The organism is Arthrobacter sp. P4_H3 (genome assembly GCF_056400885.1).
Window position 1 is genome coordinate 1 of record NZ_JBFUKK010000024.1, and the last position, 57,671, is coordinate 57,671.

Consider the following 57,671-nt stretch of genomic DNA (forward strand, 5'->3'; position numbering starts at 1 on the left):
CCACCGCACTGCTGACCGCATTCATCCCCCTGGCCGGCCCGCTCCTGGCGACCAGTTCACTCAGCGCCTCCGGAACCGTCGCAGCCCTCGCCATCGCCGCCACCGTCGTGGACGTCTCCCCCTTCTCTACAGACGGCGCACTCGTCGTCGCCAACGCCCGCGAGAACGACCGCCAACGCGTCTACAAGCAGCTGATGATGTACGCCGGAGGAGTCGTCCTCGTCGCCCCCGCACTGGCCTGGGCCCTGCTCGTACCAACCGGCATCATGTGAGGCGCCGCGAACGCATGCAGGTCGGCTGCTTCCGGTAACGGCATCAGTCGATGATGCGACCAAGGACCGCCGGATCCATGTCCGGCATACGAACGGGACAACCCTGCACTCCACCGCAACAGGAACCCCGATAGCCGGGCGCAGGTATGCCCCGTACGTACAAAGGCAGGGCGGCTTTCACAGCCGCCCTGCCTTTGTCTTTGCGTCAATTCGGGACCCACGGCCTCTCAGGCTCCGCCCTGAGTCAGCCCCGTGGTCGCAGTTCGATTTGTGCAGCAGCTCGTGCGCGGACTTGCACGGAAGCAGCTGGTGTGAACCTCCGCGCTCCTCGCCCAGCTCGCGCTGCGCCTCCGCGCCGACCGCGAGAGGACCGAGCTTCCCCTGCGGATGCCCGGCTTCCCGTGGCTCACGTGCTTTGGCCTGATCATCCTCGCCGCGATCTTCACGGTGGGCTTCATCGGGGAGGATTCCCGTCCCCAGCTCCTGAGCACGTTCTGGCTGGTGGCACTGCTGGCGGTGGCGAGCTGGCTGCATCACCGGTCGCGGAAGGTTGCGCCGGTTGTCGAATCTTCGGATGGTGTCAAGCAGCCGGTACTCATCGACTAGATCGGCGTTTGAGCCGCTTCGAAGATTCAGGCACACGAGGGGCGCGTCCGGGGTATGGCCGGTCGCGCTGTGCAGCCCATCCTTGAGAGCTGGTGCCAAAAATGGCACCATGGTTCATGCCCTGGGTGGGGGATCCGAGGATCAATCTGCAGAACAAAAATGGCAAGGCGAAGCCGTACCAGGTGAAGCAGGCCATAGCCGCCATCGATCGGAGCAAGGAGAAGTAGATGTCCACTCGAAAAGCAACTGCTGCGCCGGATGCGGTGGCGCAGTACCGGTACTCGGTCCAGTGGTCGCCGGAGGATCAAGAGTTTGTCGCCACTGTTCTCGAATTCCCCTCACTCTCCTGGCTGGACGAGGATCAGTTCGAGGCGCTCCGCGGCATTGAACGGTTAGTGTCCGATGTCATCGATGAACTTTCACAGTCGGGTGAGGCCGTGCCCGAGCCCATCGCGACACAAAAGTTCAGTGGCCGGCTCAACCTGCGGGTACCCCCGGAACTCCATCGCAAGCTCGCGATCGAAGCCGCCAATCACGGCGTGCCCCTCAACAAGTACGCAACTGAGCGGCTGACAGCCTAAAGCGCACGCCCGACATGGGCCGACAACAAGAACGTGTAGGCCGGCTGACCAGCAGTTAAAGTAGTCGGCACCTGCCTTGTTGACATGTGGCGAAGCGGGCCTACACTGAGCCATGCCCGTGACTGGCCGAGCCGTCTCTGCCGCGGTGCTGCTCGTCATTGGGGCAGGACTGGCGCTGCTGGCTGTGCCGGTCCATTACGGATTCATGGCAATGTACGGCGGTGTCACCGATACCGCGTTCGAGGGGTTCACGTGGGGGTTGACGTCTGGTCCCTCCGGATTGGCGCTCGGGCTGGTCGTGGTGGTTGCGCTGATCGGTTTCATGCTCTCGACGAGAGCGTGGATGCGGCTTACGGCCGTGGCAATCCCGGTCCTCATGCTGATCGGGATGTTCGCCGTCACCCCTGCGGCGCTCGGTCAGAAGATGGAGAAACAATTTGTTTCCGCTCCGCAATGCGTGACCGAGGGCACCGACGAGCCCATGGCCTCCGCAGACCGTGAGTCCCAGCAGGTGTTCGATTCCATCGAGCACATCGGCCACTTTAAGGGTGGCGGCGGCATGAGCGGCGTCGCCGGCTGTACCCGCTGGTTTGTGCTCCCGGAAGACGCCGATGTGTTGCAGCACTATCGGGCAGCGCTGCCAGCAGCGGGGTGGGAAGTGGTCGAGGATGACGGGCGCCACCTGCGGGCGCACCTTGATGGCCGGGCGTTCGATGTGACGCCCTGCCCCGGAGGCGGTGTGGTCTGGGCCGGCAGCGACGATGACCGCTCATACGGACAGGGAAGGCCTGAGTTCGCGGGTACTGAAATTTGTCCCCACGACCTCTAAAAACGACATGCCGCGTATGGCCCGGTAATAGTGTCGTCTGCACGTTCCTAGCGGTCTAACCCACCCTCCGTCAGCCCCATAAACATGGTCCGGTGCAGGATGTCCACGTGTCTGCGCGAGACCTCCACCGCCTCCTGGACATCGCCGGCACGCAGGGCCGCTACCAGAGCAACGTGGTCGCAGTTCGATTTGTGCAGCAGCTCGATCGGGTACGGGATGAAGTACTCATAGAGCTCGGCCAGAGCCTCGTGGTACGCCTCCACGGCGGCGCCCAGCCCTGACGCGGTGCCCACCAGCTGGTGGAACTGCTCGTCTGCCTGGTGGTAGTCCGACCAGTCCGAGGACTCGGCCATGTCGCGGGTCAGCCGCTCGAGCTCATCCAGCTGTTCAGCCGTGGCGTTGAGCGTCGCGTAGTGCGTCACCGCGCATTCGAACAGCAGCCTCCGGTCCACCAGCCGGTTCACAGCCTGGGACTCCGCTGGTGATGCCGAAAGCTCCGCCAAAACGTCCGTAGGTGGCGAATCCGCCACGAAGGTTCCGCCGGCCCGGCCCCGGCGGCGGACCACCACGCCCTGCTCCGCCAGGCTCGCCAGCGCGCGGCGGGCGGTGATCGGGCTGACCGACAGGCCCAGCGCCACATCCTCCTGGTCGGGCAGACGCTCGCCGGGTTTCAGTAGGCCCAATGAAATCGCCATGCCGATCCGCAGCCGCACGGCATCAATGGCGCTGCGCCGGTCGATGCCGGCCAGCCTGCCGGCGCCGATGGGCGAGGGGTCGGCGGTGTCCTCCAACTGACGGGTCATATCCGCTACTTTACGGCCCAAACCTCCCTCTTCCCATAATTGGATCATTCTGATCTAATATAGTGCAGATCACATCCCCAACGCGGAGAACACCATGCAACGCACTCTTCCCCTCATCGCCGCCCAGGCCCGGCCCCGGCTCATCGGTGAACCCGTCTCGGCCTTCGCGGACGAGGTCGCCGCCGCCCTCGCCGTTCAGCCGCACAGCAGTCTGGTCGTCTTCCCGGAGCTGCACCTGTTCGGGGATTCCGATCCTGACCAGCAGCGCACCGAAATGCTCCAGGCCTCCGCCGAACCGCTGGACGGCCCTCGCGTAAGAGAGCTGAAACAGCTGGCAGCAGACCTCAAAATCTGGCTGGTCCCGGGCAGCGTCTGCGAGCGCGGTCCGGAAAGGCAGCTGTTCAACACCCAGCTGGTCCTGTCCCCGGAAGGGGAACTCGCCGGCTACTACCGGAAGGTCTTCCCCTGGCGCCCGTTCGAGCCCTACGACCCCGGCGACCGGTTCACCACCGTGGACCTGGCTGGCATCGGCAGGGTGGGCCTGAATATCTGCTACGACGCGTGGTTCCCGGAGGTGTCCCGCCAGCTCGCCTGGATGGGCGCCGAGGTCATCCTCAACGTCGTCAAAACCACGACGCCGGACCGCCGCCAGGAGCTGGTGCTCGCCAAGGCCAACGCCATCGTGAACCAGGTCTTCGTGGTCAGCGTCAACTGCTCGGGCCCCACCGGCAAAGGCCTGAGCATCATCGTGGACCCGGAGGGCAACACCCTGGCCGAGGCCCCGGACGACGCACCGGTACTGCTCACAGCGGAACTGGACCTTGCCGCCGTCGAGCGCGTCAGGACGCACGGCACCGAAAACCTCAACCGCCCCTGGTCTCAGTTCCGCGACGGCGAAGATGCCGTCGAACTGCCCGTCTACCAGGGCCGGATCAGCCCGGCCACCTGGGCTCCCCAGTCCTTCAACGCCTAAGGAACCACCGTGACAACTTCACCCACGCTCACCCGCACGCTGACGCTGCCCTCGCTGGTCCTGTTCGGCCTGGCGTACCTGACCCCTCTGATCGTCCTGGGGATCTTCGGCATCATCGCCGAAACCACCGGCGGGGCATCACCGGCCGCCTACCTGGTTGCCATGGTCGCCATGCTGTTCACGGCGCACAGCTATGGCCGGATGGCCATCGCGTACCCCGTTGCCGGTTCCGCCTACACCTACGTCCGCCGGTCCATCGATCCCCGGGTGGGGTTCCTGGTGGGCTGGGCCATCCTGCTGGACTACCTCTTCCTGCCCATGGTCATCTGGCTCATCGGCGGCTCCTACCTGACCGCACAGTTCCCCGGAATCCCCATCGGCGTCTGGATCGTGGGCTTCATCTTCATCACCACACTGCTGAACATCCTCGGCATCAAGGTGGCGGACAAGGCCAACTACGTGCTGATGGCGTTCCAGCTGCTGGTCATCGTGTTCTTTGTGGCGCTCTCCATCGGCAACGTGGTGTCCACGCAGGGCGCCGGGGGACTGGCCAGCACCCAGCCGTTCTTCAACGACACCTCCAGCATCGCCACCATCTCCGCCGGTGCCGCCATCGCCGCGTACTCGTTCCTCGGGTTCGACGCCGTCACCACCCTCACCGAGGAGACCATCGACCCGCGCAAGAACATGCCCCGCGCCATCATGCTCATCGCCCTGATCGGCGGCGGCATCTTCGTGGCCGTCTCGTACGTGACCCAGATGGTCCACCCCGGCGGGGTTTTCGAGGACTCGGCCTCCGCGGCCAGCTCCATCGCCCTGCAGATCGGCGGGCAGCTGTTCGGTGCGGTGTTCCTCGCCGGTCTGGTGGTGGCGCAGTTTGCCTCCGGCCTCGCGGCGCAGGCCAGCGCCTCGCGCCTGCTGTACGCGATGGGCCGTGACTCGGTCCTGCCCAAGGCTGTCTTCGGCCGGCTCAGCGCGAAGTTCCACACGCCGGTGGTGAACCTGATCGTGACCGGGATTATCGGCCTGATCGCGATCTTCCTGGATGTGGCCACCTCCACCTCGTTCATCAACTTCGGCGCCTTCACCGCCTTCACCCTGGTCAACGCCTCGGTGGTGTTCCACTACGTGCGCCAGCGCCGGGCCGGGCACCAGCTGAACCCCGTGTCCTACGTGGCGGTCCCGATGGTGGGAGCCATCATCTGCGCCTACCTGCTCTCCCAGCTGGACAGCAACGCGATTACGCTGGGACTGTGCTGGCTGGTGCTGGGTATGGTGGTTCTGGCCCTGATCACGCGCGGCTTCAAGGCGGCCCCGCCGGAAATGACGGCGACGGAAAAGGCAACGGTTGAGGCGGCCGCCTGAGCCGGACGCCGAGTACGTGCCGCCGCCGCCGGAGCCGGGCGGACGGAGGGGAAGGAGTAGCCGTGCGGATAGCGCTCGGGCAGCTGGAGTCGGGAACCGACATCCAGGCCAACCTTGCGGCGATCGACCGGTTCGCCGCCGAGGCCGCGCTCGACGGCGCCACGCTGGTCGCCTTCCCGGAATACGCCACCTATGAGAAGAAAAAGGTGGACGCGACGTTCCCCGAGGTGGCCGAGCCGCTGGATGGCCCCGTCTGCCAGGAACTCGCCAGCACCGCCCGCCGCCACAGTGTCGCGCTGGTGGCGGGAGTGGTGGAAACCTCGGAGGAGCCAGGCAAGGCGTACAACACGTTGGTGGCTTTCGGGCCCGACGGCGACCGGCTGGCTTTCTACCGGAAGATCCACCTCTTCGACGCGCAGGGGTTCGGAGAGTCGACGTTCATCAAGCCGGGCCCGTCCACTAGCCCGGTGGTGTTCGATTTCGGGGGAGCGTGCTTCGGCCTGATGGCCTGCTACGACCTGCGGTTCCCGGAGCTGGCCAGGTCACTGGCCGACGCCGGCGCCCAGGTCCTGTTGGTCTGCTCGTCGTGGGTGCCGGGCACCCACAAGACAGAGCAGTGGCTGGCGCTGAACGCGGCCCGCGCCATCGAGAACAGCGTGTACGTGGCCGGGGTGTGCCAGGCGCCGCCGGTCTCCGTGGGACGGAGCGTGCTGGTGGATCCGATGGGGGTTGTGGAAGCCGATCTCGGCCTGGAGCCTGGCGTGCGGGCGGTGGATGTCTCGCTTGAGACGGTGGCGCGGGTGCGGGAGCTGTTCCCGATGTTCCGGCAGCGGAGGTTGTAGCGGAGAGTGCCATCGGCGCGGCGGTGCTGATCTCCTACCTCGTGGCCGGCCATCTTCCCGGCCCTGCCGGTGTGGCTGATGGCCTTCGTGTTCATTGTGGTGCTCACCGCTGTGAACCTCACCAGCGTGAAGAACTTCGGCGAGTCCGAGTTCTGGTTCGCGCTGCTCAAGGTGGCGGCAATCGCTCTCCGCCCTCAACGCCAACCTCTACGGTGCGTCGCGGATGGCGTACTCCCTCGCGGAGCGGGGTGAAGCACCGCCCCTGCTTGCCTCGGTGTCCAAGGCGCGTGTCCCGGTTGTCGCAGTCCTGGCCAGGTCGCTTTCGGGATTGTCACGGTAGTGCTGGAGCTGGCCTTCCCCGAGAAGGTCCTTCCGGTCCTGCTCAACATCGTGGGTTCGATGTGCCTGCTGGTGTGGACGTCCGCGCTCGTCGCCCAGCTCGCGCTGCGCCTCCGCGCCGACCGCGAGGGGCCCGAGCTTCCCCTGCGGATGCCCGGCTTCCCGGTGCTCACGGTGTTTGGTCTGGTCATCCTCGCCGCGATCTTCACTGTGGGCTTCATCGGCGAGGATTCCCGTCCCCAGCTCCTGAGCACTTTCGCACTCGTGGCGCTTCTGGCGGTGGCGAACTGGCTCCACCACCGGTCGGGGAAGGTGGCCGCTGTCGAGGCTTCGGAGAGTGTCAAGCAGCCGGTGCTTATGGACTGAGTCCGGCGCTCTAACCCCACTTGCGGGGGTGCATACGGTTGAAGGGCGCGTCCGGCTTTGGCCGGGCGCGCCCATCGGCCATTTAGGGTGCGGACTCAACTTCTTTCGGTCTGTGGCTGTTGATAAATCGACAGGGAATTCTAAAGCAACCCTATTCGGATTCCTCTGAGGACGATGAGTCATGGTGAGAAACGTCTAGGGACGCGAGAATCTCATCAAAAGTGCTGTTCCTAACTATCTCGTTAAACATCGCTTCACCCTCATGGACTTTTTTCAAAATATGTGTATGTAATTCGTCGGCGAGTAACCGACGCGTCCGCTCATAATCGGCCCTACCAATACCTATTTGCATCTCAATATCGGAGTCGCTGTCATCCGTCGAACTAAGGCAGAACGTGTATGTGGTGGCACTTGCTGCCTTCGCCGATGCCTGGTTCGAATGGAAGGTGAGGGATAGGAGGTCGCCGACCTCAGCTAGGAAACATTGACCTCCCGCATCAAGGTCTTCATTCTCACTCACGGTCCAGGTGATTGACCCGGCGGCGGTCAGGTCGTTAACTATGGCGAAAATGCTCTCGTCTTGGGAGTAGTTAAAGAAGTTGTTGTAGCCGAGCGCGGCCCACCGATCAAGGAACTCTTCCTGCTGTTCGGGGTCTTTTGCGGTAGGGTCAGCCAGATAGTCCATGACAGCGGCAAAGGCGCGTTCGCGAACAAGATTTTCAACTTGCCCTCTGGCGGCATCCAACAGGCCCTTGAAATCAATGCCTTCCGCCTGCGATTTGACCGTGACCCTCTTTCGCTCTGCGAAGGGCTCCCCATCGGTATGCCTTATCAGGCTAAGTTCGTAGGAGTAATTGGCTTGGTAACCCCATACGTTCAGGGTGGTCCTGCCATCAATTGATGCGCCGAAGCTAAGCGTATTAGCCGGACCTTCATCGGTTTCGGACCACTGCAGGTCGCGGGTCTCTGTCCGCAAAATTGCCTTATCCACGAGAAGCTTCCACCGACTGGCGTCAATATCCATACCCAAGTCCTCTTAACGGTCGTGAAAATTGAATTCATCCTACTTGGTTTACGGCCTCACTGCCGGGAGTGGGCCCCGGGTATCAGTTCGGAGTGCTGGCGGCCTTTTACAGGTTCTTCTTCACCCGGCGACCTCAATACGTCGGACTCGCTCTCTACCAATGTCATCACCAAACATAAAGGCACAGCGCTAATCGACAGCGACCTTGTTGTGGCCGAAGTCCAATAGGAAAACTTCCCAACCCTGGTACTCCTTCGAGTAGGTGACTTAATCAGATAGACCGGCTGCCCCACCCGCCAGCCCCACTTCCGGTGCAGGACGTCCACGTGCTTTCGCGAGACCTCCACTGCTTCCCCAACGTTTCCCGGCGCCGAGGGCAGCCAAGAGCACGATGTGGTCGCAGTTGGACTTGTGCAGCAGCTCGATGGTGTAGGGGATGAAGTAGGCGTAGGGCTCGGCCAGCGCCTCGTGGTAAACCGCGACAGCGGTCCCCAGCCCTGATGCCGTGCCCACCAGCTGGTGGAACTGCTCGTCCGCCTGGTGGTAGTCGGACCAGTCCGAGGATTCAGCGTGTCCCGCGTCAGCCGGTCCAGCTCATCCAGCTGCTCAGCCGTGGCGTTGACGGCCGCGTAATGGCTAACGGCGCATTCGAACAGCAGCCTCCGGTCCACCAGCCTGTTCACGGCCTGGGCCGGCGCGGCGGAGAGTTCGACCAGCACAGCGGCGGACCACCACGCACCTGCTCCATGCTCGTTCTGACGTAGGACGGGTGGAGCCAGCCGCACCGCGGCGCATCTTTTGGCTCAACGCGGGGGCTGGCAGGATGGCCCAATGGATATTGTCGAATTTCTTGAAGCGCGGATCTGCGAAGACGAAGAGCGAGCCGCAATCGCTGCTACGCATTTCCCCGCAACGACTGACTGGTGGGCTTTCACGGAAACGCTCCACACGGATACTGGCCGTGACCAGTCCACAGGGCAGGGACTTCGACATGCAGACAAACACAGTCCCGATTTTGTGCTCGCGGAGTGTGCCGCCAAGCGAGCGATCATCGCCTACTTCCGTACCATCGACAAATTAGTCGACCCAGTCGGCCACCAAACCTACCTCGAAAAGGTTCTGATCCCACTTGCCCGGCCGTACAACTATGAAAGGGGCCGCACCGAAGGGTAGGGCTAGGGAGCCACGGCAGTGGCAGGCGTGTGCCGGGCCCCGCCGGTCTCCGTGGGCCGCAGCATCCTGGTCGATCCCATGGGGGTCGTTGAAGCCGATCTCGGGCTAGAGCCCGGCTTCCGGGGCGGTGGATGTCTCGCTGGAGACGGTGGCGCGGGTGCGGGAGCTGTTCCCGATGTTTAGGCAACGGCGGTTGTAGGGCGGCCGCGTGGCTGACACCGGGCTTGGTCACGCCAACTGACGTGAACCCTTTCGTTTGCGGCTGGAAGTGCCGGATCTTCGAGATGGAGGGCGAACGGCTTTATTCAGGAAAGTTACAAAAATTTGTTAGGGATGAGCAATTTTTGTAACAGCGGCAGATGTCGGTGCCGGGGGATACATTGCAGCCATGACCCATGAAACGAAGTCTGCAAAGAAGCGCGCGGCCGCCGTTCGCCAATGCCCGGTGTGCGGGCACGAAGCCTGGCCAATTGTCTTCGGCATGGTCCTGCCCGGAGACCGGCAGGACTACGCGAACACCGAGTTCGCAGGCTGCATCGTGCATGAAGAACGTCTGAACCCTAGAACTGGTCAGCTGGAATACGGTGTGCCGGAATGGGCATGCCAGAATGTCGAGTGCCGTTACCGTTGGTGGTGACTGCCGTGCAAAGTGATCGACCTGAAGGCGCTTCTGCTCTGGTCTGGCGCCGACATCGAGGCTAGCCCGCGTACCGCTCAACGAACGAAGGGACTCAGCCCTACTGGTCGTTGAATGGCCAATTGTTTTCTTGCGCCAGCCTTCGAAGGAAACTTCGTTTGATGGTCCAGGTTCCGTTTTTCTGCGGAGGATCCTGCCAAGCACCCCTCGTGTCTAAGGCGCCGCTATCCCGAAGTTCCCGAAGGCGTGTGCGTAAAGTCCGTCCTGATCTGCTTACTATGTCGGCCGGGTCGTCTGCACTGAGGTTGTCTTTCATATGATTTCCTATTCCGTCCTAGACCGTCTTGGGTGGGTTATCGGGCTCAGCGTCCAGGGTTGCCTGAAGCAACCGATCGAAGCTGGCGGTGGCGTAATCCGGGGGTGTTGCAGTGACGACGACGCGGGTGGAACGCAAAGTGTCGTCCACCCGGGCAACAGCGGCGACTCGGTTCTGGGCCGGGCCTTCGTTGACGACTTGGAGGTTGAGTCCGTGTACACCGTTGACTGGCAAGGGCAGTAGCCGGCCCTTCTCGGCAAGAGCTCGAAAGTCCTTGACAGTAAGACCGGCGTTGGCGTCGCCCGTCAGCTCGATGATGGTTTCGTTGACATCCGCCAATAACCCCTTCACGAACGCCTTCCGGGGCGAGGATTTGTTTGCGTATAAGAACAGCATGATCGCCCCAACCACGATGACGGTGGCGCCGAAGGCTCCGAGGTTGGTAAGGATGCCGAAGACCATGAAGCCGAGCAGGACCCATCTGGCGCGTAATTTAGCCAAGAAGTCGATGGATCCGGGGCCTTGCTGCGCGTCCCACTCTGTAGAAGTGAATCTTCTGATGACCCTCTCTTCGCTGCCACGAGTCATTGTCAGTTCTCCTTCACTTCGAGGAGGGCCTCGGCCATGGCAATGGCCCGGCGGGCGTCGTTGAGGTCGTTACGTAAACCAAAGTCCGCGGTGGACACTGTAGCGGCTTGGGGTGTCCCCGCCAGCTCGGCGATGGCACGGTTAAGGTTCTCTCGCTCGCGTGAGAGCATTCGGGACGACTCAAGTTTCAGCTTGCTCCGGTTCAAATCAAGGAGCGACCTTTTGATCTCGTCGCAGCGGCCCTGGATAGTTGCCTGTTTTTCAGCGAGGCGTTGGGTGCGATTCAGGAACATTGATTCCATCCTGACGGCTACCTCGAGTAGCTCGCCCAACGCCTTTTGTTTCGCTGCCGACTTCGTTTCCCTTGCTTCAAGCTTTCCGACTTTACTGCGCCGTTCTTCCCACAGCCTGAGACCGACTTCGTTCTGCTTGTAAAGCAACCCGACTAAGTCCAGCGACTTACTCAGCGATTCCTGGCGCAGGTCGAGATTCCCCGCAGCAGAGTCGAGCTGTGCGATGAATTGTGCGTAGTTGTCATCGGGCGTTTTCGGCGCGGCTCCGTTTTTCACAGGAGATTAATTCCCCGGAACCTTGCCGCAAGAGCGTGCTAAGTCAAAATGCACTGCGTCCCTCTTTTCACCCCGGGGTTGCGATCTGGTGTTTGTAGTATGACCCACCCCACAGACAAAATGACCGGGATCCCCGACAGCTCAGGTAGCGACGGGAGCGGAGTGCCAACCGCTAAGCCTCAGTGGTCAGCCGAGGCTGGCCGCCAAGTCTCGGCTCGAGAGAGTGCTGCCTTCAACTCCCGTCCGCCGGCCTCTTCCAACAAAGCAGAATCGCCAACCACAACAAGCAGGCTTCGAGCCCTGGACAAGCCAACGTAGAGCTGCTCCGCCGCGCGCCCCAGATCTTTGAAACCGTTAACGCACAAAACAACCACTGATCGCTCGAGGCCCTTGAACCCCAAAACATGGCCGTAAAATTCGGCGTCGTTGGCGTGAAATTCGCGCCAATAGTCGTCGGTGGCATCACGGTCAAAGTAGTCCTGGTGCACAGGATGCCGGTCCCGTGTTGTGAGCATCGCGATCTGGTTCGGCGCCCACCCTTCGTCGATTAGCGCATCGATACAATCTCCTGCGACGTCGAGGGCGTCTTCAGTCGCGGACTGAACGCGTCGAACGGGCAGTCCTGTACTGCCGCGAGGCGTGAAGTGATCGCCCGCGAAGGACTTGAACGTTTCCGCGATTTTCCTGGTGTTGCGGAGGTTTTCATCAATGTGGATTGTCACCAGGTCCTCCAACGGGCTCCCGCTGCCCCCTGCTGGATTACCCCAGCGCCGGTAGACATCTTGATGGTCGTCCATGAACGCGTATATCTCGGCGCTTTCCGTGGTGGTGGCGAGCAGGGCTTCCCACCACAGCGGGGCAAAATCCTGGGCTTCATCGACAATGACGGCGTCCAGCCGCTGATGCAGCTGCATGTCGGCCGCGAGGCCCCTCAGGAGCCGCGGCAATTCCTCCTCGAAGTAATCGGGCCCCTTGCCGTCCGGCACACCGAGCTGGCGGGCATATTCATGGAACTCACCGGTGAACGCGGGCCTGGCATGACGCCACTGCGAGACTCTGTCCTGCAAGTACTGACTGAGACCCTTGTTATAACTGAAGAGGCCGACGCGTTTGCCCTCTTTGCAGAGCAGCCGAGCCTTTTCCACAGCCAGCCATGTTTTTCCACTCCCCGCGCCGCCGGTGAACTTGATCCGGGGGAGTGAGCGAGTCGCCCGCAGCAGTACCGCCTGCCGCTCGGTTAGATGATCTTGGGCGTCTTCCACTTCTTTAGGATCCTGCGGCTCACCGGCAGGATTGCCTAGCGTTCCGACCAGCCGGCTGATTATTCGCTCCATGTATGAGGGAGCCAGGGGTGAGGCACCACCGCCCTCACTTTCGATCGCGGCGCGGACCAAGTCGGCCGGGGATTCGATGTCGCGCTGGTCCAGGATGAGCGTTCGGGGGCACCCTGCCATCTCCCAGCTCCGGGGCACTTCGGTGTAGGGCAGGCTGACCATGTAGGCGAAGCGGCTCGTCAACGGTGTCCCGAGCTGTTTGCCGATCCAGTTCTTGAACGCATGCAGTGATCCTTGGGACTGCGCGACCGGACTTTGGATTTTGCGCTTTTGGGATTTGTCGGATTGGAGCCACTGCCCGTTCTCGACGGAGACACGTCCGCCCTTCACCTCAATGGCAGCCATTCCGACACCCGGCCACAGCACCAAGATGTCAATCTCGTGCTCGGCTCTTCCGTCCCGCAGTTGAACCGAATGCGCAAGGACTGCCTCCTCCGGAAGGCTCCTCTTAAAAGACTCCCAGACCGCTTTTTCAGCCAGCTGGCCATTGCCAAAGTCAGGCTGTTCAGGGATGCACCTCAACGGAGGTCCCTCGCTTCAGTCTGCATTGGTATCAGCTCATAGACCTGCCCCAGAGCCGGCAGGTGCATTAGCGTTCTCAAGACAGGCTTGCCCGTAGACGCCAGGAGTGCGTCCCTGTAGGCCGCCATTTGGCCAAGGTACTTCTCTCGGATATGCCCCTCGGGGTCGTTGCCCGGGTACGTCTTGTGGTCCACGAGAACGAATCCTTCAGGGCTCTCCAGCAGCAGGTCTATCCACCCTTCCATCACCCGGTTCTCCGGCCGCCAGCCAATGGCTGCCTCGCGGTGTTTGATCCATCCAGGGAACTCGGCTTCAAGATATGCCTCGAACCGAGTGCCCGCAGAAAGGAGGAGCTCTGCTTCGATAAGGTGCCCCACGCGCCAACGCCCGATGATCCGCTCGGCAAGCGTTCGCTGCTGGTTGGCATCGAGCGTCCCGTGCCCTGTTCCGAGGTAGGCATGGACGGCGTTGCCGACTGCACCCCACTCGTCAGAGCCATGGGTCGCCAGCCGCGTCCCGAGTTCCGAGGCCAGCAGCACCTTCGCCTCGTGCCCGACGGACTCCTGGGAGCTGGCGGTCACGCGGGACGGCATGTGCACGACAGCTGGCAGTTGACTGGGAGCGTCCGTGAACCCCGCCGCCCAACCGGTCGGTCGAACCGCCACTTCTACAGGGTCAAGTGCCGCTATCCGCGCGGGAAATGCGGCACCTCCAGCGACCTTTAGCTCGCCCGCGTTCTCGGGGTCATCGGTCTCGGACCACGAGATGAGCGATTCGACGCCCAGGTTGTTCAGGAGGCCCGGGACGCTGCCTTTGCCCGTCAGCACGTTGGTCTCCACCGCCCTGGTCATGCCGACGTACATCAGACGGGACATGTTCCGCCGCTCACGTTCCTCGGCGTTCAAAGCCACATCGCTCACCTTGCCGCGGGAGTCCAAGGGTGATCCGGCGTAAGGGAAAGGGCTCGGCCAGAAACGGATCCAGCGGCCGGCGAGAGGCTTCTCGAGATCGAATGCGCCGTCCTGCTCCACCGCGGCGCCGAATGCCGCGAACCGCAGGTCTTTGTCGAGTGCCTCCAAGACGACTATGGGCCACTCGAGCCCCTTGGCCTTGTGATACGTGAGGACATTCACGACGTCCGGGCCGGCGTTCTCGGCCGATTGCTGTTCGTCGGAGCCGAAGAAGGTGAGGAATCCGCGCAGGGTTGCGGGGGAGCGGAGCGCCAGGCAGCGCTCGTAATAGGCCTCGAGGGTGCCGCGGAAAGCGTCAAGGTTTCGCATCCGTGTGGCGGGAGCAGACCACGACGTAATGAGGCCCGGAATCCCCAGCGCTCCAACTACGGCTTCGAAGATTTCAGTCGGCGTTGCCGTCCTGCCCTGAGTGCGCAGGGCGTCCAAAGCGGTCAGCAACGGCGCTGCGTTCCAGCGCTCCAGCACTGGCGCGGGGTTGACGGCGGACAACAGCTCCTGCTGCCACATCCCATTGGAGGGGTGGCCGGGATGGAGGGCAACAATTTCGGTCAAGGCGACAGTGTCGTAGCCATCCGCGACGTAGGCCATCCCGGCGCGAGCCAGCTGGATCTCCCGCGCCTCGGCAAGCTTGCGCGGATTGCGGCTTGCCCTAATTCCAAGGTCGTCAAGGGCAGCTGAGAGAGCCTCGACATCGGCGTTGGACCGGGTTAGTACGGCAATATCTCCGGGCAGGACTTCGGAGCGTCGCGCGAGCAGGTCAGCGACCCCGGCGGCCGTCGCACGCAGACGCTCGGCGTCGTTGCTTTGCGGGCGTGTCCACGCTTCGAGAGTTCCAATCGGCCAGCCTTTGTGTGCCTCCGGCAGCTCGAGATGGACGGCTTCGTGGGCCATGTCATGTTGCGCGAACACTGGCTCGAACACGGCATTTGAAAGATCAACGACGGCCCGATGGGAGCGCCACGAATGCGAAAGCTGCTCCCTCGTCGGCACGCGGTCCACGACAGCCTGCATAAGGTCCGGGTCGGTACCACGGAACTCATAGATCGACTGCTTTGGGTCACCCACCCAGACGGCTTCCTTCACCAGACGGCTGAGTTGCAGGAAGAGCTCGAGCTGGAGTGGGCTCGTGTCCTGAAACTCGTCGACAACCAGAAAGCTGATACGCCGGGCGAACGACGCGCGGAAGGCTTCGCTGTCCCGGGCCAGCCCGAGGACGAGCGTCTCTTGATCCACGAAATCCATGAGTCCATGCAGGCGCTTGAACTCCGAATACGTCTTGAGGCACTCAGCGGCGCAGGAAAAAATGCCGCGGATGTACTGCTCAAGGTCCATGTGGAGCCCGGGATTGGAGAGGAGTGCGGTGTGAATGCGTTCGCGCAAATCCCAGAAGATGGACTTAATCGGGCCAGCTGGGCTCGACGCGATGAACCCGCGCCAGATCTCCCATGGCGTCTCGTCGACGGTGCTGGCCTGGTCGAGCTTTTGTATCACCTTGGGATACTGCTCGATGAAACCTTTCGTGCCGATCTTTGCGGCCTTGCCATCCGTGCCGATGCCGGTCGCTGCGACGGTGTCGAGCTGCACACGTCCCTTTTGGAATTCCAGACGCCACTGCTCCCGCTCGTCGTCCTCGCTTGGCGGGTCGAGCAACTCCCTCAACCCGGTCCAGGACCTCTCTGCACACGCGGCGAGGTCTTCGGCTTCAAGGAGGTTGGTGCGGGCTGCGTCGACGATGCCCCGAACCGTCTCCTCCCACGTCTGCGCATCGCGCGCCCCGTTTCCATCCGTACCCATCCGACGGGCAATGGGAAGTATCCCGGTCGCATGTTCGGCGAGGACGGCGTCGGTGGCAAGATGAAAGATCCCCGCGAGCTGCTCTTCGCCTATCACTTCGAGCGCCGGAGAGAGACCGGCATCGATGGCGTGCTCCTGAAGCAGTTTCCCGCAGACGCTATTCACGGTTCCGATGAGGCTCGCAGGTAGCTGCTGGGCGGCGAGCTGCAGTGACTCTGAAAGCCTGGACTGTTCATTGACGGCGGCAGCCTCGGATTGTTCCAGGAGTCGCGCCCCGATGCGCTCCTTTAGTTCGCCGGCTGCCTTTTTAGTGAAGGTCGTGGCCATGACTGCGCTAGCGGGCAGCCCGTCCTCGATCTTCTCCGCAATGACCTGGGTGAGGCGGAAGGTCTTGCCGGTTCCGGCACTCGCCGAGACCATGGTGACGTTGTCCAGCAGGTTCATGAGAAGTCCCCCTTTAGTCCGCAGAGCACGCCGAAGTCGCAGAAGCGGCAGGGCGGTTTGACGTGATGCCTGCCGGCTTCGGCGTCTAGTTGGGCACGGTCAGGAGCATCGTCGCCTCGGGCGTCGTCGGCAGGCTGGGTCGCCGTTATGCGGCCGGCGAGCACTTCCTGGACCGTGAATTCGGCGGCGCGCACAGCCTGCGTCCAAAGCTGCCCGGGCTCGATGGCCCTGGGCAGCGGTGTGCCGAAATGGGTGTGGGCGGACGCAAAAGCGCCCTGCTTGAGCAGGTAGAACGCGGTCGGGTCGTCGGGTGCGGTGTCGCCGGAGTGGAGAGCCCATTGATAGAGGGCCAGCTGGAGTGCGGTGCCCTGCTGGATTTCGTCACGCCGGTACTTCACGTTGTTGGTCCATTTGAGATCGACGACGACGGTGCGGCCTTCGGTGTCGATGCCTACTGCGTCTGCGCTGCCTCTCACTGGGACGCTGATTTCCCCGCCGGCGACCGAAAGCCGGACCTCCTTCTCGATAGCTTTCTCGACGTTTTGGAGAGTTATGCCGCCGCGTGAGAGCTGGGTGAAGAAGGTGCTGATTGATGCAATGAGGGTGGTGCTGACCCCGGTGCGGCGGCGGAGCTGACCGGGCAGCAGCAACTCAGAGGCAAAGTGGGGCATGAGCTCGTCGATGGCTTGGCGGATTTCCGTTTCGTTCGGGACCGCGCGGTTGCCGGCGCGGAGGCGGTTGTGGAGGACCTCGACTACCTTGTGTGCGAAGCTTCCGAGCATCTGATTATCGGTGGGTATGCTGGCGGCGTCGGCCACGCGGAGTTTCGATTTCTTCCCCAGCACCCAGGCCAAGGAGCAGCCGAGCAGCGTTGAGAGCTGGCTGAAGGAGAGACTGTCGGGGCGGAATGACGGGTTAGGGCCGACTTCTCGGACGGGTGATGGAGGCAGCGGATGGTGAGGTTCCACAGCGACCAGCTGAGCGTCCCGTCCGGCGAACTGCCACTTGCCGTCCGCGCGCACGAGGTCGCCGGGGATAGCGGTAAGGCGCGCAAGCCTATCCATGATTGTCTCGGCAGGATTCGCGGAGTTCGAAGCCGGCTGCGCGGCGACAAGCGCCTCAAGCAGGGGGTTCCCGGCGGTGCGCTCACCGTTGAGCTGCTCAACTTGGACAATTATCAGATTCTGGCAGTGGCCCGCGGCTGCGAGAGTCCGCGCGATCGAAAGAGCCGCAAGGTCTTCGGGCAAGGGTAAGTGCACGCCTGTTCGGGCGAGGGTTTCGACGTCATGCGCGTCCCAACGTCGTCCCGCCGCAGTTGTGCCGCTGCGGAAGCCCCACCACAGAACACTCTCGACATCATCGCCTAGTTCGTGAAGGTGGCTGAGCCGGAGCCAGGGGCTGGCCTCCACGGCAGCCAGCGGGTTTGTCGAGGGAGTGACAACGGCAGCGATTATGCGTCGGAGCTCGCGGCGTGAGACTCGCGGGAGGCCGGTCACGAGATCCAAAATCCGCTGAAGCTGAGTTGCTGTGCCTTGGAAGGTTGGGTCGACAGCGGCTCGAGCTCTGAGCCGCCCGGCCAGCCATTCTGCTGTCTCTGCGAGCCGGGCTCCGCTGACGTCGTCGCCGACGAGCAAGTCGGAGCTGAAGCGCTTGTCTAGGACTTCGGCCAGCTCTACGCCCAGATGCTCGTCCTTTGCGATTGAGGTGATTACCGCATGCCAGGCCTCACCCCCTGTTCCGGGTTCTTTTTCGAGGGCACGCAGTAGTTGGCCAGCGGCGGGGCCTTTGACGGGAGTGCCGGGAAGGGCCAGGAACTCTGCAAGGAGCCGCACATCGGCCGGTGCCCAGATGAGCTCGAAGAAGAGTGGAATCAGCTGATCCTGCGCCCGCCAGGGAGAGCGGGCACCCACCCCAAGACGAGGTAGTTCGTGGCCGGCCAGGTAGTGGTCGAGGACCGTCGTGCTGTCCGAGCACACAACAGCGGTGCTCGTGTTGGCCCCGCTGGCAAGCCACCGGGCCGCGTGCTCGGCGGCTTCCCATTCGGTCTCGGAAGTGAGAACCGTCAGGCGGGGCTGGGCGACGGGGCGGCCGGCCTCGGTGACTCGGACGCCTAGATCGCGGAGCTTTCCGATGATCCGCTGCCACATCAGGGGAAGCGCAGCCTCGGACTGCTGAAGGATCAGTTGCTCGATGCCGAGCGGGAGCGGCGTATCCAGGACTTCGAGGAGTTCCGGGACATCGTCCGCGAGGGACGGAGCCAGCTCGCCGCCGGCATGTTCCGCAGCGGCGAGGGTGCGGAGCAAGGGCGAGGGACCGGCGAAGTCCCGGCTATCTGCCGGGAGGGTGCCACCCCAGCCGTTGATGACGGCATCATCCCGGGCGTCGAGAAGTTCACTCGCGGTGGACCACGGGTCGACTGCAAGAGATCGATGGAACCAGGCTCCGGGGAAGTCGATGGTTTGCAGCCGCTTGAGGTACTGGGCGACGCGTTCTGCATGCGGAGTGTCTGGGCGTGTGACGCCCAATCGTGTTTGCAGCAGCGTGGTGAAACCCTTCGGCCCCACGCGCACCTTGTTAAGGCCCGGATGCGTGTACGCCCACGGCGCTCGGTCCAGAAGCCACCCGAACTCAACGATCATTGTTGTCCCCCATGCTGGTCTGCTGGCTGTTGTATCACGGTGTGGTTTCGGGCGGACTAGTTGGCGTCCTCGACAGAGACTTCTAGTTCGTCAACGAATCCCAAGTAGCCCTGTTGTCTCACTAGGTTGCCGAGTGCCAGCAGGTCGTCGGGAATGGTGTCCACTGCTTTGGCCGCCTCGCGAACCGTTGTGGCATTGATTTTGCCTGCGTACTTTCTACGCAGGAAAGCCTTGAAGCCCTCGTCACGCCATTTCTCTTGCCGAAAGGCGGACTTACTTGCCTGCCAATCGTCGAAATTCAGATTGAAGAATCGAGGTGAAAGGTAGTCCAGAATGTCCGGCCTTTGTAGACCGAAGGGGATTATTCGACCTAATCGGCCAAGTTGAACAGCACGCCGTCCCAGTTCGACCAAGGCGTGTTCTTCCTTCGTTGAAGCCTTCGACAGCAATTCGTCAAGGCGCCGCTCTGCCAGCTTGCTGTCGCCAGCACCTGCGGCTTCGACTGCACTTTGCCAGATGGGCGCGACTCTCGATTGAACGACGTTGTCCAAGACGACGATGATTGGTGCGTCCAGAGCGTCAAAAAGAAACTGCATGTCTGGTAACGCGGCCGCATGATCCGTTCCTCTCATTACGAACACCCTCGCGCCGGATTCGCGGATGTGTGCTGGCAAGCACTCTTCGAGGACGATTTGGTCGTGGGTGCCTTCGACTATAACCGCAACACGCGTCATTGACAGGAGATCACTTGGCCTAATGCCGAGCCGCTCTGATTCCTCATCGAGGCTCTTCTGAGCGACGCCAACTTCAAGCGGTCTAATGGCGGTCTCAGCACCACCAGTCAGCGTCAGATGAAGCAACCGGGCGCCAAGCCTGGGGTCCAGAAAAGCAGGGGAATGAGTTGCCCCCATGATTGAGACGTCTGTGAAGACATCGCCGAGTTGTTGGACACCTCTGGCAACGCGTGTTTCAAGCTGTCTGTGGAGGCCTTGTTCGGGTTCGTCCAGGATGATGACAAGTGGTTTGCCCTGAACCGCCCCGTAGAGAAACAGACTTAGCGCGAAGCGCGTCCACCTTTGTTGACTAAATGACAGATCGTGCAGGGGGATCGAGATTTGTTCCTGATCTCGTGGAAATGCAACCCATCTTGGTGTCTTGCCCGAAAACCACTCTGAGGGTGTGCCAGTATCAAACCTCAGCTGGAAGGGAAAATCCCCGAGCAGATCCAGAATGCGATTAGCCTCGCGCACTGCCTTCAGTGCGGCGTTCCGGGCACCGGCTGCAATTACTACGTCGGAATCATCCGAAGCTTCAACGACAGGATTTCGACGCCCAGCACCAGCGGCAACTAAGAGGAGCGACTTTTGCTGGATCTCTTCGGTAGGCATTGAATCCATGAATACCTGCGCGGGGCCTTGCCAGATTCGTCCGAGTTTTATCAATGGAACAGGCACGCTGGACGGCCAGGAATGGATGGGAGAGCTGCCTAGGACCAAATACTCGTGCCCACCAGGCGAAAGCCCAGGACGGACATCAAAGGGCTGGAGGTACCACTCTTTGGCGCGGGCCAAGGAGAACGGGTTCTTAAGTGCGAGCATTAGGTCAGTGTTAGCGTCTTCCAACAAAGCACGGTTTGAGTCATCAGAAGCACGCGCATACGTTTGTAGTTCTTGGTGTTGTTCCTCGCTAAGGACTGCGGACAAATAGACCGACCACGAGCGGTTCTCGCTCGTTCCTTCGGGCTCAAGGGAAATTTGGAAACCCTGGCTGGTGGAAAGCTCCGGGTAAGCCAGGAAGTCCATTGGATCGTCCTCGAAGAATTCACCCCAGCTGTCGGCACGTGCCATGACTGCCCTTTGGAACTCTTCCCGATACTCATCTTCACGGTAAGAATCTTCGTGAACGTCCAGCATTTCGTACAGCGCGCGGACGAAATCGCCATCGCCATCTGCCGGTTGAGTGTCAATCGAGATATGGATAAGAGAGCCCGCCGTGCGAGTTCGGCCTTTTCGCCCAACACCACGAAGCGCTTGGGTGACTTGCTCCAGCAGTCGTGTCTTGCCGACTCCATTCTTTCCATAGAGCATGGTTGTTCCAGAGTGAAAATCCACGTGCACGCCGTGGATTGGCGGCGGGCCGAATACTGAGGCCCCCATGATTTCATAGCCCTTGCCCTTAAGAGACATGTGCGCTCCCACCTGTTTTGATAAGGCGAGAGACGAGTTCAGGGGCTGTAGTCATGGTCACATTCCTACCATTAGCTGGCAGCGTTATGTAGAACCGTCGCCGCGGTTCGATCAACCGCCATTCCCCTCGCTCCGTCGCCAGGCCCTCAGCACCCCCATAAACAGCGGATTCGGCCGTGCCCCGGGCAGTACCCGCCGCACATCCTCCAGCGCCCCCATAGGAGACACTCCGGCAACCGAAGCCCCGTAAAGCGCAGCCACGGTGGGTGTCCGGGACTCCGCCCGCACGCAGTGCAGCAGGACAGTTTTGCCCTCCGACCGGTAACGGTCGACGGCGGCAGCCGCCTCCTGCAGCACGAAGCGAGCATGCGCGTTCTCCTCCTCAAAGGGAGAATCAACCACCCAGAACGTGGCGTGGTCTTCCGCGGCCACTGCAGGAACATCCAGCGTCCCCAGCCGGCACAGCGACACCACCGCATCGATCCCCAACTCCGCCACGCGCCCAAGCGAACCGACCCCGCCCAGCCACACGCCGTCGTCGTGCGGGTGCTGGAGCAGCGCATCGGTGCGGCTCCACATGCTGTAGTCATGACGTTCGGCGCGCGGCCGGGACGCGGGCCGGCGGCCATCGCCGCGGCCTAGTTCCATGCCGAGAGTCATCAGGTCGCGGGCACGCATCCCTGGCCAGCCGTGCAGGTGCTGCCGCCATTCGAAGGGCACTGCCGTGTAGCCGTACGCGCCACCCAGCAGCCCGCCGGCGATCGCGGCCACAGTATCGGTGTCCCGGCCGCCGCGCACCGCCTCCTCCAAGGCCTCCCGAAGGTGGGCCGGGCCGGACGCTGACAGGCCCGCCTTGTGGATTGCGCTCCACGCGCCCTGGAACGCCTCCACCACCCAGCCGTTACGGGTGAAGTCACGCGGCCGAGACCGCTCCGCAACATCGATCCGCTCCAGCCACACCGAAGCCCGCTCAGCAGGCAGCAGCGGCAGCCCCGCCCGGACGTCGAGCCGTCCGGTGAGCACCGCGTGGCGGATGGCGACGCACCAGAGTCCGCAGGCTTCCTGTGCGTCGGGGTCGGCGTGGGTCAGGGTACTCATCACGCCAGCCGCGGCCATCAGTTCAGACGGCTGCCGGTCCAGATAGGCGAGGGCCAGCGGGGCCGTGCGCATCAGCGAGCCGTTGCCGGCGCTGCGGCCGGTGCGGGCGTGGAAGTCCGCGGCGGCGGTGCTGAAGTCGGCAGCGTGAACCTTGCTCCGCCCGGCAGCGGAAGCCAGGCGGCGGGCTGCAGCAATGACGGCGCTTGTCTGCGCACCCACGTCCTTCGCCTCCGCAGCCCACGATGTCCAGGCCCGGACCACCATGGTCAGCGCCGCGGGGGAGGAAGACCCGGCACCGGTGGCGGACTCCAGCAGCGCCTGGGCGATCGGGATGGCCATGGAGGTGTCGTCGGTCCACTCGGCCGGCGCGAACCCGAACGGGCCGCCGCTTTTCATGGTGACTTCGGCGCCGTCCGGCAGCGGCGCACCGAACTCGTAGCCGGCTCCGAGGGCGTCGCCCGCGGCCAGGGCGACGAGGACGCCGGCCGAGCGGTCATTCTGCAGGGGGTTCAGTTTCATGCCATCTCCATCAGGGGGTGTTTGGTGTTCCAGCCGGTCAGGTGGGCCAGCTGGGGGCGGCGCTGGGGGAGCGCGACGGCGATGCCGGCGGCGGTGACCGATCCGGCGGCACGGGCGACATTGCGGCTGCGGAGTGCGCCGTGGTCACGGACCTCCACGGCCGCGGTGCCGTCGTCGAACGTTCCGAAGTCCATCGCCTGGACGTGGGCGGCGAAGTCGCGGGCGCGCTGGCCGGGCATCGGCCCGGATGCCAGCACCTGGGGTGGCAGGAGCTCGAGGTCCAGCAGTGCCGCCTCGATCAGCTGGCGGTAGTGGCGGAGGAAGAGCGTGTTGGTGCCGACAACCTCCAGGAGCAGCGGCTGCTGGCCGTGCCCGATAACGACGCCGCGCTGGCCTTCCAGCGGTTTCGGTGCGTCCGCGGCGCTGAAGCGGTTCCGTTCCTGCTTGTCGTCCTTGAACCAGTCCATGTGCTGCAGGAGGGAGCTGGTCACAGAGGCACCACGGGCGTTATCGAAGCGGCTGACCCGCTCCCAGATGCGGCCCTGGCGGTCGCCGCCGCGCTGCCCGCCGGGGCCGTTGGCCAGCTCGGACCAGACGTTGAGCGGGGCGCGCCGGGCCTGCCGGCGGTGGCTGGTTTCGCCGGCTTCCCAGCGGCCGGCTTCGACGCAGAAGGTGTCGATGTCGCGGGTTTCGCCCGGGCCGACGACGACGTCGCGGGCGCAGGTCCGGTGCTGCTGTCCGCCTTCGAGCAGCTCGCCTTCCAGGAGCAGCGCGGGGTGCGGGCCGTTGTTGGTGACGGTGAGGCAGGCCACCTGGGCGCCGCCGGCGAGTTCGGTGACGGCAACGTCGGCGTGGGTGCCGGTGCTGATGCCGAGGCTGCCGGAGCCGGAGGTCCAGACGGGGAAGATGCTCAAGGGGCCGACCCTGCTGCCGGCGCCGATGTGGAACTGTGGGACTTTCATGGTGACCTCCGGTAATTTAATGCATTTCTGCGCTAATTGATCTTAGTATGTACGGCTTGCGTCTTTAGCGCAATACTGCGATAAATGGTGGTGTGAAGGATTCCAAGAACAGTGATGCCCCATCCCTGCTTGACTACCCGCGGCCGTCGGTGGCGGTGGACACTGCGGTGCTGACCGTTGCGGAGGGGAGCGTGTGCGTGCTGCTGGTGCGCCGGGCGGAGGACCATCAGCACGGAAAGTGGGCGCTGCCGGGAACGTTCCTGCGCGAGCGCGAGACCCTGGCGGATGCGGTGCTGCGCTGCCTGCGCGAGAAAGCCGGGATCTCGGGGCGGGTGCCGCGGCAGCTGCAGGTGTTTGACGAGCCGGGGCGCGATGACCGCGGCTGGGTGTTGTCGGTGGCGCACCTTGACGTGGTGCCTTTGGCGACCTTGGTGGAGGCGTTGAAGTCCGACGGCGTCAGGCTGGCTTCCGTGACAGGGGAGCTTGAGCTGATCGCCGGACTGCCGTACGGGCACGCGGATATCGTGGCGAAGGCGGTGCAGTGGCTGCGGGCCGCTTATGCGGAGGCGCCGGATCCTGGTGCGCTGCTGGATGAGCCGTTTACGTTGAAGGATCTAAGAGAGCTGCACGAGGCGGTGGCGGGTGCCCCGTTGATGCGGGACACGTTCCGGCGGTTTATGGAGCCGAAGCTGGCGGGAACAGGGCAGATGTCGGACGGGGCGCGCGGGAGGCCGTCGAGGTTGTGGGTGCGGGGCGGGGAAATAAGCCAGACCCGCCCGGGGATGGGACCGCTTCGCCGGACGTGAGGCAACGTCATCACGGTGACTAACAACGTGCATTTCCTGAAGCACCTGTGGACGGAGTGTCCGTCCTGTCTCTACATTTCGAGGGCGCCCAGTAGCTGCTGCCGGATTTCCTTTGCGGGTCTTCCCAAGTCGACAGTTGCCACTGTGAACCGATGGCCACCCGTAAAGAAACTCTCCCGTATCGACTTCCCGACGGACGCGTGCAGCAGCATACCTTCAGCTGAGAGTGAGAGTGCGTCCGCAGGGTTTTCCTGAGTGCGGACATACGCATAGATCTGGTAAAGGTAGCCGCTCTTGAACGTCTCACCGCCAAATTGACCAGAAGCCAGAGCGGATGTGAACTTCGTGTCAATGATTATCCGGCGGTTTGCGGCGGGATTCTCAAGCGACATGTCGGTCTTCATTTTTGGAAGCATTGAACCTACTCCTTGGGTTTCGTTACTTTCGTTCCAAGAAATGAATTGAGCCTTTCGGGTTTTCCAGCCAAGCTCCGGGCCGGCAACTCCATAAAAGCCTCCTACGGCACGTTCGAAAAGATCCCGGAATTCCGCGACGCTGAGGCGTGAACGTCGGAGTCCACCAGTTCCTTCGTCGTTCGGCAATATGAGTTGCAGTGCCAGACGAGCTGCGAGCAGAACTGCCCTGTCCTGCACATCGTTTCGCGAGAACCGAACGGTAGTGTCGCGAACGGTCAATCGCGTGCCGGCAGCCCTGACGCCGAGGTCAAACAACCGCCTAGCGTCGGCTCGGCAGCGATGACTCAGCGATTTAGAGGCGACCAACGGAGCCAATACCGTCAAAGCGGAATGAACCAGCCGATTTCTGGGAGTGTCAACGGTTAATTCCTCGTAGCGGCATGCCACTTGCCCGCGGCTCAGAAGCTGATGAGACTCTGTCCGCAAGACGTCAATTCGGCCACGGACTCGCCGGAGGTCCCTTTCAGTAGGAGCAAACTCTGGTGTTAGTGGCTTCTTAAGGCGGTCCGCCACGCTCGCGACAAGTATTTCGCCTAGTAGGTCTGGTAGTCGCTCAGGGTACTCTTCGATGCCGCTTAGCGATGTGCTACCACTTTTATAGAACTCGGACGCATATAGCAAAAGCAACCAGAGATTCCTGACTGGAATGCGGGTATTTCCGGAAACGACCACAAAAGCATCCGGATCCATTTCTAATTCAGTCCGTCCACGAGCTTTGACACTTCTGCCTCGGCTGACGAGGCATCTTCAAACCAATATTCCTTGAGGGTCGGAGCGATCTCTGTTGTTACTACGGCTCGGAACCAGCTCACGTACGAATCCACACGCTCCTCTGCCGGTGGCGTCACGAAGCTGTGGCCGAGCATGAACTCTGCTCCCAGCGTCGAGTCGTCCCGGATGGATGCGTTCAGAGTCTCAAAGCGGCGGCGGACGGTCTCGAGGTGCGCTACTTCAACGTTGTGTTTGGTCTTCATCCACTGCAACCAGCTGTCGTTTAAGGCAGGTGCTAGCGAAACGAACCCAAATCGGCGGCGGAACGCCAAGTCCATGATGGCAAGGGAGCGATCTGCGAGATTCATAGTGCCAATGATGTAAAGATTGCTCGGGACATGGACTGTCTCGTCGGATGCACGCGGATACGCAAGATGGAGAGCCTCCCGGGGAGAGCGCTTCCCGGCTTCGATGAGAGTGAGTAGCTCTCCGAAAACCTGAACGGGGTTGCCGCGGTTGATTTCTTCCACAAGAACAACGTGAGGCCGCTCGGGGGCTGAGTTCGCACGCTCGACCATCTCTAAGAAAGGGCCATCTACGAGCGTTAGTTTTCCGTCTGAGCCGGGGCGCCATCCACGTACAAAGTCCTCATAGGACATATTCGGATGGAACTGTACGGCTCGGACTGCTGATTTAAGGTCTTTAGTGCCGATCATCGCGTAGGCCAGGCGACGCGCCAACCAGGTCTTGCCGGTGCCGGGCGCGCCCTGAAGAATAATGTTCTTCTTAGAACGCCAGCGCTCCAGAATCTCTGTGAGTTCACTCTCCGGCACGAAGCAACCGTCGGCCAGAATGTCAGCCACAGAATAGGTTTTAAGCGGAGAAGCTTGAGCCACTTCCGCCGCAGCAGTGTCGGCATCTTCGGCTGGTGTGATGTCCACCCCGGGGTCGAGGAACGCGGTCCAAGAGAGCTCCGGGAATGAATGCACGGGATATTCAGGGTCATCAAATTTTGCGATCAGCGTGTCTAGTAGGCCCAGGTACTGACTGCCATTTGCTTGGAGTAGTTGGCCATCCAACATTAGGGCAGTTTTCAGGTATCTCCGCGACTGAGCGTCTAGGGGCAAGAAGTTCCAAGGCCGGATCCAGAAGAGACCCATACTCAGTTTTCCGCCAACACCATGAATAGTGCGGGCACGGTCGTAGGTCTCTGCAAACCGGATTCTTGCTTGGTCCTCTGACGAATTAGCCAGGGACAGCGCCGCTTCGAACGCGTCCCAAAGTGCGTCAATATCGCCGTCGGGCCGGTCCGCTTTGTAAGTGAAGAACCATGAATTCTGATTGTTCAGCAGCGGAATCGCGTCGAAGCTAGTGGGTGAAGGCGTCGAGACGCCAAGGATCTGCGCCCAATCCGCGGCCAGAGCCGTGCGCTTCGCCTGCGTAATTCCACGGTTAAACGTCCCGAATACAGTGAAGGGGCAGATGTCGTCCAGCGGCACGGGGATGCCGTCCTCGTCCTTGTCCGTCAGATAGCTGAGATTAGCGTGACGGGTCTGAAGATCCCGAAGAGCTGCTATAAGATCTCCACGCCGGTCCTTGTAGGAAAGCAGGGCCGTGGCCAGCTCTTCATAGAATGATGTCCACAAGAAGTCCTCGTCGGGCGTCGGATCTTCATCCCCAAACCGCTTTGACCATGCCACATGATTCCGAAATCGATCTATATCCTGCGGCTCATTTTCAAAGGCGAATTTGATAAGTGCATCGCGCATCCAGCTTCCAGGGAGCACTTTCCAGATGGTGGACCTTCCCGTGTAGAAATACCACTCACGCGGCTGTTCTAAGGGGTTCCACTCGACGTCGACTCTGCGGCCGTCCCCGTGGTTCCGCGTGACACGCCCTGTTGCCTTGATTGCCATCGCTGAGACGCTGTGGTCCCGATTATCGAAGGGGAGGCCACGCTTACGAACGTAGCTCGCCTTTATAGCGATACGGTCACCGGGCTGCATCGATTTCACGACGTCGAGGTGACGGTCCTCAAAGCCGTTCTCCCAAATTCCTTCGGCGAGGAACCTGGCAGTTTGATCCTGGGGGTCCCAGTCCGAGAAAAAGGATCCGACGAACCAGTTTTGCGGCGGGGTGGTGACCTCTGGTGACGACATGTGTAGCGCTCTCCTGTACTCATGGGGCCCGGCCGGACCAAGGATCATTACACCACCGCGACCAGAAAATGCTGACGAATGACTGGCGGACGGCCTTCCGTGTTCGTAGTTCCGAATCGCGTAACCTGGCGCAGTGACTAATTCCATTGGGGGAGTGGCGGCGGAGCAGCTGCCCGAAGGCTTGTACGAACTACTGAACACGGACTTGCTCGGCCAGCGCTTGAGCACGGAAGTAGAACTCCAGCCAACTATCGCGCCCATTGACGACGAAGACGCGCCGGACATTCTCTCCCGCCACGTCGCAGAGGCCGTTCGCAGAGCTCTCGCCGCAGCCAAACCAGCAGACCGCGTCGCCCTGGCGAACAAGCTTCTCCAGGAGCTGGATACCACGGACCGAATCGTCGAGGGCCCCAGCCAGCTCCAGTCCCTTCACCGCCCGGACGCACTCAAGCGCCGCCAACTCCGCCGTCCCACCACCAACCTGAGCGATTCGGCCTTGCTCACCAACGGCAAGGACGAACCTAACCTCGCGGCGGAGCTCCGGGCTGAGATCGAGTCAGCCAACACTGTCGACCTGCTCTGCGCCTTCGTGCGGTGGACGGGCCTCCGCCTGCTCGAGCCGGCCCTCGAGCAGCTCAAAGAGCGCGGCGCGAAATTACGAGTCCTTACGACCACCTACATGGGCGCCACTGAACGCCGGGCCATCGACGAACTCGTCAACCGCTATGGCGCCGAGGTCAAGATCAACTACGAAACCCAAGCCACCCGCCTGCACGCCAAAGCTTGGCTGTTCCGCCGCAACTCCGGCTTCGACACCGCCTACGTGGGCAGCTCGAACCTGAGCCAGGCTGCGCTGCTGGATGGCTTGGAATGGAATGTCAGGCTCAGTTCAGTCGGCACACCTACTCTGCTGCAGAAGTTCGAGGTCACCTTCGACAGCTACTGGGAGCAGCGAGCCTTCCAGAGCTACGATCCGGAACGTGACGGCGACAAGCTGGACGCAGCCCTGGAGCGCAACGGCGGCCGGCGCACGGCCGCCCCGGACGCGGCCACGGGCCTGGAAGTTCAGCCGTTCCTTCATCAAGAAGAGATGCTCGAGGACCTGGAAGCGGAGCGACTCAAGGGCTTCAACCACAACCTCCTGGTCGCGGCCACCGGCACTGGGAAGACAGTGATCGCGGCCCTCGACTACAAAAGCCTATGCGACGCAGCCGGTCGCGACCTGAAGCTTCTCTTCGTCGCCCACAGACAGGAGATCCTGAAACAAGCAATGCGCACTTACCGGGACGTAATGCAGGACGGTGCCTTCGGTGAACTCTACGTCGGAGAGCACAAACCACGGCAATGGAAGCACATCTTCGCATCCGTCCAGTCGCTGTCGTCCCTAGGCATCGAACAGCTGCCGTCCGACTTCTTCGACATCGTCGTCATCGACGAATTCCACCACGCCATGGCGCCCACTTACCGGCGCCTGCACGACCACCTGCAGCCGCAGCAGCTCCTCGGGCTGACAGCGACGCCGGAACGCGGCGACGGCGTCGACGTCGCCAAGCAGTTCTTCGACGGCCGCACGGCCAGCGAGCTGAGGCTCTGGGACGCCCTGGACGCTGACCTGCTGGTGCCCTTCCACTACTTCGGCGTCTCAGACGACGTCGACCTGAGCCAGCTGGAATGGAAGCGCGGCAATTACGACGCCAAACAGCTGAACAACCTCTACACGGGCAACGACGCGCGGGCAGCCAAGGTGATCCGCGAACTCCGCGACAAAGTCACCAGCACTGACCAGATGCGGGCCATCGGCTTCTGCGTCTCGGTCCAGCACGCCCACTACATGGCTGAAGTGTTCAACCGCGCCGGCATCGCTTCCGTTGCGGTCGATGGCAGCACCGACGACGCCGCCCGCGCAGCGGCGCTCGAGCGCCTCCGCCGGCGGGAGATCAACTGCATCTTCGCCGTCGACCTTTTCAACGAAGGTTTGGACCTGCCGCAGGTGGACACCATCCTGATGCTCCGGCCGACGCAGAGCGCCACGATCTTCCTTCAGCAGCTGGGGCGTGGGCTGCGCCGGGCGGAGGGCAAGGCGGTGCTGACGGTCATGGACTTCATCGGACAGCAACGGCGTGAGTTCCGCTTCGATCTGCGCTACCGGGCCCTGACCGGCTATGGGCGAAAGGAGCTGGAGAAGGCCGTCGAGGATGAGTTCCCGTATCTGCCCTCGGGCTCGCAGATCGTGCTGGACCGGGTGGCGCAGAAGGTGGTGCTGGACAACATCAAGGCACAGCTGCGGTTCAACCGGGCGCAGCTCGTCAGGGACATCGCCTCGTATGCGGAGACCGAGCTGGAGACCTATCTGGAGCAGTCCGGGAACGACGTGAAATCGATCTACCGTTCAACCAGGGATTCCTGGACCGGTTACCTTCGACAGGCGGGGCTGATCGAGGGGTTCTCGTCGTTGGAATCGGTTCTCAGCGGGAAGATCCGTGAGCTCTCGGATGCCGATGAGAAGAAGCTCCTGGGCCGCATGGCTGCGCTCATCCACGTGGACGATCCGGAACGCGCCGAGGCGTACTCAATGCTGGTCAGCCCCGATGCGCCCCGCTACGCGGAGCTCGGAATGCGCGAGCAAACTTTCGCCCGCATGCTGTTCTACATACTGTGGGACGACGGCGGCGATTTTCAGACGTACGACGCCGGGCTGGAGTACCTGCGCGGCTACCAGTTTGTCTGCAGCGAGATCCGCCAGCTCGTGAAAATTGGAGTGGCCGCGTCCAAGCACGCCGCCAAGGGGCTCGGAGCCGGACTGCAGCACGTTCCACTGCTTTCGCACGCGACGTACCGGCGCGAAGAGGTTCTTGCGGCCCTAGAGTATGGATCGCTGGAGCTGGGAAAGAACGTACAACACCGCGAGGGCGTGGCCTGGTGCCCGGCGACGTCCACGGACGCCTTCTTTGTCACCCTCAACAAGGACGACAAGAAGCACTCGGCGACGACGATGTACAAGGACTATGCCATCAGCCCGGAGCTGTTCCATTGGGAATCGCAGAACGCGACGTCACCGACGAGCCCGACGGGCAAGCGGTACCTTGACCGGGCGGGGCACGGCTCGAAGGTCTTGATCTTCACTAGGGATACGGCGGACGACGAGACGGGCCTGACCGTTCCGTACACGTGTCTGGGACAGGTTGACTACGTGCAGCACCTGGGGGCGAAGCCGATTGCGATCACCTGGAAATTGCACCGCTCGATGCCGGCGGATGTGTTCGCGACTGCAGCTGCAGTGGCCCAATAATCGCGACAGCTAAGCGCGAATTCTGGGCGGGTTGTCAAGCCGGCCAGGTATATTATCGGTTCTGCGCACTAGTATTTCCGAAATTGGGCGAATCAATTATCGCGGGGGAAGAGCTCCCCCATTTGAAAGGGAATAATTTGTCAACGGGCAAGCAGGTAAGACTGTTTCTGGTGGACGGCACTCCCGGAGGTGTATTGACCGCTGAAATTATGAATTGGACCGGTCATATTATTGCCGGCGGACGCTCTGATCTTGCAGAGCTTTTGAGACGCGAGGAAGTGAAGCGTACGGGTGTTTACCTGTTAGTTGGCGAAGATCCGGATGACCCTGATGCAGCTCTTCTCTACGTCGGAGAGGGAGACGACGTCGGCGAACGGCTACGCTCGCACAACAAGCCGGAGGATAAAGGTGGTAAAGATTTTTGGAATCGAGCTGTTGTGATGACCAGCAAGGACGCCAATCTCACTAAGGCCCACGCGCGCTATCTGGAGAGTCGCTTCATATCCATTGCGGCGAAAGCCGGTCGCATGAGAGTCGTTAATGGCACAGCCCCGCCTCCTCTTCCGCTTCCGGAGGCAGACGTATCGGACATGGAGTATTTCATCGATCAGGCGAAGATTATCCTCCCGGTATTGGGTGTTGATGCACTTCGCACGCTGCCGACGGCCATCGAAGCAGCTTCCGCCTCAAAGAGCGGTTCAGGGTCATCACCCTTGTTCGAAATGACCATCGCCAGCGCGGGAATCCTGGCCAAGGCTCAGGAGACGGACGGCGAGTTCGCGGTGCTTCAAGGCTCCATGGCGCGGGCACAATGGGTCGGGGTGAGCCACGGGTACTCCAAGCTCCATGAAAAATTGATCAACGATGGGGTATTGGTCGTTAACGGCCCGACCGCCATTTTTTCGAAGGCGCACGTATTCAAGAGCCCCAGTGCTGCCGCAGCCGTTATTTCCGGGCGGGCCACCAACGGCCGCACGACTTGGCGAGAGCGGGGCGCCGGCCTTACATACGCAGAGTGGCAGGAGCGGGCGGCTGGGGCTGTGGGAACTGAGGAAGCAGCCCCCTCAGGTGCCGAAGATACCCTCTTTGCTGACATGGATACAGGAGTTGTAGGTCCTTTCCGCGCCCTTTGATTAATTGCGCTGGCGATAAGTGCACCGCGGCGCCCAAAACCAATAAGTTGCTCAAAATGCCCTTAGCCAGAGTCTGATCAAAAGCCGTTCCGAGCCAACCTCACTCCGCGGATCCCCGGCCATCGTCCATATATCAAGCAGCTTGCGAACAGCTTGCAAGACTCTCTTTCCTGATTCAGGTGATCAATAAGTTTGCGCGCGGCATCCGCTTAGGCAGCGACTGCGGGGAACACTACGAGCGATCCGTCGCTGCTTCGTTCGATCTCAATCGCAACGTCAGCTTGGGGGCTTCCCTCATTGACGCCATCGCCCAATGCACGAAGGCGATATGCGGATTTGAGCAGATTATCGACCTCGCCGGGCGTGAACGCAGGGACTCGGAAACCGCCGGGGCGCTTCAACTCGAGAGCCGAGAGCCGAAGGAGGACTGAGTTGATGCCCGATTCCAACTCGTTGACGCTTTGCTCGTCGTTGTGCAGTTTTCCGATGAAGTTCTTGAACGGATTGTTCGGGTTCTTTTGAGCGTGATCAACTGCTTGAAGCACGAGAACTCGGCGTTTGAGAGCAATGGCGACACGTGCAATCTCCAGGTGTGCCCGGAATCTGCTGCCTTCCTCGTTGATGCCAGGGAATGATTTCGTCAATTCATCGAGGGCAACCGGGCCGTCGAAAGCGTTGAGCGCAGCTTCCCATCTGGTGAGCCGACGCCGAGTTGCGGCGAACGCCTTGGTGATGTCGTGTGTTGCGGAATCCAGTCCCAGTGATAGACCGGGTTCGCCGTCGTCGAGGAGGACCGACGTTGCACTGATGATCGTGTCGCTGCAAGCGTCTAAAGAGATGCGTTCCTCCTCCAGCTTGTCGTCCTGCAGTTGTTCCAGAAGGCCGGTGATTCGCTCGATTGCCTTCTGGCGTTGGTGATCCGCGTGGGCGCTGACGCCGACCGCGACAGCCATCAGCACAAGTGGTGCGGCAACTGTCAACGCTCCGGCGCTGGCCACGGCCGCACCAGCTGTGGCGGCCGAGCCTGTTGCAGCACCTGCAACAGCCGCCTTGCCAGCAACGGGCACAAACGTGGCGTTAGCGACGACGCCGACGGAGTCGCGCAGCCCGCTGTAAACGCCTCCGGCAACTGCCTTCGAAACCATTGGCTTGACAAGTCCACTGCCGACTTGTGCGGCGACCTTTGCCGGCACCACCATTCGGTAAAGCACGTCACCGGCAGCGGCGACATTCGGCGTCGAGTGCGCCGACTTCGCAGTCTGAGTGACGAGCTGCGACAAATGCTGAGCGAGCGGACTGGCTGCATGAAGCACAATTCCACCGGTGCGATCACGCTTGGTCGGCATGGGATGCGCTTCCAGCGTGACGATGGGGGAACCCGCAAGTGTTGCGAGGACTGTTCGCAGTTCTGCGAGGCGGGCGGGTGTCATACCGTCATCGCCTAGTATGTTCGGCACGCTCACAGTCTCCGTAGCGAGTGTCCATACTGGCACGAGTGCCTTGTTGTCACCGGTCACGTCTTGTCCCTTCCCCAATCTGACTTGCACCGTAAGCAGTGGTGGTGACACTGGTAGCAACCTCAGGCCGCAGACCGTAGTCCTTGCCCAGCTTGTCACCGCTCTTCGTTATCGTCCCACATTGACGTGGGGTATATGAGTGGCTGTTTACTGGGAAGCTATCTGGGCAACTAGGCTCCTGCCGCAGCCTCGTGCGTAAGTCGAGGTGCTTTCCTTCCCGGAGGTGAGCAAGGGCGACTGGGAGAGATGCGTCGGTTGGATTCCTTGCCACTACTCTCCCTCCACGAACCCGACGCTGTGCTAAATCCTCAACTGCGAGCTAGCAACTTAAACGACCCCGAACTGCCGAGGCAGTTCTTCAGCCTCACCATGATGCATGCAGCGCATAGTGTTTATCTCAGCCCAAGAAGTGCCGAGATCGTAAGCAACTTTTCCTCGTCGCGGATGATGCCGACGTGGTGCAACACATCGCTCAATTTGGCCAGCTGTTCGTTGGTTGCGGTGAGGTTGCCTATGTATCCGCTGCCGCCGCCCCGCGCGGGCCCGAATCCCAATATCCGTATGCGTCTTCGGGCATTTTTCCTCTGTTTCCGGCCTTGAATAGTTAGGATTCTTCCCCTGCGGAAGTTGTGACGTCCTACGGCCGCAAATTCAGCGGCTTGATCTCCGCTCCATCCTTGATCAGCCCCAGCAAGTCGTCCTGCCTGGCTTGCCCCAGCGTCAGCCGGTACTTCGCCAGCCCGGCAAGCATGTGCTTGGTCCTCGGCACGTCCCGGCTCAAAGGGTGGTCTAAGAGCCGCCGCTCGATCTTGTGTTCTCCCGGATGAATCCAGTGAGGCGCAAACTCGCTGCTGGAATCTTCCGGCCGCGCGGCAATATCTGCGGAAGCGACCGAGAACAGTGTGTCCCACGGGTCCGTCACCCCAGGCTTCAGCACCGCGGCGCCGTGAGCCTCTGCCACGTTCTTCCGCACTGCATGCCCCAGATACCGGTGAACCCGACCTTCCCGCTGCTCGAAATCAACGGGGTTGCCCGGCACGTTCCAGTGGATGACCGAGTGCGCCCACCAGTGGAAATCGATGCCCTCCTGGCCCACGGACGTCGACGCCAACACAAATGGCCAGAACGGGCTGTTGAAGGCCCGGCGGACGTCGGGCATGCGGTTACTGTCGCCGTCGTCCGTCTTGGCATTGCTGTACCGGACGGCGAAGCGGACACCCATGCGGAGATCCTCGTGGGATCCGTCGGGATACTTGGCGAGCATCTGCGCCGGCTTGAGGGACAGGGAACGCCGGATGTCATCGGCCAGTGCCCAAAGTAGCTCGTTGGTGATCTCCCCGGGAGCCTGTTGACTGCGGAGCTGAAAGACGTACTCGTCCAGCACTGCCTGGAGGTTTCCGGCCTCGCAGTAGCGCAGGACCTTCTGCCAGTAGGCGCCTTCGGGGTAGAGCTTGTCGAGCAGTTCGGAGGCGTCGAGCCGGTTGAAGAGTGCACGCAGGCCGGTGGCGGCGAAGACGGCAGCCTTCCACAGCTCAGCGCCGTCGAATTCGTCCGGAACGGCCCTGCCCAGTGCGCGGTAGATGCAGTTGGCGGGAGAATTGACGGCCAGGTCTTCAACGCCGTTGTCCCAGCCTGCCGGTTCAGCGACGGATGATTGCGCCATCCGGTCAATGTGGGCCAGATACAGTCCGGCTTCTGAGCCAGCATCCTGGTCGGCGCCCGTGTCTGAGGATTTGCCGAGCTGCTGGGTGTACTCGTCCACGCCCCGCAGCTCTTTGGTGGCAAGCCGGGCGTCATTCTTCCACTCTGCCGGCAGAGCGCCAGGAACGGAGAAGTAGGAAGCCCACACGCCGAGGCGGCTGGCGGCGTCGACGACGGCGCCGCCCACCATGGACTTGCCTGCCTCGGCGGCGGCTTCCCGCACAGAGCTGCCGTCCACAGCTGCCCCCTTCATCGATGCACGTTCCAGAGGATCGCCCGCAAGTGCCAGTGAAGCATGCGGGATGAACAGCGCAAGGGCCGACATGGTCTGAGGCTCGCCGTCGCGGACGTTGTAGCGCAGACGCCCTGCGAACTTTCGGCGAGCCTCGGCGGTGTTCTCCCCGTGCCGCGCAGAACCTTCAAGGATCTGCCGCTCGGCCTCGTAGGAGAGCATCGTGGTGATCGCCGTCGGGGCGGCGTTCCATGCTGAGAAGACCAGCTGCTTGGTGACCTTAGCGCCCACTTCGGCGAAAGCGCCGGAAGGCTCAACGTAGGGGAGCGACGGCGGCATCCACAGCAGCTTCCACCAGCCCTGGCCGACGGTGTGGCCGCGCACGGCCCGGAACTTGGCATTGTCGGTCTCCACGGCGCCGTAGCGTCGGTACGCATCGGCGTCGATCGTGGCCAAGGCCGGCAGTACAGGGTCAACGGCCTCGCGGTCGCAATGGATCCGGCCGTCCAGCATCCTGCCGACTTTGTAGTCAGTCAGGAAGTGCGCGAACATCGGCACGGATTTCCAGTACTCCATCGGGCTGCCGGTGCGCGCGGCACGGAACAGAGCGGACAGCGACCTGTAGCTGGTGAGGTCCCCGGCACGAACATCCGTGGGTGCCATCTCGATCACAGACAACATGTCGTCCTTGCCGAGCTGCGGCCTCTCCGTCCGGCTCATGAACATCTTCAGGCCGTCCTCGATGCGATCCGTCAGCGCATCGTCCGGAACCTGCTTCAGCAGCTGCGTCCGGCGGCCATCCAGATCCGCTTCAAGTGTTTCCATGTATCCGGGACGCTCGCTGCTCAGGAAACGCAGAAGCTGCCGGAAGTCTGCGGCATGGTCGTCGCCGTCGGCCTCGTTCGCTCCTGTGTGCGCCTTGTACGGCGTGGCCGACAGCAAGATCAGTTTGGCGCCCTTGTAGTTCAAGAACTGCCGGGCGAGCTCTGCCGCTGGATCCTCGTCGTCGGGCGCGGTACCGGGAGAGTACAGCAGGTCGCGGAAGCGCTGGAACTCATCCAGGATGATCAGGTCAGGTTCGAGGCAATCCAGCCCCGCCTGGGCGAGGTCGCCCCGGAGCCCGCCGATAATGGCGCTCATGCGCGGCTGGACTGTCGCCGCCCCGTCGCGGACGGCCTCACGCAAGGCCTTGCGGAACGCCGGCAGGTTGCCGCTTTGGTGCGCCAGCGTCCGGAATCGGTTCCGCACTGGGACGGTGAAGCCGCCCGGGAACTGCTCGTGCATGTACTGGACCCGGCGCCCGAAACGCTGCGTGGAGGCGCCCGCCCGGAGAAGCTCGACGGCGTCCGCATGCTGTTCCTCGTCGATGACGCCAAGCTGCGCCAGGATGCGGAAGAGCACGGCCCGTTCCTTGGCCTGACCCGTCGCCCCTCCGACGTTGAAGGACGTCCCCGGAGTCAACGAGATGAAGTTGACGCGCTTCCGGGTCCCGGGCGCGGCCGGAGCGTTGAGTTTCGCCAGCTCGGTGGGCAGCAGTGTCAGCCGTCCGGACTCGATGATGTCCTTCTGATTAGTGACGTTCAGCCGGCCAAGGTTCTGCTTGGCCAGGTCGGCATTGGAGCAGACATAAACGACGTCGATGCGGTCTACGCCGGAGTCCCGCTGGTCCAGTCGCTCGATGGCTTTGGCAATGACACCGCGGGCCACCATGCTCTTGCCCAGGCCGGTTTCATCCGCCACCAGGAAGCGGTCCGCCGGCTGGTCATCCAGATACAGGCGTTTGAAGACGTGTTCCACAGTCCGGCGCTGAAAGCCCCGGAGGCCGTCCAGGGCGGGCGTTGCGTCAAACCCCATGAAGTTCCCCCATGTCTAGAGCCTCGGTGGCTGCCGTCCACAGCGCGTGCAGCTGCTGAATCTCCGGATCATCGCCACGAAGGGCAAGCAGCCGGTCCATCACCACCTTCAAGTCCGGGAAGACCGAGCGGGCGTCCGGACCAGCCATCGCGCCCACCATCGCCTCAAAGAGTCCAGCGGCGGATCCGTCTCCGAACCCGGAACCGGCGAACCAGCCGGTGCCGGTTCCGGACCCCGGTAGCGCAGCCTCCGGGGTGAGGAACAACAGGAGGAACTGGCGGAGCTTCTGCGGGTCGTCCAGCTGGCGGGCGATGATCTCGTCCAGCCGCCCCGGAGGGTCGGTGCGCAGGCTGCCCTGGATCACAGTGCTCTTGGACAACCCGGCTTCCGGGTCCTCAAGTGTGAGCACCAGATACGGGGTCACGTCGGCGAGCGGTATCGCCTGGAAAGTGTGTTCGTGCCGGCCGCCGGAACGTTCGACGACGGTGCTCGGCTGGGGGAGCGAGAGGAGCCGCAGCTTCGCGGTGAACTCGGGCTTCGGCGACCAGTCATGCGAAACGGTTACCGTGAACGTGTTCTTGACTCCGTCATCGGGGACGGGATCGAGGAGGAACGGTTGCGCTGCAGCGTCGCGCAGGGCGCTCTCAAGCCGGAAGGCCGCCGCATCTTCTTCTGAGCGGGCTTCGCCGCCGGTGCCTAGATAGTCCGCGAAGGGAACGTCCTTCAGGCTTTCCCTGATGCGCTGCACCCCGAGGCGCTTCTTGGCCCCGCGCATTTCCAGCAGGAACTCCACGTTCTTGGTGAACCCTGGTTCGGTGGCGTTGGCGGACCCCAGGAGGGCGTAGGTGAAGTGGTCGTAGTCGCAGAAGTAGGCCTTGGCGTGCAGTCCGGTCAGATCGTCGGCGACGCGCTGGATTCCAGACTCGTCCGTGTCGTCGCTCAATCCTGAGTCCGCCGACTCGGGGATACCGAGCTCGTCAAAGGCCTTGAAGGACGTACGGGTATCGGCCACCGTTTTCTCGTTCAAGAGGTCCAGCTGGTCGCCCCGTGAGTAGACGTAAAGGTTCTCTGTCCAGCGGTCCTGCAGCCGGCCGATCAGCCTGTCATCGAGGAAGGGCGAGATGACCAGCTTGTCCCGGCCCAGGAAGGCGGCGTTGCCGGTCTTGTTGTTGAGCGCGATGAAGTTCTCCGGGTCGCGGAGGTGAGCCACGATCGAGCCTTGTTCGAACTCGTCGCCCATGCCCATCGGCCGGAACGCCAGGCGGTGGATGTCCTCGGGAAGGTCCCATCGGACGTCCGCCAGCCGCGAGGCGAGCCCGCGCACCCTGGCCAGCCTCTCGGCGTCGGGCTTTACGGTGCAGAGGCCGGGGAGCCCGGCGATGAAGCGGGCCAGGGGTCCGCTGTCCGGGCCGTCCCCTTCGGTGCCCTGCACGGGTTCGCCGTCCAGCCGGACGAGGAGGTCCCAGCTGGCGTCGGTGGTGAGGTTGCGGCTGCTGCACAGAAAACGGTAGCGGCGCTCGGTGTCGTTCTCGAATTCCAGGAGCCAGACCTTGGGGTGGAACAGCCCGCGCCTGACGCTGACCTGATGGACCATCGGCTCGAGCAGCGCGAGCAGGTCCGACGCATCGGAGGGTGCTTTGATGTGGCCCGCCTGGCAGAAGATGTCCACGCGGTCCGAGACTTTGCGCAGGGCGCTGAGGACCGCTACCGGATTGGTGAATTCCTCTCCGGAGCCGGCCACGAAGCTCAGCGGGACCGACAGCGCGCTGGTCATGTCCAGTGTGAAGGTGGTGCCCACCGCTTGGGCGAGCCGGAATCCCGCTGGCGGGCGCAGCTGCTGGGTGAGCGCCTGCCTGTTTGCCGCCTCAAGCATGTGACGGCCCTTCCAGTGCCAGCCCGGCGTGGATATCCAGGACATTCCGGCGGACCTGGGCCCACCGGAAGGACAGCGACGCGACCTGCGTTGGCGGTTGCCAGGCGCGGAGCCGGCGTTCGTTGCGGAACCGCGAGTTGGACTTCTTCATGATTTTCTCCCGGGTTTCGACGGCGCCACGAAACTCTGTGTTGTCGATCAGTTTGCTGGCGCTCAAGGCAGCCGCGATCATGGCCCGTGCGAACTCGGCGGTGGTGTTGTTGATGCCGTGGTTCATTGCCTTGGCACGGCTGAGGTAGTCGTCCACGTCCCAGCCAGCGAGTACGTCGCGCTTGCTGTCACGCTGGTCCTCCCACTCTTCCAGGAGCTCCTGCGTCGGCTGCAGATTGTCCGCTTCAGTGGAGAAGACGCTGGCAGAGAGCTCGGCAAGAAGGTGCTGGTACAGGATCGTGGCGCCGTTGTGGATGGATGATAATGCTTCTGCGTCTCTAAGCCACTGCGCGGGTTCGCCTTCGGCGCTGCGGCACGCCGGGTCCAGCCAGGGCGCCCAGAGACCGGGCGTGGGGCTGACCTCGGACCCGACGACGTGGGCCAGCATGGTGCCCGGGCAGGTGGTGAGGATGCGTTCCTGAAGCCAGCGCGCCTCGTCGTGGGACAGCGTCAGTCCCCGGTTATCCGACTGGGGGAAGCCCACGGGCGGCTTCGGCAGAGTCTGGTTCCAGACGCAGTAGGTGCCTTCACCCTCTTCAGGGGAAGGGACGTCTGTGCACATGAGCTGGGCGACGACGGAGCGGTCTGTCTCGGGGTCCACGATCTCGTAGCGGCGCAGCGCCGACCAGTATGCGGCTGAGGGAAGCTGCCTGACGTTCCTGCCAGCGTCGCGCCCGATGTAGCCTTCCGCGCCGAGTTCCTTGAGCCGATCAATCAGCTGCCGCTCGGATTCCTCGGAACGCTTCCGCAGCTCATCCGGGTTTCTGGTGCCGCGGTGTGCGCTGAGGAACGCCCAAGGGACCAGGAGCATGTAGCGGGCGCCCAGGTGCAGCACGGATGTGCCGGGGAACAGGCTGTTGCTGATAGCGTCCCGAAGCTGCCCTATGCCGAGGTCGTCGATGGTTTCCGGCGTGCCGAAGAGCTTCACAAGCTCGCGCATCTTCGAGTTTTCCTCGGTTGAGGCATCCAGCCAGGAAATCAGGGAAGTCATGGGCGTTATGGACTCGCTTCTGCACGGGTGGCGAACGTTTTGCGTTTGCGGGTGGCTTCGCGATCATGAATCGCCCCCTTGTCCACCGTAGGACATGGGAATCTCGCCGCGAGCGAAATGGCGGCAATATTGAGCAAATCCTTCGTTTCGCGCACGTGACGATAGCCTCCTTGGTGGGAGTAAACCCTTGCTGCCTGTGAACGATTAGTATGGACCGCACATCTTTGCCTCGGTCCAGTCGCTGTCATCGCTCGGCGTCGAGCGGCTGGGACCGGACTCCTTCGATTTCGTGGTCATTGACGAATTTCACCACGCCATGGCGCCCACCTACCGCCGGCTGCTGGACCACCTCCGGCCGCAGCACCTCCTCGGACTGACATCGACGCCGGAACGCGGCGACGGCGTCGATGTCGCCGAACAGTTCTTCGACGGCCATACCGCCAGCGAACTAAGGCTGTGGGACGCCCTGAACGCTGACCTGCTGGTGCCGTTCCACCGCTTCGGCGTCTCTGACGATGTCGACCTCAGCCAGTTGGAGTGGAAGCGCGGCAATTACGACGTCACGCAACTGAACAACCTCTACACCGGCAACGACGCCCGCGCCGCCAAGGTCATCCGCGAACTCCGCGACAAAGTCACCAGCACCGACCAGATGCGGGCCATCAGCTTCTGCGTTTCGTTTCGGTCCAGCACGCCCACTACATGGCCGAAGTGTTCAACCGCGCCGGCATCCCGTACGGGACATCGCTTCGTACGCGGAGACTGAGCTGTAGGCCTACCGAGCGGTCCGGCAACGACGTGAAGTCGATCTACCGATCAACGCGAGACTCCTGGACCGGCTATCTACGTCAGGCCGGCCTGATCGACGGCCGGGGATTGAGCTTGTCGAAATCGCCCGCCGAGAAAATCCTCAAGGGCCAGCTCGTCGGCCAGACGGATGCTGACGAGACGAAGCTCCTCGACCGTATGGCTGCGCTGATCCACGTGGACGATCCGGAACGAGCCGAGGCCTACTCGATGCTGGTCGGCGCCGATACGCCCCGCTACGCGGAGCTTGGGATCCGCGAACAGACGTTCGAGCGGATGCTGTTCTACACCCCGTGGGACGACGGCGGCGGTTTCCAGTCAGGGACGGCAGTGGACGCCAGATGCCACTTCCGTGCGGACTCACGTGAAACAGACAGAGGCCGTACCGGATGTCCGGAACAGCCTCTGCGGAAGGGCGGACACTCCAGGCCGTCCTTCTTGGGGTGAGCGACGGGGGTTGAACCCGCGACCTCCTGGACCACAACCAGGCGCTCTGCCAACTGAGCTACGCCCACCATGTGCTTGTCGAGTCCGTCCGGCTAGCCGGCTGTCGGAAAAGGCAACGTCAACAAGTATACGTGCTCTTTGGGACTGTTTTCGCCACTTTTCCGTGTTTGCCAAATTTCCTCTGAAGCCTTTTGCAGATTACTTTCGACATCTGCAGGCCTTTCGCGGGGTGAGCAGGCGTCGATCCTGCTGCGGGTCTGTGCGGCGTTCAGCGCCCTCGTGGAAGCCGTTGAGTGGCCTTCCGGGCCCCGCGCCCCAAAATCGCTCACAGAGCATGCATGCGTCGCAATGGCCAACGGCAGGTGAAGCGCCATGTAGGCCCGTGGGCCCCCAGGAGCGATCCGGGCAGGCACTTCGCAACGGTTCCGGTGGTCGCCTTGGGGCGACGTCGCCCTCATTGTCCTCCAATTGGCACATCCCGCGGGCAGCAATCCTCGCTCGATGCGTTCTGAATACCTGATGATGCAAAGCGCTTCCCATAGGATGAAGGACGACTGACGAACGACGTTGTTGCTGTTCGGCTCGATCGTACGGAACTAAGTGGGGGAACTGTGTTCGAGAGCGGCCAGAGGATTCGCATCAAGATGGTAGGCAAGCCAGAATTTGCTACCGTCAGATACGTCATCGATGCCACACCGGGCTCTAACGCGACTCTAGTTGTGCTCGGTGACGACGGATCCATGTTTGAGATTGAAACAGGCAACGGCACCCTCGATAGCGTCAGGCCGCTCAGCAGCGATGGCACAGCCGACTCGGAGAAGATTCTGGCTGGCATGTGGACACGCTGGATGGCAGCCGCTGCGATAAACGCTGACTCCAGCGCAATGGCGACGACGCAGCTTCGGCCCTACGCACATCAAGCGACTGCCGTGTATGGTGCAATGCTTCCTCAGCCTATGTTGCGCTTCCTGCTCGCGGATGAGCCAGGAACTGGCAAGACGATCATGGCGGGACTGTATATCCGTGAAATGCAGCGCCTGGGCCTTCTAAAGAGGGCAATCATCGTTTGTCCGGCCAACTTGGCTTCCAAATGGGTTGCGGACTTTGAACGCTTCCTCGGGGGCGGACTTCGACATTTGCGGGCGGCGACCGTTCAAGAAAATGCCCTCAACAATCACGACTTGTGGGTTGTTTCGCTGGAGCTTGCAGCCATGAACCCCCAGGTACAAGAGGCCATTCGCCCAGACAGGGCAGGCTGGGACTTGGTGGTTTTCGATGAAGCTCACCGACTCACACCTACAGCGTCGACGTTTCATCAGGTCGGGCGTTTGCTCGCTAAGAACACCCCCCGCGCGCTCTTGATGACAGCCACGCCGCACAGGGGAAAAGAGTGGCTATTTAGGCACCTCCTACACTTAGTGGACCCAGAGGTTTACCCAGATCCGGGAGGAGATCCATCAACGGCGCTTTCAGCTCTAAAGCCCGGCCCCATTCATTTCCTCCGGCGGATGAAGGAAGATCTCGTGGACTATGACGGGAAGACTCGTCTGTTTCGCGAACGAACTGCTACGAACCATAAAGTGCCACTGTCGTCGACCGAATTTGCCTACTACGAGGCAGCTCTCAATATGGTGGAGAAGTTTTTTCCACCAGCAGCCGTCCCACTCGCGAGTATGGTCTATGGCAAGCGTGCCGCCTCGAGCTTGCATGCTCTGAAAGAGACTTTGTTGCGTCGACAAGACAAGATGGGGTCAATGAGCGAGGCGGAGGCCGCCACCGAGGCGGACAAGCTGGGCTTCGGGGACGAAGGGGCGGTTGAGGAAGCCCGCGTAACGGCAGCAGGCTCCAGATCTTCGCAGCAGGAGCGATCGGCCATTAAGGATCTAGTGAGCCGTATTTCGGCCACAATTACCAATCCGGACTGGCAACCGTCGAAGTGGCGGCGGTTAATTGAGGATTGTCTTCAGAAGAATGAAATCCTCCCTGGAACCGGTGCGCAGGCCGTTGTCTTTACCGAGTACACTGACAGCGCGGACTGGGTTGCCGAACGCCTCCGAGCTACGGGATACACAGCGGTGGTGTATTCGGGGTCGCTCGGCAATGACGAACGGGATCAAGTCAGAACCGACTTCATGAACGGCCAGTTTCAGATCATTGTGACTACAGATGCCGGCAATGAGGGCATTGATCTCCAGGCGGCACACGTGTTGGTGAACTACGACATCCCGTGGTCCTTGGTTCGTCTTGAACAGCGTATGGGGCGGATCCACCGCGTCGGTCAGACACGTGACGTCTTCCTTTACAACCTCGTTGCGACAGACACCCGGGAAGGCCAGACTCTGCTGACCCTGCTGGACAATTTTGTGACGGCTGCCAATGAACTCGGGGGCCAGGTCTTCGACAGTCTCTCGGCTGTCGCAGAGATGGGTGGGCTTGAGTACGAACGGTGGCTCCTCGACACCTTTGGAGCCGACGAGGCCAGGCGCAACGCCGCATTCGAGGCCGTCAGTGCAATAAACACGAGGGACCTGGTCCGAAAGGCTCAGGCGCTGAGGCAGACAGAGCTACGACTTAGTAGCCAGGTAGATGCTGTGGCGGCTTTGACATTGTTGCAGCGCGATTTTTTTGCACGCATCAATCCCGCGATAGTTGAGGCCTATCTCGACCGGCTGGCAGCGACGGGTTTCTTGTCAGCCCGAGCCACCACCGCAGGCCCGGGCTTCAGATTGTTAGCTCTGACTGACGGATCGATGCCTAAGAGTCTAGGAGGCGGGGCCTCGGTCCACGTCGCAACGAGCGGGGTGGCGCTGCTCGGCGCGTCCGGAGTTGAGACGAAGGGAATAGTTACTTTAGGCCCGGGAGAAGCAGGATTTACCGACCTGATCGACTTGGCTGACGCGTATCTAGCAGAAGATGTATACAGATCCGGTGCCGTTGAGGATCCGACCAGCCTTAGTTCATACGATCTGTACGCATACGAGGCGACATTGTCGGAGTCAGGAGGGCAACATCGAAGCATGTGGGCGACCCTGATCAAGGTTGACGACGCTGGAAATGCTAGGGCCGTCAGGTGGGAAACCTTGGCAAACCTCGTGGGCACGACTCGGAAGGGCACTGCGACTAACTTGGCGCGACTCAATTCGGCGGACGCGACAGCCGTCGATGTTGTCCAGCAGACCCTCAAAGAGCGTCAACGTGTCCGGCAGGACTGGTTCAGCCAGGCACGGAAGGACCTCGAAGATCTGCCGCTCAAACTGACTGATGCTATTGAGGATAAGACGGCACGCTTAGCCTTGCGCGCCCACCTACGAAGTCGAACTGCTAGTCGTCTTGCTCATCTGGAGACTCTGTCCGAAGTGCACATGACTGAACCTAAACTGGTCGCCCGGATTCGGGTTCATTCTGCCGGGACTAGAGAAGTGAAGCTTGAGGCGGATTCGGAATGGGTCGCGATGGACTTCGTCAAGCGGCGCCTGGAAGTCGAGGGCTGGGCGGTGCAGGACGTCCATATGGAGGGTCGAGGTTACGATTTGGAGGCGCGGCGCGGGCCACACCTCCGATGTGTCGAGGTGAAAGGTGTGTGGGCGTCGGCTGCCTCAAGTGGCGTTAGGCTGACTGGCAACGAAGTTCTTATGGCTACACAACACGGTGCAAACTACTGGCTGTACGTGGTGGACGATTGTGAGAACGGGAACGGTCGGTTTTTCGGCGCGTTTCAAGACCCGGCAACGCTGTTCGGGACCGACATGGTGGGCGGTGCTATCTTCCGGGTGCCTGGAAGTGCACTGACCTCCGCGCGAGAAGGTTTAGAGTGACACGAATGATTGAGCGCTGGTTCCCCAGCGCGGAAGTGACTGCCAATAGCGCAGGCGGATGGGGTAGCGCAAATAACGAGATAGGTTTGTTTCCCTGGTTCGCTAAGCGCCCCACGGCCCAAGCCAAAGCGGCTGTTCTTTGCTCTCTGCTGCCTTGGCCAGAGTCCGAGGCGGAGCAGAAGCGGCTCCAAGACCTCGTCAAGGAGGCCATGACGGGTCGCTATGCGGCACGGAAAGAACTCCGCAAGGAGATCCTTCAAGCTAATCCTGAGGGAGCCTCCGTTCTTGACCCATTTAGCGGTCGCGGAATCATTCCGTTGGAGGCCGTGCGACTCGGTCTAGATGCACATGCCGTGGACTATAGCCCGGTTGCGGTGTTGGCGTCCTCACTTCTGACGGATTTTCCCTTCCGTAACTGGGACGGTGAACCTGAGCTTCCATTCACTGATACCGATGGAAAACTTTACGATGACCGCCCACGCTTGCTCCGAGATGTGACGAGTACGTTCCATGAGGTAGAGCGCAGGTGGCGCGCTGAGATGGCGGACTTTTACCCGGCCGTAAATGGAAAACAGCCGCGCGGCTATTTCTGGGCCGTCGCGCTACCCTGCCAGGAATGCGGCAATGAGTTCCCCCTGGTAAATTCGTTTGCCCTGCGCATGCCCTCTAAGAGAAAAGGCAAGAAAGGGCAGCCAGCGATCTTAGATCCTGGCCAGTCTTTCCGGATCGAGGTTGATAGGGCAGCAGGCACGTATAAGGCTGTGGTCTTTGATGGTGCGCCGGCAACTTCTCCTACGCTGGCGAATGCGAATGAGGCGGACGGGAGCAAAATCTCAGGTAAGTCAGCAACCTGTACGTTCTGCAACCACGTGCATCCGGTGGCTGTGCATCGCCGGTTGGCCAACGAGCGTAAGGGCAGAGATCGTCTATTGGTCGTGGCTGATCATGGTGACGACGGCTTAAAGACGTACCGAGAACCGATGGAAGCTGAGCTTAGGGCCGCGGAATCGGCTACGTCTGCGTTGAACGACCTTCCCTCTATATCTCCTTTCCTGACAGCCTTTCCCGACGAAGGCATTGCGCCGGGCAACAATAATATTATTGGGCCGTCAATATACGGGGCTCGGACGTATGGCGACCTTATGTGCGACCGCCAAACCCTCTCCTTCGCCACGCTCGCGAGAGTCATCAATGAAGTTGTTACCGGGCTCGTGGCTGACTACGCCATCAGCGCCGACTATGCTCGCGCTCTTGCAGGCTACTGTGGCTCCGCTATGGCCCGAACTCTCAAGGCATCCACGCGGGGCGCGACCCTGTACGCTCCCACCCAAATCGTCACTGTGATCTACTTGAATGAAGGCTCCCTGACATATTCGTATGATTTCTTCGAAGCAAGTACTGGCACCGGACCAGGAACGTGGGCCTCCTTGTCGCGGAACAGCCTAGCTGTGCTTGAGGGGCTACTCGAAGATGCGCAGGGAACATCCGCGTCCGTCGCCCGCGGGAGCGCAACGCAGCTCAGCTACCGTAGCGGAGCCATCCAGGCAGTCGTAACTGATCCCCCCTACGACCAGATGATCGCGTATGCCGACGCCTCCGACTTGATGTACGTTTGGCTCAAACGGGCGCTTCACGGTACTTGGCCGGAGTTTGTAGTCACCTCCGATCCATATGGGACTCAGGAAAAGACCGACGAGATCATCGTGAAACGGGTCAGAGGTAAAGCACCCGACGAGCATCGCACCCGCCTCCACTATGACACCAAGATCGCCTTAGCTTTCCGTGAGATGAGAAGAGCCGTAAGAGAGGACGGCGTCGTCACCATTGTCTTCGGCTCGGGCGACCTTGAAGTGTGGAAGCGCTTCCTGGCTGCGATCCAAGAAGCCGGTCTTGTCATGACGGGGTCTTGGCCCGCGTCCACAGAGTCTGGCGGACGGCAAGGAAAGGCAAACATCAAGACGACCTTAACGATGGCTTGTCGACCGGCGCCGGCGGGTCGGCGGGCAGGACGCAAGGGTGCGGTCGAACGCGAGATTAGAAACGAGATCGCCGATCGGTACCCCGACTGGCTGCGGTGGGGACTAGCCCCGGCGGATATGCTCATGGCTGCCGCTGGACCTGCTATGGAAGTGGCCGGTCGTTACGGCGAGGTGCTGGACGCCAAAGGTGACCCCGTCGACATTCACACGTTCTTGCCTCTAGCGCGGGCCGCGGTACAGGCGGTGATGGCCGTAGAAATCGATCACCATCCTCTAGAAACGTTCGACTCTCGGACTCGATTTGCGTTGTGGTGGGTGCGACTTTACGGCCGACAGATTCAGGCGAAGTCAGAGTTGCGGTGGCAGACTTTGGCGTCTTCGCTTGAGATAGGGGACGTGCGAGATCTCGTCCCCGAGACGAGTGGCGGCGTAGCCTTCACCTCATGCAGCCAGTTCTCGCACCGTGTGCATGAGGAATCCTCGATTATTGATGTCGCGCTCGCTCTGGCAGGGGCGTCCCAGGACGGCACGGTAGCAATGGGCGAGATACTGGCGGCGTCAGGTCGTGATGCGGACGATGCATATCTCTGGGCTGCGATCAGCTTTCTGGCTGACCGGCTCCCTGACGCTGACGCTGACGCTATAGCCTGGAGCAGGGTCTTGCGAGCTAGAGGAAGTATCGCCGCCGCGGCCGCCAGCTCGGCCCGGTCTGCCGCCTCAGCTCGAACGCTCTCGGATCAAGAGCTGTTCAAGCTTCCGTAAATTTCAGATCCGCTATTGTCTAACTGCACTATCGCTCGGAAAGGCTGGAATGGCTAAGGACGTCACACCCTGGTGGAAGGCTCTCAGGATCCGGCAGGAGATACTTGACGCGTCAGGACAGCTTGACGATGTCCAAATGTCGCTGTTTCAAGCGGTCTACGGTTCGGGCAGTGACGCACCTCCCTACGCCGATGCCTCTTATTACGGTGAGATTACTCATCCGACGGATAGGCTCACTGATTTACTTGCTGAAGTAGCAATACGAATCGGGGGAGGGGCTAACTATAAGCGCGCGCGAGCTGTTACCCGATTGGACCAAGGGATGGGCGGCGGTAAATCGCACGCTTGTGTGGGTGCATACCATCTAGCGTCGAACCCCAAAGCACTTTTCAAGACTGAAATCGGTCGACGCGTACTGGAGCGCGCAGAGTCTCGCATGGGCACGCAGATGGACGAAAACCTTGGGCGTCCGCACGTTGTCGTCTTGCCATGCGATCACATGACGCCGGGCGCTACATCCGAGGCGATGGATGGGCCCGCAAAGAACCTGTATGAGCGCTTCCTGTGGAGGCTTTTCAAGGTAGGTTCTACGACCGACTACAACCTGTACGAGCGTTACAAGCCGTTCTACAGCGATAAAGGCAAGATCGGCGAAGCCCTCAGAGCCATCGACAGGCCGGTTCTCATCATCGTTGACGAAATCTTGGACTACCTAGGTAATGGGCTGGACGGCGCTGGCGATCCTCAACTTGTGGCCCAAGATGTGGCTTTTATCAGGGCGCTTCTCGATGTCGTAAACGACGTCCCTAAGGTTGCGATGCTCATTGTCATGATCGCATCGACGAATGACAGAACCGCACTGTCAAAGCCTGCTCAAGAGCGCCGGGACGACTTGAATGGAATTCTCGAACGCAACGGGTTGCGGACTACAGTCACTGAAGTTGCCGACTTTGCGAGCATTCTGCGGCGGCGACTGTTTGACGCAGAGCCGGTGATGGAGCTTGTGCAGTCAACCGCGGAAGTGTTCGCCCCAGTCCTGGCGGACAAGGCCTGGGAGAAGAACGTATGGTCGCCGATCCGAGCGGACTGGCGGCACCGCTGGAATGACGAAGTGGCTGCTTGCTATCCATTTCATCCCTCCCTCATGCAAATGGCGCAGGACGAGTGGGCCCAAGTTACAGGGTTCCAACGAGTGCGGTCTACGATCAGAGTTTTTGCCGCGACCGTCCATGCATTGAAAGCACGAGGAGAGGGTGGTGGTTGGGTCCCGCTCCTGATTGGGCCGGGAGATCTACCCCTCAACGACAATGCCGTTCGAGAAGCGATACTCAGCTCCGGCCTAGTCGACGACGACCGGACCATTGCCAACTACCGAAGCCTCGCCGAAAACGAGATTGTAAATCAAGACGAGTCACGGGGCACAGCACGGGAGCAGGACCTAAACAGGAATCACAATATCTGGCAAGAAAGTAACCCGCGAGCGACAGAGCGCGCGGGAACCTACTTGTTCTTGACCAGCATCGTAGGCACTTTTCGACCCGGCAAGGGAAAGGGGGCCAGCGCTCCTGAAGTTCGAGCTGCGACTATGGTTCCGGATCTCTCGTACACCATCACAGACGCGGACCAGGTCGTGTCCGATTTGGTGGACACCGAGACTGGCATGTCGTCCATCGACATCATTCCCGGCCAAGGAAACAACAAGCCGGCCCGCTATTTCATGACCACCAAACTCACGTACCGTATGCTGGTGGCAAGTATCCGTAGGACGATCACCGACGAAGATCGCGATCAAGTCTTGCGGGAGTTTGCGGACAAGCTTTCACTGGCTGGTCCCTTCCGCGAAAAACGATTCGTACCGGCGGACCCAGACCGGAATGCCAACCTAGTCCTAGAGAGGGCAGGTCTAGCCAGTCCTTTTTCCAACAGACTGTTCATCCTTGACCCCGCGCAGTTCAGCCTTAGAAACGGGATGGAGCAGGCGACCATGCAGGCCGTTACGTCAGCTCTCGGCTTAGGAACTGGAGTGGATTCTCGTCCGGTTGAATGGGCGTCAAGCGCCGTGTTTGCGGTCGTCAACACGCAGAGGCGGGCACAGGCGCGGGGGTCCGCGGTTGAGTACCTCGCTCGGCGCCGTGCCTTGTCCGCGCCGGAAGTCCAGAGCGATACCGACTTGAAGCTTCAGGGAACCAAAGAACTAAATGAGGGCCGGGAACAGCTGGAGAAGGCCATCAAGCGGGCCTACCAGCACGTACTCTTCCTCGCTCAGCCCGATCCTGACGGTGAAAGAGAAGTACAGCAGTTCACTTTCGATGATGACATGAACTCATCCCTCAACGGCACGGTTGTATGGAAGGAACTGTGTCGGCAGGACAAGGCTTTTGACGCGGGCGAATTCGACGCTCGGGCACTGGTGCACAATCTTCGCGACACAGATTTTGGCAAGTCGCTTTCCGAAGTGCGAGCTGATTTCTATAACGCTCCTCGGCTGCCCCTCCTCTATGGCGGGGATGCGGATCTAGCCAAGGCGATCTTCGATGCAGTCAGCGAGGGACTAATCCAGATTGTCGACTCTAATGACGCTCCCGTAGCAGTCACAGCACCCAATCAAATTAACCTCAGTGCATCGACTCTCAGGTTGGCCCGGTCTAAAATGCCAGAACCGCGGACGCGTGAGGAAGGGAACGACGTCGGGGATCACGGTCGTTCCTTGAGCCCCGGTGACCCTGGGGAGAGGCGCTCGGCTAACCCGGACTCTGCCGGAGAGTCGGAAGCGACAGAGGTACGTCAAGAGAAACAAGTGTCTTTTGCGTTCACGCGCAACCTTCTCAGCAACTCCGTCGATGCTGACCGATTCGCCGCTGTTTTCAAGAATCTGTATCAAGCACTCGATGAGGAGCAGGTGAGCTATCTTCAAGGGACGCTCACTCTGCAACTGGAAGAAGCAGTCGTGGCATCGATGCAACGTAACCTCGACGAGCTTGGCATTCAGATAACAGTCAAACCAGCCTGAGTTGTCCCCACGTTGTCGCCCTTGACACAGCGCCATACCGTAGAAGTTCGGCACAGTGGGGAAGCTCCAGTGAGGCGCCGACCCAGCCAAAGCTCCACTAAGTACCGAAATTGCTGCCGTTCGTCAAGCAGGCAAAGCTGGCCGGGTTGGCCCCCGGGGCTTCTGCTTGCCCCTTCGCCTCCGGTTCAGGACGGCGACCGCACGTATCCCAGCTGCGCTGCAATAACTGCTTTCGCCGCGCGCTGAGCACTTGGATCTTTTCAGGCCTGACAAACCGGCCCCCTAGATGACACATGGGATTTTACTGTCGCGGCCAATCGAATACGGACTTGGCAGCTGGGCAGCAACAACGGCGCGTTACGTTGGCCGCCCCTCTTGAGCGACCTGGGACCACCTGCCGTTCACGGTAGGTCATTCGATCCATAGGAAAGTTCGCTCCCCGGCGGATGGAGACTGGCCCGTGGGCCGGGAGGCTACGTAACTGCTGCCATGTGTACGACGCGCCGCGCGGATGCGGGGCCACAAGTGTCCGCGGTGACATCATCGAATTACACAATAGTGATTCAGCTAGCCGGTTAGACCGAAGGAAACCAAACGATAGATACAGGCCAGGAACACGGACTACACTGATTGCCATAAGAGGTATCAGCGATACATGAGCCGTCTAGCGATGGTTATTGTGCGTGGCCTCCCGAATGGGGCATTGTGGACCGCATGAGGGTGATAGGGTTTCCCGGTCATCCCACCGGCGTGCTGAACCGAGGAACTGCTTTCGAAAGGGATGCGACGTGAAGGGTGACGTATTGGGATGGCTGTCATCCAAAAAAACGGCAGCGACTCATTTGTCGCGACGCCGTCATGTGGCTGCGCCGGAGACCAGTATTGGCGTGCTCGAGAAGTCCTTCAAGACGATGTATCAGGACATCCAAGTCCTGCGTGATTTGGCGGAGGGCCGAGTCAAGTCCATCTCGCCCGACCAGCTGGCTGGCGTCCTAAAGCCACTCGCGAAATCACTTACCGCGGAACGCGCGCTGAAAGAAATTCAACGATGGAACGAAATATTCGATGACGTCTTTGTGGGACTAGACTCTTTTAACCTTCAACTTGAGAATGAAATACCTTTCTCAACGTCCGATTTAGCTTTGTCCATCGACTCAGCTCGTATTGCATTGGATTCACTTGCTCAGCGATTGCTACGGACAAAGACCGCGGCATAAGTTTCTAAAGCTGTACTCCTTGGAGAACAATTGTGCGAGTTTGAGCCGTCCTAGTTATCTGATTTCATCGCCTGCTCGGCCTTCTTGGCTATTTCATGATTGAGAATGACTTCCGGCTTGCCTTCCACAGCAGCGGTGAAGGTCAATTTCTCGGAATCTATGCCTATTTTGCCGAAGGTTACGAGCATCTCCGGGATGAGAAAGACCCCCAATAGGATTGCCGCGGTCGTGACAACGCTGGTAGGCATGGGTTGCCGGCAAGTCCACGTTCGCGTTTCCGTTGTCAGCTGTGGTGACTTTTCCGAGGCTACTGGGGAGGGTGTGGCTGTCGCCTTTGGTGTTGCATTTTGTGTTGCTGTTGGTGTCGTCGTTAATGCCGACGGCACCGCATACACAACAGTTGAAGCGGCTTCGCAGCTTCCCTGCTGGGCTGAGGTATCGACTGGCCATAGATAGTAAGCCCACATCGCTACGTTGACCACTAACAGTACGCACGCTCCTACCATTACGAACCAGCGTAATGGTGACTTGCTCCAAGCCTCGCGCCGTAGCAGCATCCGTTCTCTTGAGTCGTCAACGACCCTGGCGTCATTGCCATCTCTATCGGCGTGCTTCGAGTCCGCCACGATCACAGGCTTTGGGGCCGGGCTAGAGCTGTTCTACCAAGGGCGGCCAGATCCGGCTGGCCCCCGTCGCTTTCCAATGCACGAAGCGCAACATACATGGCAGAGAACGCTGCTGAACTTTCAATGCGAGCCCTCTTTTTTACTGGGCCTGCCGTTTTTGGATGGAGCAGTGCGCTCCTTTCGATTTCTAGCATTCTAAATCTGAACCAAGGGTCTGTTAGTGATGCCACTGAGGCTGCATTCCCAAGGCTGTCGTCCCTTCCCGTCCATCTCAGGCGGTTGAGAGCCCACTTCAGATCCTTTTCGCTGTCGTCGCGTAGTTTCCTGAGCCTGAGCTCCTCAAACTCGCTTTTGCTGGAACTTGGATGGGCAGCCAGCATATTAAAGACTTCTTCGCTGAAGTCCCGCCATATACCGTCCAGTCCCAGGAAATGTCCGTGGGCCCGTGCGTAAAAGTTGATGCCCGAGGTTTGTGAAGGGTGTTTTTCGTACTGCAGCACGGCCATGTCGAGCCTCATGAAGCTGAACTCCGAGAAAAAATGGCTAGAGCTCAAAACATCTCTCACTTCCCGCACTCGACTGGACTTCCAAAATCATAAAGCTTGTTGAAGCACTCCCAAGCATATGTGTTGCCTGCATTCATGACGGCAAACGAGCGTAGAAAGTTGATGATTGGTGTCACGGCCGCACTCTCGGGCTATGGAGATTGATGTCGAGTCAAAGAAGGCTGGGAGCTATGTCCGATCGCAACACCGTAGGCTTCTTCGATGCGGCCCCGGCCCTTCACAGGCCACTTGTGCCTCGTGCCCATTGCCCAAAGGGCATCCATAAGGGAAGCCGAAAAATTTGACGGAGGTGCGTGGTGTGCAAGCCCTTCGTGAATATTGAAAGGCCGCTCACGTGACGGAGGCTCCGTGGTTGAAGAGGCTGAAAGGTTTATATCGGATCTACGGGACAGGCAATGACCGCACGGTTCCGTGATCGAAGGGTGTGGTCGCGGATTTGGTGACCGTTATCAGCGGATCCGAGTCCAAGCCCGAAAGTGGCTATGCCGGCACCAAGTGCTAAAACCGGCGCTGAGCCATATCTGTACCTCCGGGCTAAGGGGCGGCACGTACATAGACTGGGGTCATGCCGCCCGAAGAGATGCCCACGCTCCGTTTCCTGACGATTGAACAGGTGGCGGAACAGTTAAACGTCGGTACGCCCCAAATCAGAGCGCTTCTTAGGACGGGCGAACTGCGCGGCTTCCAAATAGGAGGACGGCGGCTCTGGCGCATCGGGGCGGACGACTTCGAGAATTACATTGCCGAGGCCTACCAGCAGACAGCTAGACGTATTGAGTCGGGCGAGGTGCTCACTGAAGTACGGCTTATGGATGAAGCGCAGCATGAGCTCTGAGGAATGGACTCTCATGTTCCGCATGGGCCTCACGCCAAAACAAATAGCAAAGGCGTGCGACGTACCCTCCAGTAAGGTTAGTCGAGTCCTCGGATGGACGAAGCGCCGGGATCCACACCTGGCTGAAGAGCACGCGGCTAACGCACGTGACGGCGATAAGAAATCGACCGCTCCCGTATCAGTTCAGTGGGCAGCGCGCTTCGAAGAGCTTCTGCGCTTCACCAGCGCATCTGGCAGGCTGCCGTATACCAACGTTGCCGATCCGGTTGAAGCGTCCTTGGGAAGATGGCTGGCTCGGCAACGCTATGCCTTGTCCAAGAGCGCGCTGGACCTTGAACGGCAGCGGCGGCTCGACGCCGTCGCCGACTGGCGACAACCGGCGCGGTCCCAACGGGACAAAGCAAGGTGGGATAACCATTTAGTTGATGTCGTCGAGTACGCCAGCGAATCCGAACGCCTGCCCTCTTACCGAAACTACGCCGACGACAGAGAACGCCAATTAGGTACGTGGCTACACGCTCAGCGTCAGCAGGCCTTCGCGGGTAAGATGGCAGACCAGAAACGTGCTGTTATCGACACTGCCCTCCCCGGGTGGTACACATGGGGGAGGCGTACATAGGGTCGAGTGGTGTGCTCACTCTGCGGATTTCACTCCTGTCTCATCACCAAACGCCGGACCGGAAGCGTACCGTACGTCGCGTCTTAGGCCCCCATTGGAACTACGACCGCGCCTGCAATCCCCGAACGCCTTCCTGGATCTGGGAGGAGGTATTGGAACTGAAAGGGAGCCCAGCCTCGTCACGTAGTGCAGCCCCCGGGAAGCCTCTGGTTGAGGTCCCGGTCCACGAACAAGTCCGGCTGTTTGCGGCTTAAACCGGAAACCCCAAGCAGGACGGCTTCCCTAGGCATGTACGAGTCACGCTCCGGAACGCGGCGGAAACCCAGCGACTGTTACAAGGGGCGCCCGTGTCATGAATTTGGGCGCTCGTGATAGTGATCGCCCAAATGTCGGCGATGATCGAGATGGGCGACGACTTGGCGAACCACAGCCTGTGCAACGCCATGGGCGTGAGCTGCGGGATCTACTGCTGGCATCCTGAACTCCAGCTCATTGCGGAGCGCGATTTCTATACGGCTCTCAGCCGAAGGTGAGCGTCACGGCGACGACAACTTCACCGGTATGCTCGACCACCCACACCTAAGCATGCTCCGCCCCGGTATTCCACGTTCTCCAACATTCAGATACGAGCGGTCGGCAGAGAAATGCCCGGCGTGGAGGTACACGCCGACCAATTCTCCGGGGCCTTTGCTCATCGTGCCACCAGCCACGGCAAACCGGCGTCAGACTCGTACAGTTCTTGCCGTTGGTGTTTTTCTTGTGCTGAAGTGCCTGCTCCGCGGACCGGCACCTGTTACAGCTCCAGCCGGAACACCCAGAGCAGCACATCCTCGCCGGGCATGTACCAGTCCCGTGCCGGAACCCTCTGGAAGCCCAGGGAATCGTAGAGAACATGTGCCCGTTCCATAAGCGTCGCACTGGTGATGCTGATGGCCCCGATCGCTGACAGCGACTGGGCGTGCTCGATGACCTGACGAACCATGGCGCGCCCAACGCCGCCGCCTTGAACGGCAGGATCAACTGCGAGCATCCGGAACTCCAGTTCATTTTCAATCGCGATCTCACTGTACGGCTGTCCAGCGAAGGTTAGCGTCACTGCCGCCACTACCGCCCCGGAGGCTTCCGCCACCCACACTTCAGCACGCTCCGCCCGGTGTTCCACGTTGTCCAGCACACTCATACGGGTGGTGGGCTGTGAAATGCCCGGCGTGGAGGTACGCGTCCCGGGTGATTCTCCGGACCTCTGAATGGTCGGCCGGCTCGTTCGGCCTGAAGACCAGATTCACCGCGTAGCGACCCCTGTTCCAGCCACCCGGGCAACGTACTCCTCCAGCGGAGCCGGCGCTGGCTGCGACGACGGGTCGGCCACCGCATCCGCTCCGACAGCATTCGCCACGGCCAGCGCCGTCGAGTAATCCAAGCCAGCCCGGAGCGCCAGCACCAGCGCCGCACAGAACGCGTCGCCCGCGCCTATTGTGTTCGCCACCGTCACAGCTGACGCCGGAGCCTCAGCCACCCGGCGCCCATGCTCGAACATCGCCGACCCGTCCTTCCCGTACGTCACCGCGACAAGCTTCGCCTCGGCCAGCGCCGGAATCAGCTCGTACTCGGTCTCGTTGACGATCACCAGGTCGCAGCGCTCCAGCAGTTCCGCCGGCAGGTCCGTGGCCGGGGCAGCGTTCAGGACGAAGAACCCGGGGGAGCGCCGGGCCGCTTCCAGCACGACGGGCAGGCCGACTTCGAGCTGGCACAGCACCGTCTCGTCCGGCCCGAACTCCACGCCATCCAAAGAAAACCGCGAGTTCGCCCCCGGGCACACCACGATCTGGTTCTCGCCGTCGCGGTCCACCACGATCAGCGCGGTACCCGTCGCGTCGCCGTCGAGCACTGCCACATCAGTGATATCCACTCCGGCTCCAGAAAGCGACTCCAGCATCAGGCGGCCCTGGGCGTCGTTGCCCACCGCCCCGATCATCCGTGCACTCCCGCCCAGGCGCGCGGCGGCAACGGCCTGGTTGGCCCCCTTGCCGCCCGGCTGCTGCTGCAGCACGCCGCCGCCGATGGTCTCCCCGGCGGTGGGAAGCCGGTCCGTGGTGGCGATGATGTCGAGGTTGATGCTGCCGACGACGGTGACGGCAGGAAGTCGAGTGCTCATGAGGAAGTCCTATCAGGTCGAGCCAGAGGCGGCTGGATTAGGAAATAGTGTACGCCATGGTTGTACTTGTTCGTCATACATGGTTGTATAACAACTCACATCCCAAAGGCGGGACCCCGCCTGCAGAAC

At 61.3% G+C, this 57,671-nt stretch carries 41 protein-coding genes, 1 tRNA gene and 3 pseudogenes; 22 read left to right on the forward strand and 23 right to left on the reverse strand.

Annotation, left to right across the window (positions count from 1 at the left end; translation table 11 throughout):
* The 4 genes and pseudogenes from AC1DRE_RS22190 to AC1DRE_RS22205 all read left to right on the forward strand — a co-directional run.
* A pseudogene (locus AC1DRE_RS22190) lies at positions 1-272 on the forward strand (SLC13 family permease); the annotation flags it as partial.
* Between the two features lie 387 nt (positions 273-659).
* Complete coding sequence (locus AC1DRE_RS22195; protein WP_476986655.1) at positions 660-878, forward strand: hypothetical protein; 219 nt, start codon at positions 660-662, stop codon at positions 876-878.
* A 227-nt stretch (positions 879-1,105) separates the two neighbouring features.
* Positions 1,106-1,459, forward strand: coding sequence for a type II toxin-antitoxin system HicB family antitoxin (locus AC1DRE_RS22200; RefSeq protein ID WP_476986656.1), 354 nt, complete (start codon positions 1,106-1,108; stop codon positions 1,457-1,459).
* A gap of 112 nt (positions 1,460-1,571) precedes the next feature.
* A complete protein-coding gene (locus AC1DRE_RS22205) occupies positions 1,572-2,288 on the forward strand; it encodes a hypothetical protein (protein ID WP_476986657.1) in 717 nt (238 codons plus the stop codon).
* Between the two features lie 47 nt (positions 2,289-2,335).
* Here the strand turns inward: AC1DRE_RS22205 and AC1DRE_RS22210 are convergent, their stop codons facing one another.
* Complete coding sequence (locus AC1DRE_RS22210) at positions 2,336-3,091, reverse strand: FadR/GntR family transcriptional regulator (protein WP_476986658.1); 756 nt, start codon at positions 3,089-3,091, stop codon at positions 2,336-2,338.
* A gap of 94 nt (positions 3,092-3,185) precedes the next feature.
* On the opposite strand from AC1DRE_RS22210, the gene AC1DRE_RS22215 reads away from it, so the two are divergent.
* The 5 genes and pseudogenes from AC1DRE_RS22215 to AC1DRE_RS22235 all read left to right on the forward strand — a co-directional run.
* Positions 3,186-4,064, forward strand: a complete 879-nt coding sequence (locus tag AC1DRE_RS22215) for a carbon-nitrogen hydrolase family protein (protein WP_476986659.1) — start codon at positions 3,186-3,188, stop codon at positions 4,062-4,064.
* A 9-nt stretch (positions 4,065-4,073) separates the two neighbouring features.
* Positions 4,074-5,429: an APC family permease gene (locus AC1DRE_RS22220; RefSeq protein WP_476986660.1), complete on the forward strand. Its 1,356-nt coding sequence runs from the start codon at positions 4,074-4,076 to the stop codon at positions 5,427-5,429.
* A 62-nt stretch (positions 5,430-5,491) separates the two neighbouring features.
* Positions 5,492-6,271 (forward strand): carbon-nitrogen hydrolase family protein, encoded by a 780-nt coding sequence (locus AC1DRE_RS22225; protein ID WP_476986661.1) that lies wholly within the window; start codon positions 5,492-5,494, stop codon positions 6,269-6,271.
* 78 nt (positions 6,272-6,349) lie between these two features.
* Positions 6,350-6,523: a hypothetical protein gene (locus AC1DRE_RS22230; protein WP_476986662.1), complete on the forward strand. Its 174-nt coding sequence runs from the start codon at positions 6,350-6,352 to the stop codon at positions 6,521-6,523.
* Positions 6,456-6,976: pseudogene (locus AC1DRE_RS22235) on the forward strand (amino acid transporter); the annotation flags it as partial. The gene AC1DRE_RS22230 and the pseudogene AC1DRE_RS22235, both read left to right, overlap by 68 nt.
* Positions 6,977-7,127: 151 nt before the next feature.
* On the opposite strand, the gene AC1DRE_RS22240 reads toward AC1DRE_RS22235, so the two are convergent.
* Positions 7,128-8,000: a hypothetical protein gene (locus AC1DRE_RS22240; protein ID WP_476986663.1), complete on the reverse strand. Its 873-nt coding sequence runs from the start codon at positions 7,998-8,000 to the stop codon at positions 7,128-7,130.
* Between the two features lie 267 nt (positions 8,001-8,267).
* Positions 8,268-8,513: a hypothetical protein gene (locus AC1DRE_RS22245; RefSeq protein ID WP_476986664.1), complete on the reverse strand. Its 246-nt coding sequence runs from the start codon at positions 8,511-8,513 to the stop codon at positions 8,268-8,270.
* Positions 8,514-8,831: 318 nt separating this feature from the next.
* On the opposite strand from AC1DRE_RS22245, the gene AC1DRE_RS22250 reads away from it, so the two are divergent.
* Both AC1DRE_RS22250 and AC1DRE_RS22255 read left to right on the forward strand, forming a co-directional pair.
* Positions 8,832-9,173, forward strand: a complete 342-nt coding sequence (locus tag AC1DRE_RS22250) for a DUF6221 family protein (protein WP_476986665.1) — start codon at positions 8,832-8,834, stop codon at positions 9,171-9,173.
* Between the two features lie 388 nt (positions 9,174-9,561).
* Positions 9,562-9,810, forward strand: a complete 249-nt coding sequence (locus tag AC1DRE_RS22255) for a hypothetical protein (protein ID WP_476986666.1) — start codon at positions 9,562-9,564, stop codon at positions 9,808-9,810.
* 334 nt (positions 9,811-10,144) lie between these two features.
* Here the strand turns inward: AC1DRE_RS22255 and AC1DRE_RS22260 are convergent, their stop codons facing one another.
* The 8 genes from AC1DRE_RS22260 to AC1DRE_RS22295 all read right to left on the reverse strand — a co-directional run bounded on the left by AC1DRE_RS22260 (position 10,145) and on the right by AC1DRE_RS22295 (position 23,752).
* Complete coding sequence (locus AC1DRE_RS22260) at positions 10,145-10,714, reverse strand: hypothetical protein (RefSeq protein WP_476986667.1); 570 nt, start codon at positions 10,712-10,714, stop codon at positions 10,145-10,147.
* A 2-nt stretch (positions 10,715-10,716) separates the two neighbouring features.
* The gene (locus AC1DRE_RS22265) at positions 10,717-11,283 is read right to left on the reverse strand and encodes a hypothetical protein (RefSeq protein ID WP_476986668.1); all 567 of its coding nucleotides are present in this window, start codon (positions 11,281-11,283) and stop codon (positions 10,717-10,719) included.
* A gap of 179 nt (positions 11,284-11,462) precedes the next feature.
* Positions 11,463-13,139 (reverse strand): NERD domain-containing protein, encoded by a 1,677-nt coding sequence (locus AC1DRE_RS22270; RefSeq protein WP_476986669.1) that lies wholly within the window; start codon positions 13,137-13,139, stop codon positions 11,463-11,465.
* Positions 13,136-16,348 carry a UvrD-helicase domain-containing protein gene (locus AC1DRE_RS22275; RefSeq protein WP_476986670.1) on the reverse strand — a complete coding sequence of 1,071 codons (3,213 nt, stop codon included), beginning with the start codon at positions 16,346-16,348 and terminating at the stop codon, positions 13,136-13,138. The genes AC1DRE_RS22270 and AC1DRE_RS22275 overlap by 4 nt, the downstream gene beginning before the upstream one ends.
* A complete protein-coding gene (locus AC1DRE_RS22280) occupies positions 16,345-18,987 on the reverse strand; it encodes a RecB family exonuclease (RefSeq protein ID WP_476986671.1) in 2,643 nt (880 codons plus the stop codon). The genes AC1DRE_RS22275 and AC1DRE_RS22280 overlap by 4 nt, the downstream gene beginning before the upstream one ends.
* Positions 18,988-19,043: 56 nt before the next feature.
* Entirely contained in the window at positions 19,044-21,173 is a 2,130-nt protein-coding gene (locus AC1DRE_RS22285; RefSeq protein WP_476986672.1) for a hypothetical protein, read from the reverse strand.
* Between the two features lie 111 nt (positions 21,174-21,284).
* Positions 21,285-22,790, reverse strand: coding sequence for an ADP-ribosylglycohydrolase family protein (locus AC1DRE_RS22290; protein ID WP_476986673.1), 1,506 nt, complete (start codon positions 22,788-22,790; stop codon positions 21,285-21,287).
* Positions 22,787-23,752, reverse strand: a complete 966-nt coding sequence (locus AC1DRE_RS22295; protein ID WP_476986674.1) for an ARPP-1 family domain-containing protein — start codon at positions 23,750-23,752, stop codon at positions 22,787-22,789. Before AC1DRE_RS22295 ends, AC1DRE_RS22290 begins: the two co-directional genes overlap by 4 nt.
* A 92-nt stretch (positions 23,753-23,844) precedes the next feature.
* Between AC1DRE_RS22295 and AC1DRE_RS22300 the strand changes: the two genes are divergently transcribed.
* Positions 23,845-24,558 carry an NUDIX domain-containing protein gene (locus AC1DRE_RS22300; protein WP_476986675.1) on the forward strand — a complete coding sequence of 238 codons (714 nt, stop codon included), beginning with the start codon at positions 23,845-23,847 and terminating at the stop codon, positions 24,556-24,558.
* 71 nt (positions 24,559-24,629) lie between these two features.
* Here the strand turns inward: AC1DRE_RS22300 and AC1DRE_RS22305 are convergent, their stop codons facing one another.
* Both AC1DRE_RS22305 and AC1DRE_RS22310 read right to left on the reverse strand, forming a co-directional pair.
* Complete coding sequence (locus tag AC1DRE_RS22305; RefSeq protein ID WP_476986676.1) at positions 24,630-25,724, reverse strand: 5-methylcytosine restriction system specificity protein McrC; 1,095 nt, start codon at positions 25,722-25,724, stop codon at positions 24,630-24,632.
* Between the two features lie 2 nt (positions 25,725-25,726).
* The gene (locus tag AC1DRE_RS22310; RefSeq protein ID WP_476986677.1) at positions 25,727-27,904 is read right to left on the reverse strand and encodes an McrB family protein; all 2,178 of its coding nucleotides are present in this window, start codon (positions 27,902-27,904) and stop codon (positions 25,727-25,729) included.
* Positions 27,905-28,037: 133 nt separating this feature from the next.
* Between AC1DRE_RS22310 and AC1DRE_RS22315 the strand changes: the two genes are divergently transcribed.
* Complete coding sequence (locus tag AC1DRE_RS22315; protein ID WP_476986678.1) at positions 28,038-31,193, forward strand: DEAD/DEAH box helicase; 3,156 nt, start codon at positions 28,038-28,040, stop codon at positions 31,191-31,193.
* 83 nt (positions 31,194-31,276) lie between these two features.
* The gene (locus AC1DRE_RS22320) at positions 31,277-32,326 is read left to right on the forward strand and encodes a GIY-YIG nuclease family protein (protein WP_476986679.1); all 1,050 of its coding nucleotides are present in this window, start codon (positions 31,277-31,279) and stop codon (positions 32,324-32,326) included.
* Between the two features lie 209 nt (positions 32,327-32,535).
* Here AC1DRE_RS22320 and AC1DRE_RS22325 read toward each other — a convergent pair whose 3' ends face one another.
* From AC1DRE_RS22325 to AC1DRE_RS22345, 5 genes are all read right to left on the reverse strand, one after another.
* Positions 32,536-33,843 carry a hypothetical protein gene (locus AC1DRE_RS22325; protein ID WP_476986680.1) on the reverse strand — a complete coding sequence of 436 codons (1,308 nt, stop codon included), beginning with the start codon at positions 33,841-33,843 and terminating at the stop codon, positions 32,536-32,538.
* A gap of 637 nt (positions 33,844-34,480) precedes the next feature.
* Complete coding sequence (locus AC1DRE_RS22330) at positions 34,481-37,630, reverse strand: DEAD/DEAH box helicase (RefSeq protein WP_476986681.1); 3,150 nt, start codon at positions 37,628-37,630, stop codon at positions 34,481-34,483.
* Positions 37,620-39,503, reverse strand: coding sequence for a phospholipase D family protein (locus AC1DRE_RS22335; protein ID WP_476986682.1), 1,884 nt, complete (start codon positions 39,501-39,503; stop codon positions 37,620-37,622). The genes AC1DRE_RS22330 and AC1DRE_RS22335 overlap by 11 nt, the downstream gene beginning before the upstream one ends.
* The gene (locus AC1DRE_RS22340) at positions 39,496-40,704 is read right to left on the reverse strand and encodes a DUF6361 family protein (RefSeq protein WP_476986683.1); all 1,209 of its coding nucleotides are present in this window, start codon (positions 40,702-40,704) and stop codon (positions 39,496-39,498) included. Before AC1DRE_RS22340 ends, AC1DRE_RS22335 begins: the two co-directional genes overlap by 8 nt.
* Before the next feature lie 5 nt (positions 40,705-40,709).
* The gene (locus AC1DRE_RS22345; protein WP_476986684.1) at positions 40,710-40,859 is read right to left on the reverse strand and encodes a hypothetical protein; all 150 of its coding nucleotides are present in this window, start codon (positions 40,857-40,859) and stop codon (positions 40,710-40,712) included.
* Positions 40,860-40,921: 62 nt separating this feature from the next.
* Between AC1DRE_RS22345 and AC1DRE_RS22350 the strand changes: the two are divergent.
* Positions 40,922-41,439 (forward strand): annotated as a pseudogene (locus AC1DRE_RS22350) (DEAD/DEAH box helicase); the annotation flags it as partial.
* Between the two features lie 147 nt (positions 41,440-41,586).
* A complete protein-coding gene (locus AC1DRE_RS22355; protein WP_476986699.1) occupies positions 41,587-41,958 on the forward strand; it encodes a hypothetical protein in 372 nt (123 codons plus the stop codon).
* Here AC1DRE_RS22355 and AC1DRE_RS22360 read toward each other — a convergent pair.
* Positions 41,951-42,026: transfer RNA gene (locus AC1DRE_RS22360), tRNA-His, on the reverse strand. The two genes, AC1DRE_RS22355 and AC1DRE_RS22360, sit on opposite strands and share 8 nt — an antisense overlap.
* Before the next feature lie 543 nt (positions 42,027-42,569).
* Here AC1DRE_RS22360 and AC1DRE_RS22365 point away from each other — a divergent pair.
* The 4 genes from AC1DRE_RS22365 to AC1DRE_RS22380 all read left to right on the forward strand — a co-directional run bounded on the left by AC1DRE_RS22365 (position 42,570) and on the right by AC1DRE_RS22380 (position 52,741).
* The gene (locus tag AC1DRE_RS22365; RefSeq protein ID WP_476986685.1) at positions 42,570-45,773 is read left to right on the forward strand and encodes a helicase-related protein; all 3,204 of its coding nucleotides are present in this window, start codon (positions 42,570-42,572) and stop codon (positions 45,771-45,773) included.
* 539 nt (positions 45,774-46,312) lie between these two features.
* On the forward strand, positions 46,313-48,514 hold the full coding sequence (locus AC1DRE_RS22370) for a hypothetical protein (RefSeq protein ID WP_476986686.1): 2,202 nt from the start codon (positions 46,313-46,315) through the stop codon (positions 48,512-48,514).
* Positions 48,515-48,950: 436 nt separating this feature from the next.
* Positions 48,951-51,524 (forward strand): DUF499 domain-containing protein, encoded by a 2,574-nt coding sequence (locus AC1DRE_RS22375; protein WP_476986687.1) that lies wholly within the window; start codon positions 48,951-48,953, stop codon positions 51,522-51,524.
* 788 nt (positions 51,525-52,312) lie between these two features.
* Positions 52,313-52,741 carry a hypothetical protein gene (locus tag AC1DRE_RS22380; protein WP_476986688.1) on the forward strand — a complete coding sequence of 143 codons (429 nt, stop codon included), beginning with the start codon at positions 52,313-52,315 and terminating at the stop codon, positions 52,739-52,741.
* A gap of 50 nt (positions 52,742-52,791) precedes the next feature.
* Here AC1DRE_RS22380 and AC1DRE_RS22385 read toward each other — a convergent pair whose 3' ends face one another.
* The gene (locus AC1DRE_RS22385; RefSeq protein WP_476986689.1) at positions 52,792-53,367 is read right to left on the reverse strand and encodes a hypothetical protein; all 576 of its coding nucleotides are present in this window, start codon (positions 53,365-53,367) and stop codon (positions 52,792-52,794) included.
* A 2-nt stretch (positions 53,368-53,369) separates the two neighbouring features.
* Positions 53,370-53,933: a hypothetical protein gene (locus AC1DRE_RS22390; protein WP_476986690.1), complete on the reverse strand. Its 564-nt coding sequence runs from the start codon at positions 53,931-53,933 to the stop codon at positions 53,370-53,372.
* A 565-nt stretch (positions 53,934-54,498) separates the two neighbouring features.
* On the opposite strand from AC1DRE_RS22390, the gene AC1DRE_RS22395 reads away from it, so the two are divergent.
* Both AC1DRE_RS22395 and AC1DRE_RS22400 read left to right on the forward strand, forming a co-directional pair.
* Positions 54,499-54,768 (forward strand): helix-turn-helix domain-containing protein, encoded by a 270-nt coding sequence (locus AC1DRE_RS22395; protein ID WP_476986691.1) that lies wholly within the window; start codon positions 54,499-54,501, stop codon positions 54,766-54,768.
* A complete protein-coding gene (locus AC1DRE_RS22400; protein WP_476986692.1) occupies positions 54,758-55,387 on the forward strand; it encodes a helicase associated domain-containing protein in 630 nt (209 codons plus the stop codon). Before AC1DRE_RS22395 ends, AC1DRE_RS22400 begins: the two co-directional genes overlap by 11 nt.
* Positions 55,388-56,180: 793 nt before the next feature.
* Here AC1DRE_RS22400 and AC1DRE_RS22405 read toward each other — a convergent pair.
* Both AC1DRE_RS22405 and AC1DRE_RS22410 read right to left on the reverse strand, forming a co-directional pair.
* Positions 56,181-56,567 carry a GNAT family N-acetyltransferase gene (locus AC1DRE_RS22405; RefSeq protein WP_476986693.1) on the reverse strand — a complete coding sequence of 129 codons (387 nt, stop codon included), beginning with the start codon at positions 56,565-56,567 and terminating at the stop codon, positions 56,181-56,183.
* Positions 56,568-56,669: 102 nt separating this feature from the next.
* The gene (locus AC1DRE_RS22410; RefSeq protein ID WP_476986694.1) at positions 56,670-57,542 is read right to left on the reverse strand and encodes a ribokinase; all 873 of its coding nucleotides are present in this window, start codon (positions 57,540-57,542) and stop codon (positions 56,670-56,672) included.
* Between the last annotated feature and the right edge of the window lie 129 nt (positions 57,543-57,671).

Excerpts from the sequence above, each read along its gene's own strand:
- AC1DRE_RS22195 (WP_476986655.1), top strand. The coding sequence starts at position 660 with ATGCCCGGCTTCCCGTGGCTCACGTGCTTTGGCCTGATCATCCTCGCC.
- AC1DRE_RS22200 (WP_476986656.1), top strand. The coding sequence starts at position 1,106 with ATGTCCACTCGAAAAGCAACTGCTGCGCCGGATGCGGTGGCGCAGTAC.
- AC1DRE_RS22205 (WP_476986657.1), top strand. The coding sequence starts at position 1,572 with ATGCCCGTGACTGGCCGAGCCGTCTCTGCCGCGGTGCTGCTCGTCATT.
- AC1DRE_RS22210 (WP_476986658.1), bottom strand. The coding sequence starts at position 3,091 with ATGACCCGTCAGTTGGAGGACACCGCCGACCCCTCGCCCATCGGCGCC.
- AC1DRE_RS22215 (WP_476986659.1), top strand. The coding sequence starts at position 3,186 with ATGCAACGCACTCTTCCCCTCATCGCCGCCCAGGCCCGGCCCCGGCTC.
- AC1DRE_RS22230 (WP_476986662.1), top strand. The coding sequence starts at position 6,350 with ATGGCCTTCGTGTTCATTGTGGTGCTCACCGCTGTGAACCTCACCAGC.
- AC1DRE_RS22240 (WP_476986663.1), bottom strand. The coding sequence starts at position 8,000 with ATGGATATTGACGCCAGTCGGTGGAAGCTTCTCGTGGATAAGGCAATT.
- AC1DRE_RS22250 (WP_476986665.1), top strand. The coding sequence starts at position 8,832 with ATGGATATTGTCGAATTTCTTGAAGCGCGGATCTGCGAAGACGAAGAG.
- AC1DRE_RS22255 (WP_476986666.1), top strand. The coding sequence starts at position 9,562 with ATGACCCATGAAACGAAGTCTGCAAAGAAGCGCGCGGCCGCCGTTCGC.
- AC1DRE_RS22260 (WP_476986667.1), bottom strand. The coding sequence starts at position 10,714 with ATGACTCGTGGCAGCGAAGAGAGGGTCATCAGAAGATTCACTTCTACA.
- AC1DRE_RS22275 (WP_476986670.1), bottom strand. The coding sequence starts at position 16,348 with ATGAACCTGCTGGACAACGTCACCATGGTCTCGGCGAGTGCCGGAACC.
- AC1DRE_RS22280 (WP_476986671.1), bottom strand. The coding sequence starts at position 18,987 with ATGATCGTTGAGTTCGGGTGGCTTCTGGACCGAGCGCCGTGGGCGTAC.
- AC1DRE_RS22285 (WP_476986672.1), bottom strand. The coding sequence starts at position 21,173 with ATGTCTCTTAAGGGCAAGGGCTATGAAATCATGGGGGCCTCAGTATTC.
- AC1DRE_RS22290 (WP_476986673.1), bottom strand. The coding sequence starts at position 22,790 with ATGAAACTGAACCCCCTGCAGAATGACCGCTCGGCCGGCGTCCTCGTC.
- AC1DRE_RS22295 (WP_476986674.1), bottom strand. The coding sequence starts at position 23,752 with ATGAAAGTCCCACAGTTCCACATCGGCGCCGGCAGCAGGGTCGGCCCC.
- AC1DRE_RS22305 (WP_476986676.1), bottom strand. The coding sequence starts at position 25,724 with ATGGATCCGGATGCTTTTGTGGTCGTTTCCGGAAATACCCGCATTCCA.
- AC1DRE_RS22310 (WP_476986677.1), bottom strand. The coding sequence starts at position 27,904 with ATGTCGTCACCAGAGGTCACCACCCCGCCGCAAAACTGGTTCGTCGGA.
- AC1DRE_RS22330 (WP_476986681.1), bottom strand. The coding sequence starts at position 37,630 with ATGGGGTTTGACGCAACGCCCGCCCTGGACGGCCTCCGGGGCTTTCAG.
- AC1DRE_RS22335 (WP_476986682.1), bottom strand. The coding sequence starts at position 39,503 with ATGCTTGAGGCGGCAAACAGGCAGGCGCTCACCCAGCAGCTGCGCCCG.
- AC1DRE_RS22340 (WP_476986683.1), bottom strand. The coding sequence starts at position 40,704 with ATGACTTCCCTGATTTCCTGGCTGGATGCCTCAACCGAGGAAAACTCG.
- AC1DRE_RS22370 (WP_476986686.1), top strand. The coding sequence starts at position 46,313 with ATGGCGGACTTTTACCCGGCCGTAAATGGAAAACAGCCGCGCGGCTAT.
- AC1DRE_RS22375 (WP_476986687.1), top strand. The coding sequence starts at position 48,951 with ATGGGCACGCAGATGGACGAAAACCTTGGGCGTCCGCACGTTGTCGTC.
- AC1DRE_RS22395 (WP_476986691.1), top strand. The coding sequence starts at position 54,499 with ATGCCGCCCGAAGAGATGCCCACGCTCCGTTTCCTGACGATTGAACAG.
- AC1DRE_RS22400 (WP_476986692.1), top strand. The coding sequence starts at position 54,758 with ATGAGCTCTGAGGAATGGACTCTCATGTTCCGCATGGGCCTCACGCCA.
- AC1DRE_RS22405 (WP_476986693.1), bottom strand. The coding sequence starts at position 56,567 with ATGAGTGTGCTGGACAACGTGGAACACCGGGCGGAGCGTGCTGAAGTG.
- AC1DRE_RS22410 (WP_476986694.1), bottom strand. The coding sequence starts at position 57,542 with ATGAGCACTCGACTTCCTGCCGTCACCGTCGTCGGCAGCATCAACCTC.